A 55,954-nucleotide genomic window follows, 5' to 3' on the forward strand; every position below is an offset into this window, starting at 1 on the left:
CGGCGCAGGACCGGAGCGAGGGCTCCGAGGGCCCGGATCACCGGGAAGCTCAGGTGGTGCGCCCGCTCCGGGTCGAGGCGGCGCGTAGACTGGGGCGGCCATGATCCAGACTCTCGACCTCCGCGGCCGTCGTCCCTCCTCCGCCGAGCTCCTCGCCCTCGTGCCCCGCAATCCGGGCACGTCCGCCTCCGTCGGGCCCGTCGTCGCCGAGCTGATCGCCGACGTCCGCGAACGCGGTGCGGAAGCGCTCCTCGACCAGGCGGAGCGGCTGGACGGCGTGCGCCCCCCGCACCTCCGCGTGCCCGCCGAGCAGATCGCCGAGGCGCTCGACCGCCTCGACCCGGCCATCCGCAGCGCACTCGAGGAGGCGATCGCGCGCGTCCGCCGCGCCAGCGCCGCACAGATCCCCCCGCCCCGCACCACCGAGCTCGACGACGGCGCCACGGTCACCCAGCGCTGGCAGCCGGTCGCCCGCGCCGGGCTGTACGTCCCCGGCGGCAAGGCGGTCTACCCGTCGAGCGTCGTCATGAACGCCGTGCCCGCGCAGGCCGCCGGAGTCGCCTCCATCGCCCTGGTCTCGCCGCCGCAGAAGGCGTTCGGCGGCTCCGTCCACCCCACGATCCTCGCGGCGGCCGCTCTGCTCGGCATCGACGAGGTCTACGCGGTCGGGGGCGCCGGAGCCGTCGCCGCACTGGCCTACGGCGTCGACTCGATCGGGCTGGATCCCGTCAGCATCATCACCGGGCCGGGCAACGTCTGGGTCACCACCGCGAAGCGCCAGGTGCTCGGCCAGGTCGGCATCGACTCCGAGGCGGGCCCGACCGAGATCCTCGTGATCGCCGACGACTCCGCCGACCCGCGCCTTGTCGCCGCCGACCTGGTCAGCCAGGCCGAGCACGACGAGGCCGCCTCCGCGGTCCTGGTCACCGACAGCGCCGAGCTCGCCGCCGCCGTCGAGCGCGAGGTCGCCGCCCAGGCCGCTGCCACCCACCACGCGGAGCGCGTGGCCATCGCACTCGACGGCCCGCAGTCCGCGCTCGTGATCGTCGACGACCTCGAGCTCGCCTGCGCGTTCAGCGACGCCTACGGCCCCGAGCACCTCGAGCTGCACACGGCCGACCCCGTCGCGACGGCCGAGCGGATCCACGACGCCGGCGCGATCTTCCTCGGCCCGACCACCCCGGTGAGCCTGGGCGACTACCTCGCCGGCTCCAACCACGTGCTCCCGACCCTCGGGCAGGCGCGCTTCTCCTCCGGGCTCGGCGCCTACACCTTCCTCCGGCCGCAGCAGCTGATCTCGTACGACCGCGGTGCGCTCGAGCGCGTCGCCCCGCACATCCGCGCTCTCAGCGACGCCGAGGCGCTGCCCGCCCACGGCGACGCCGTCGACGCCCGCTTCGCCTGAGACCGAGAGGCCCTCGATGTTCTGCCCCTTCTGCCGGCACCCCGACTCCCGAGTGATCGACTCGCGCACGAGCGACGACGGCCTCTCGATCCGCCGCCGCCGGCAGTGCCCGTCGTGCGGCCGGCGCTTCTCGACGACCGAGACCGCGAGCCTCGTCGTGATCAAGCGCAGCGGAGTCGTGGAGCCGTTCAGCCGCGAGAAGATCGTCAGCGGCGTCCGGAAGGCCTGCCAGGGCCGGCCCGTCACCGACACCGATCTGGCCGTGCTCGCGCAGCGGGTGGAGGAGAGCATCCGCTCCACGGGCGCCTCGCAGATCGACGCGAACGACATCGGCCTCGCCATCCTGCCGCCGCTGCGCGAGCTCGACGAGGTCGCCTACCTCCGCTTCGCGAGCGTCTACCAGGCGTTCGACTCGCTGGACGACTTCGAGTCTGCGATCACCCTGCTCCGCGCCGAGCGCACCTCCGTGCCCCACCGCGCCGACGAGATCTGAGGCCCGGGTGTACCCGCTCCTGTTCCGCACCGTCCTGCGCCGCCTCGACCCGGAGCGGGCGCACCACCTGAGCTTCCCGGTGATCCGGGCCCTCGGAGCCCTCGCTCCGGTCCTGCGCCGGACCACCGTCCCGCGCGGAACGCCCGCGGTCGAGACGCTCGGCCTCCGCTTCGAGACCCCGTTCGGCGTCGCGGCCGGCTTCGACAAGGACGCCACCGCGGTCCTGGGCTTCGGCGCGCTCGGCTTCGGACACGTCGAGGTCGGGACCCTGACCGCTCGGGCGCAGCCGGGCAACGACCGGCCGCGCCTCTTCCGGCTGATCGCGGACCGCGCCGTCGTCAACAGGATGGGCTTCAACAATCACGGCGCCGAGGCCGCGGCGCAACGGCTGATCCGGCTGCGCAGCGCGCGCCGCCGCCCCGTGATCGGCGTGAACATCGGCAAGAGCCGGGTGGTCGAGGTGGACGACGCGATCGAGGACTACCTGATCAGCACGCGCCTGCTCGCGCCGCTCGCCGACTACCTCGTCGTGAACGTCAGCTCGCCGAACACCCCCGGGCTCCGCGGCCTGCAGGAGATCGACCGCCTCGAGCCGCTCCTCGCGGCCGTCAAGGACGCCGCCGACACGACGCCCCTGCTGGTCAAGATCGCCCCGGACCTCTCCGACGACGAGGTCGGCCGGGTCGCCGAGCTCGCCGTCCGCCTGGGTCTGGACGGGATCATCGCGACCAACACCACACTCTCCCGGGAGGGCCTCTCGACCGACCGCGCCGTGGTCGAGGCGGCCGGCGCCGGCGGCCTCTCCGGTGCCCCGCTGGCCGCGCGCTCGCTCGAGGTGCTCCGCGTGATCCGCGGCGTCGTCCCCGCGGCCTTCTGCGTGATCTCCGTCGGAGGAGTCGAGACGGCCGAGGACGTGCGCGAGCGCCTCGACGCGGGCGCCACCCTCGTCCAGGGCTACACCGCCTTCATCTACCGCGGGCCCCTGTGGGCTCGGGACATCAACCGGGGACTGGCCCGCGCCTCCTGACCCGCCGTGCACCACGAAGGGCCCCCGGAGCCGCGCGAGGCGCGACCGCAGGGGCCCTTCGTGGTCCGCCGTCCGACTACTCGGGGAAGGCGCGGCGCTTGACCTGGGGCTTCGGCAGTCGCATGACGCGCAGCTGGAGGGCGCGCATCGCGGCGTACCAGCGGATGCCCTTCTCGACCTTGTCGGCGCCGTAGCGCTCGGCGAGCTTCCGGCGCATCCGCATGCCGAGGAGGATGCAGTCGATCACCGCGAGGAGGAAGAACACCCAGAGGATGACGAGCGTCGCGTACTGCAGCTCCGGCTGCGGGAAGAAGCTCAGCAGCAGGACGACGACCATCACCGGGATGAGGAACTCGCCGAGGCTGAAGCGTGCGTCGACCCAGTCGCGCACGAACTTGCGCTGAGGACCCTTGTCGCGCAGCGGCAGGTAGCGCTGGTCACCGGCGGCCAGGCCGATGCGGGCCTGCTCGCGTGACACGGCGGCCTTCTCGCGGGCGTCGCGGGCGGCCTGCTTGCGGTCGGTGACGACCAGCGGACGCTTGCGGGCCAGCTCCTGCTCGCGCCGGGTCGGCGTCGGCCGGCCCTTCCCGGAGCCGGGCGAGCCGGCGTCGTCGGGCGTGTCGGTTGCGATCGGGTGCTTGGCCACGGGGAACGTCCTTGGAATCGGGGGTCTCTTAAGATTACCTCCATGGCTCACGACGCTCCGACTCCGCCCGCACTCTCCTCCGACGAGGAGGCCGTCCTCGCCGCCGTCCGCGACGATCTGCCGCGCTCGCTCGCCCAGCTCGGGCAGCTCGTGCGGATCCCGTCCGTCTCGTGGGACGGCTTCGACGCGACCCGCGTGGCCGCCAGCGCCGAGGCCATCGCCGAGCTCGCGCGCGAGACGGGCGTCTTCGACGACGTCGCGATCCACAGCGCCACGATCGACGGCACCGACGTGCTCGGCCAGCCTGCCGTCCTGGCCACCCGCGCCGCCCGCAACGGAGCGCCGACCGTCCTCCTCTACGCCCACCACGACGTTCAGCCGCAGGGCGCCGAGTCGGCGTGGGAGACGCCTCCGTTCGAGCCGACCGTGCGCGGCGACCGCCTGTACGGGCGCGGTGCCGCCGACGACAAGGCGGGAGTCGTGTCCCACCTCGCCGCGGTGCGCGCACTCCGCGAGGTCGCGGGCGAGGACCACGACCTCGGGCTCGTCCTCTTCATCGAGGGGGAGGAGGAGTTCGGGTCGCGCTCGTTCCCCACCTTCCTCCGCGAGCACCACGACGCCCTCCGCGCGGATGCGATCATCGTCGCCGACAGCGACAACTGGGACGTCGACACCCCCGCGCTGACGGTGGGCCTGCGCGGCAACGTCACCTTCACCCTCACCGTCAGCACTCTCGCGCACGCCTCGCACTCGGGCATGCTCGGCGGAGCGGTCCCGGATGCGATGCTCGCGGCGGTCCGCCTGCTCGCGACGCTCTGGAACGAGGACGGCTCGGTCGCCGTCGCCGGCCTCACCGAGCACGACGGAGCGGTGCCCGAGACGACCGAGGAGGACCTCCGCCGCGACTCCGGGCTGCTCGACGGGGTCTCGCCGATCGGCACCGGCGCGATCCTCTCGCGCCTGTGGTCGAAGCCGGCCGTCACGGTCACCGGGATCGACGCGCCCAGCGTCGTCGACGCCTCCAACACCCTCGTCCCGTCCGTGCGCGTGAAGATCAGCGCCCGCATCGCCCCCGGCCAGGACGCGGAGGAGGCCTTCGCCGCCATCGAGAGCCACCTCCGGGCGAACTCCCCGTTCGGCGCCCACCTCGCGATCGAGGACGTCGACACCGGCAGCCCGTTCCTGGTCGACGCGACCGGCTGGGCCGTGGACCTGGTGAAGGGCGCGATGGCGGACGCCTGGGGACGCGAGCCTCTCGAGACCGGGATCGGCGGGAGCATCCCGTTCATCGCCGACCTCGTGCGCGAGTTCCCCGAGGCGCAGATCCTCGTCACCGGTGTCGAGGACCCCGACTCGCGCGCGCACAGCCCCAACGAGTCGCTGCACCTGGGCGTCTTCAAGCGCGCCGCGCAGACCGAGGCGCTGTTCCTGCTCCGCGCCGCCGCTCACCGCGACTGACCACCGGTCGTGGAATACCCGGGTGACCACCCGGGTTGCAGCCGTAGAATCCCGGAAGGCACGACGACCGTTCCGCCCGTCCCCTGAGGAGTGACATGTCAGACACACTGACCGACCAGACGGCGACCCCCCTCGCCACCCCGCCCAGCGCGGCCCACGGCGTCTCGATGACCCCGACCGCCGCCGCCAAGGTCAAGAGCCTGCTCGAGCAGGAGGGCCGCGACGACCTGCGCCTGCGCGTCGCGGTGCAGCCCGGCGGCTGCTCCGGCCTCATCTACCAGCTCTACTTCGACGAGCGCACCCTCGACGGCGACGCCGCGGTGGAGTTCGAGGGCGTCGGCCTCGTCGTCGACAAGATGAGCGTCCCCTACCTCGACGGCGCCTCGATCGACTTCGAGGACACCATTCAGAAGCAGGGCTTCACCATCGACAACCCCAACGCGGGCGGCAGCTGCGCCTGCGGCGACAGCTTCCACTGACGCCGGGCGGCCCCGGGCCGCAGCGCCTCCGAACGGCGTCCGACAGTCCACTCCGGTGGCCCGTCGGGCGCCGTTCGTCATGACTGCACCACTCGGCCGGGACGTCAAGAGCGGGTCGTCGTGCACCGGGCCGCCGGAGCGGAAGGGTAGGCTGGAGCCGGTCTAATACAGTTTCGTGTGAACTGGTCCCCAGTCTTCCGAAAGGTCACCGGTGCGCTTCAATCGCCGAATCCGCAGATGGGTCGCTGCCCCCGTCGCAGGAGCCCTCGCCCTCGTCCTCGCGGGCTGCACGCAAGAGCAGCTCCAGGGCTGGCTCCCCACCGAACCCGGCACGACGAACCACGTCGACCGCGTCATCGGACTCTGGGTCACCTCCTGGATCGTCCTGCTCGCCGTCGGCGTCGTCACGTGGGGTCTCACCATCTGGGCGGTGGTCGTCTACCGCCGTCGCAAGGGGCAGACCGGCCTGCCGGTCCAGCTGCGCTACAACATGCCGATCGAGATCTTCTACACGATCGTGCCGCTGATCCTCGTGATCGGCTTCTTCGCCTTCACCGCGCGCGACCAGGCCGCGATCGAGCAGCCCTACGACAACCCGGACGAGACCATCCAGGTGTACGGCAAGCAGTGGGCGTGGGACTTCAACTACGTCGACGAGGACGTCTACTCCGCCGGCATCCAGGGCCAGTACCAGGAGGGCGGGGACGCCGCCGGCTCGCTCGTCGAGTCCGAGATCCCCACGCTCTACCTGCCCGTCGGACAGAAGATCAAGATCCAGCTCGACGCGCGCGACGTGATCCACTCCTTCTGGGTCGTCGACTTCCTCTACAAGAAGGACATGATCCCCGGCAAGACGAACTACATGTACGTCACGCCGCTCAAGGAGGGGACCTACGCCGGCAAGTGCGCCGAGCTCTGCGGCGAGTACCACTCCGCGATGCTCTTCAACGTCAAGGTCGTCTCGCAGGGCGAGTACGACGACTACATCCAGTCGCTGCGCGACGCGGGCCAGACCGGTCAGCTCGGCGCCGAGTACAACCGCAATTCGAACCTTCCCGGAACCGGCGCGCCGGCCCGCGAGAACGAGGAGTAAGGGAGCATGAGCACCGCCACGGCACCCCGCCCGACGCGCACCGCCGGCACTCCGCCGGTCCAGCGCAAGGCGAACGTCCTCGTCCGCTGGATGACGTCGACCGACCACAAGGTCATCGGGTACATGTACCTGATCACGTCGTTCATCTACTTCTGCATCGCCGGCGTGATGGCACTCGTCATCCGCGCCCAGCTGTTCGAGCCCGGCCTGAACGTGGTCGAGACGCGCGAGCAGTACAACCAGCTGTTCACGATGCACGGCACGATCATGCTGCTGATGTTCGCGACGCCGCTCTTCGCCGGGTTCGCCAACGTCCTGATGCCGCTGCAGATCGGCGCCCCCGACGTCGCGTTCCCCCGCCTCAACGCCTTCGCGTACTGGCTCTACAGCTTCGGCTCGCTCATCGCGGTCGCCGGATTCGTCACCCCACAGGGTGCGGCGTCCTTCGGCTGGTTCGCGTACGCGCCACTGTCGAGTACGACGTTCTCACCAGGGCTCGGCGGCAATCTCTGGGTCTTCGGCCTCGCGCTCTCGGGCTTCGGCACGATCCTCGGCGCGGTGAACTTCATCACGACGATCATCACGATGCGCGCTCCCGGCATGACGATGTTCCGCATGCCGATCTTCACCTGGAACATCCTGGTGACGTCGATCCTCGTGCTGCTCGCGTTCCCGGTGCTCGCCGCCGCGATGTTCGCCCTCGGCGCCGACCGCGTGTTCGACGCACACATCTACGATGCTGCCAACGGCGGGGTCCTGCTCTGGCAGCACCTGTTCTGGTTCTTCGGCCACCCCGAGGTGTACATCATCGCGCTGCCGTTCTTCGGCATCGTGTCCGAGGTCTTCCCGGTCTTCAGCCGCAAGCCGATCTTCGGCTACAAGACGCTGATCTACGCGACCATCGCGATCGCCGCCCTCTCCGTGACGGTGTGGGCGCACCATATGTACGTCACCGGATCGGTCCTGCTGCCGTTCTTCTCGCTGATGACGATGCTCATCGCGGTTCCGACCGGCGTGAAGATCTTCAACTGGGTCGGCACCATGTGGCGCGGATCGGTGACCTTCGAGACCCCGATGATCTGGGCGATCGGCTTCCTGATCACCTTCACCTTCGGTGGACTCACCGGCGTGATCCTCGCGTCGCCCCCGCTCGACTTCCACGTCTCGGACTCGTACTTCGTGGTGGCGCACTTCCACTACGTCGTGTTCGGAACCGTCGTCTTCGCGATGTTCTCGGGCTTCTACTTCTGGTGGCCGAAGTGGACCGGCAAGATGCTGAACGAGACGCTGGGCAAATGGCACTTCTGGCTGCTGTTCATCGGCTTCCACACCACCTTCCTCATCCAGCATTGGCTGGGCGTCGTCGGCATGCCGCGCCGCTACGCCAGCTACCTCCCCGAGGACGGCTTCACCTGGATGAACCAGGTGTCGACGGTCGGAGCGATGATCCTCGCGGTGTCGCTGATCCCGTTCTTCCTGAACGTGTACATCACGGCCCGCAAGGCGCCCAAGGTGACGGTGAACGACCCGTGGGGCTTCTCCCGGTCGCTCGAGTGGGCCACCTCGTGCCCGCCGCCCCGCCACAACTTCACCTCGATCCCGCGGATCCGCAGCGAGGCCCCGGCGTTCGACCTCAACCATCCCGAGGCCGGCATCCCCGTCGGAATCGGTCCGGCGAAGGATGCTCCGGACGCCCCCACGTACGACAAGTCCGAAGGCACGGTGAAGTAGGGCCATGCGCGCCAACGTCAATCTCTTCTGGCTCCTCGCGGGCTTCTTCCTCCTCGCCGACATCACGTACATCGTGTGGTCGCTGCTCGACACGGGCCAGGTGGAGTGGGTCGGCACCGTCGGCATCGGCCTCTCGGCCGTGCTGGGCGCGTTCATCGCGTTCTACGTCGGCCGCGTCCACAAGGCGCAGGGTGCCGAGCTCCCCGAGGACCGCCTCGATGCGGATATCGATGACGGAGACCCCGAGCTGGGCTTCTTCAGCCCGTGGAGCTGGTGGCCCCTGATCCTGGGCGGTTCCGCGGCCCTCGGATTCCTCGGCCTTGCCGTGGGGTTCTGGATCACCTACATCGCCGTCGGGCTCTTCCTGGTCGCCATCGCCGGCTGGGTGTACGAGTACTACCGCGGGTACTTCGCCCGCTAGGGCGCATCGCACGGCCGAGGGCCGGGTGCACGAGGGCTTCGGCTCCGTGCACCCGGCCCTTTCGCTTATCCAGGAGGAAGCGACGCGCGGTCGGGGCCGGGTCGGCTCGGCCATTCGGCTTCGTGCAGGGGCGGCACTCGCCGATCGGTGGCGGATCGAGCCTCCCGGTGAGAGCCGGGACCTCCCGGTGAGGGCCGGGACCGCTCAGTGAGGGATGACGAGGTGAGCTGGATCTCTCGCGGTGTCATGCTGCTGGCGGGACACCGAGGCGTCCTGCGCGGAGGAACTCGTCGGGGCACATCCCGACGGCCCGCGACGTGGAAGCTCGCAGGGGAGTGCAGCGGGCGGCGCCGAGCAGGAGCGTCGGCCCGCGTCATCACCCCTACGGGTCTGCGCTGCGACGGCTCCTGCTCCGGTTGCGGGTGAGCGGGCTACGCCTGTGGCGGCTCTCCTGTGCGCCTGTGGGCGTGCCGACGGCGGTGGCGCGCTACGGATCGCGGATACTGCTGCGCCTGCGGCTGTACTGGGGCTGCTGCGCCTGTTCTGGCGCCTGCGCCGCCCTGCGGGCCTCTTGCACACCGTTCTGAACCCAGTGGAGCCTGCACCCCGACTGAACCGCGCGCGCCCCTGCAGCTCGTGGAGCTCCTCGGTCCTTGCTAACGGGTTGTGTGCCGGTCGGCGCGACGCCAGGGAGCCTGAGACGCCGCTGCAGCGACGGTCGTCGATGTCCGGAGGTCGCATGCTCGGTCTCACCGGCGAGCGTCGCCGTCGCCGATCACAGAGGGTTCGACCGTGAGTGGGGGGGAGGGCAGTCCTGATAGTCCTGCTGGGAATGGGTACCCTCGAACCGATCCGGAGCGTCTCGACGTGTACGGGGACCGGGGACCTCACCGGACGACCACACTGCGAGCACGCAGAGGGGCTGGCTCACTCCATGATCGGATGGCGGCGGACGTCTCCAGCTCGGCGGTGAGACGGCGTCTCGTGATTCAAGGAGCGGAGGTCTCGAGGTCCGGAGTATCGCCCCACGTTCCTGCCGGCTTGTCGCCGTCGAGGCGCTGTGATCCGGTCTCACCGGCTCTCGGTCCACCGCCGACCTCCACCGCGCCGGAGGACAGGCGCCGCCCCGCTGCAGGAACGACGAAGGGCCCGGACGAATGAACGTCCGGGCCCTTCGGGGGGGAGGATCAGTGCTCGCTGTGCGAGCTCTCGAGCTCCTTCTGGGTGACGGGGGTGATCCGGTCCTCGAAGAACCAGCGGGAGAGGCCGGCGCGGACGCGCTGCGGGGCGGTGATGCGGCCACGCGAGTCCGGACGGATCATCAGGGGCTCGTACTCGTCCTGACCGACGAGCTTCCAGCGCTCGTACTCGTCGAGCTGCTGGTGCACCTCGATGAACTCGCCGCCGGGGAGGCGGACGATGCGGCCAGACTCGAAGCCGTGCAGCGCGATCTCGCGGTCCTTCTTCTGTAGCGCCAGGCAGATGCGCTTGGTGATGAAGTACGCGATGAACGGACCCGCGATGAGCAGGAACTGCAGGCTGTGGATCACGCCCTCCATCGTGAGGTGGAAGTGCGTCGCGATGAGGTCGGACGAGGCGGCGGCCCAGAGGACGGCGTAGAAGCTGACTCCGGCGGCGCCGATCGCGGTGCGGGTCGCGGCGTTGCGCGGGCGATCGAGCAGGTGGTGCTCGCGCTTGTCACCGGTGATCCACGCCTCGAGGAACGGGTAGAGCATGACCACGGCGATGAACAGTCCGAGACCGACGAGCGGGATCAGGATGTTGAACGACAGGGTTCCGATGCCCGGGATGGCCCACTCGAGTCCCGGCGGGACGAGGCGCAGGGCGCCGTCGGCGAAGCCGATGTACCAGTCGGGCTGGGTTCCCGCGGAGACGGGCGAGGGGTCGTACGGGCCGTAGTTCCAGATCGGGTTGATCGTGAACAGCGAGGCGATGAGGACGACGACGCCGAAGACGATGAAGAAGAATCCACCGGCCTTCGCGGCGTAGACCGGCAGCACCGGGTAGCCGACGACGTTCTGCTCGGTCTTGCCCGCACCGGGGAACTGGGTGTGCTTGTGGACGACCACGAACACGAGGTGCAGGGCGATGAACGCGAGCACCAGCGCCGGCAGCAGCAGGATGTGCAGCGTGTAGAGGCGGCCGACGATGTCGGTGCCCGGGAACTCGCCGCCGAAGAGCAGGAACGAGATCCAGGTGCCGACGATCGGGATGCCCTTGACCATGCCGTCGATGATGCGGAGGCCGTTGCCCGAGAGCAGGTCGTCGGGGAGCGAGTAGCCGGTGAAGCCCTCGGCCATCGCGAGGATGAAGAGGACGAAGCCGATGACCCAGTTGAGCTCGCGGGGCTTGCGGAACGCACCGGTGAAGAAGATGCGCAGCATGTGCAGGCCGATCGAGGCCACGAACAGCAGTGCCGCCCAGTGGTGGATCTGCCGCATCAGCAGGCCGCCGCGGATGTCGAAGGAGATGTCGAGCGAGGACGACATCGCCGCCGACATCTCGATGCCCTTGAGGGGCAGGTAGCTGCCCTCGTAGTGCGTCTCGACCATCGAGGCCTGGAAGAAGAAGGTAAGGAAGGTGCCCGACAGCAGGATGATGACAAAGCTGTAGAGCGCGACCTCGCCGAGGAGGAAGGACCAGTGGTCGGGGAAGATCTTGCGACCGAACTCCTTGACGACCGCAGAGATGCTCGTGCGCTCGTCGATGTAGTTCGACGCCGCTCCGACGTACCCCTTCTGGAACTTGCCGGATCCGAGGATGACGCCGTCCTCGGGCTCCGCGGGGGAGCTGGAGGGGCGTGAGGGGGTGGTGGTGGACATGTGAGTCATCGCTCCCAGAAGGACGGTCCGACGGGCTCCGTGAAGTCGCTTCTGGCGACCAGGTAACCCTCGGCGTCGACGGTGATGGGGAGCTGCGGAAGCGGACGCTTCGCCGGGCCGAAGATGACGGCGGCCTCGCGCGTGATGTCGAATTGCGACTGGTGGCACGGGCACAGCAGGTGGTGGGTCTGCTGCTCGTACAGCGCCACAGGGCAGCCGACGTGCGTGCAGATCTTGGAGTAGGCGACGATTCCATCGTAGTTCCAGGTCTCGCGACCCTCACTGACGATGAGGTCCTCCGGCTTCAGGCGCATCAGGAGGACGGCGGCCTTGGCCTTCTCCTCCAGCTTGCCCTCGGCGTCGTTGAGGCCCTCGGGGATGACGTGGAAGGCGGATCCGAGGGTGACGTCCGATGCGAGGATCGGCGCTCCCGACGGGTCCAGGGTGAGCCTCGTGCCCTCTTCCCACAGGGTGGTCTTGAGGAGGGCGACGGGGTTCTGGTCCTGCGGGCCGAGGCCCCGGAACAGGATCACGGCGGGCAGGGGGAACACGACGAGGGAGGCGATCAGGCTGTTCCGGACGAGGGAGCGGCGGCCGAAGCCGGACTCCTTGTCGGACTGGTCGAAGATCTCGAGCGCACGGGCGCGGGTGGGCTCCGCGCTGCGGACGGGGTGGCGGATGTCGATGCCCTCGTGGTCCGACATCAGCTGCTTGCCCCAGTGGACGGCGGCGATGCCGATGCCCAGGAGCGCGAGGGACATGCCCAGGCCGATGAACAGCGTGTTCAGCCGGACCGACGCGACGTCCTCGGTGATCGGGAACGCCATGTAGGCGGCAACCGCGAAGATCGAGCCCGCGAAGGAGAGGTAGAAGAGCGTGTACACCGTGCGCTCGGCACGCTTCTCGACCTTGGGGTCGAGGTCGGTCATCCGGGGGCGGTGCGGCGGGAGGCCCGGGTCCTGGACGCGGTCCCGCGTCACGACCGCGGTGCCGGCCGGAGCCGTTCCGTGCCCGGTGGCCGACGAGGTGGCGAGGTCCGTGCCACCCTCATCGTGCTCTGCCATGGTTCTCCTTTTCACGCCGTGTCGGCACCAGTCGGTGCCGTGGGTCAGTCGCGCCCGTCAGGGCGCTGCAGTCGTCTAGTTGGATCGGGCGGTGATCCACACCGTCAGGGCCACGATCGCGCCGAGGCCGAAGATCCAGAGGAACAGGCCCTCTGCGACCGGCCCGAGGGAGCCGAGCGCGAATCCGCCCGGGGACGGGTTGGCCTCGATGTACTTGAGGTACGAGATGATGTCGCGCTTGTCCTCGGGCGAGATGTTCAGGTCGTTGAAGACCGGCATGTTCTGCGGGCCGGTGACCATCGCCTCGTAGATGTGCGCCTCGGTCACGCCGCCCAGCGGGGGAGCGAACTTGCCCTCGGTGAGCGCGCCGCCGGCTCCGGCGACGTTGTGGCACATGGCGCAGTTGATGCGGAACAGCTCGGCGCCGTTCGCCGCGTCGCCCTGTCCGTCGAGGACCTCGCCCTCGGGGATCGCGGGGCCGGGGGCCAGCGACGCGACGTAGGCGGCGAGCTCGCCGACCTGCTCGTCGGTGAACTGCACCGGCTTCTCGAGCGCCTGGGGGCCGTGCATCTGCATCGGCATGCGGCCGGTGCCGACCTGGAAGTCGACCGACGCCGCGCCCACTCCGATGAGGGAGGGAGCGTTGTCGGTGCCCGCGGCGTCGAGGCCGTGGCAGGTGGCGCAGTTCGCGGCGAAGAGCTTCGAGCCCTCGTCGATCGTCTGCTGGCTGGTGGACGACGTCTCCGCGGAGGCGGACGTCGCGACGCCGACCGCGGCGTAGGTCCCGCCGGTGAGCCCGAGGCCGATGGCGATCAGGGCCAGGGTGGCGAGCGGGTGGCGGCGACCCTTCTTGGCTCGGCTCTTCGTCTTCGGGGAGGCCATCGAGGCGTCCTTCCTGCGGGGGTCGGGAGTGGAGTGGGGCATCGGCGGGCGCGTCACTTGAGGAAGTAGATGACGGCGAACAGGCCGACCCAGACGACGTCGACGAAGTGCCAGTAGTACGAGACGACGATGGCGCTCGTCGCCTCCTTGTGGCCGAAGTTCTTGACCGCGAAGCCGCGGCCGATGACGAGGAGGAACGCGATGAGGCCGCCGGTGACGTGCAGGGCGTGGAAGCCGGTCGTCAGGTAGAAGGCGGAGCCGTAGGCGTTGCTGGAGAGCGTGACGCCCTCGGAGACGAGGGTCGCGTACTCGAGCACCTGGCCGGAGACGAAGACCGCGCCCAGGGCGTAGGTGAGGAAGAACCACTCGACCATTCCCCACTTGAACGGGCTGAGGCCCGTCGCACGCGGCTGCAGCCGCTCGGCGGCGAACACGCCGAACTGGCAGCTGAACGACGAGGCCACGAGGATCACCGTGTTCACGCCCGCGTAGGGGACGTTGAGGATCTGGGTCTCGGCGCCCCAGAGCTCGGGGGAGGTGCTGCGCAGGGTGAAGTAGATCGCGAAGAGGCCCGCGAAGAACATGACCTCGCTGCCCAGCCAGACGATCGTTCCGACCGCGACCGGGTTGGGTCGGTTCACTACGGGCGCGGTGGCCGTGGGGGGGAGAGAGGTGCTCGTCACACAGACCATTATGGCCGATGGCAGGGGAGGGAAGTCGCACTAGCCGGGAGGCGATCCTCGTCGCATAATCTGGGAGCCATGTCGGAAACCCTGTCCTGGCCGCACGTTCTCAGCGCACTCCTCGAGTCCTCCGATCTGAGCGTCTCCGAGGCGACGTGGGCCATGGAGCAGGTGATGGAGGGCGCGGCGACTCCGGCGCAGCTCGCCGGACTGCTGGTGGCCCTCCGGGCGAAGGGCGAGACCGTCGACGAGATCGTCGGCTTCCGCGACGCGATCCTCGACCATGCGGTGCCGCTGGACGTGGACCCGATGGCCCTGGACATCGTCGGGACGGGCGGGGACCGCTTCGGGACCGTCAACATCTCCTCCACCGCGTCGATCATCGCGGCCGCGGCCGGCACGCCCGTCGTGAAGCACGGGAACAAGGCCGCGTCCTCCTCCTCCGGCTCCTCCGACGTGCTCGCGGCACTCGGGGTCGACCTCTCCCTCTCCCCCGAGCGGGTGGCCGAGGTGTTCCGGCGGACGGGGATCGCCTTCGTCTTCGCGTCCCTCTTCCACCCCGGCTTCCGGCACGCCGGTCCGGTGCGCGCCGAGCTGGGCGTGCCGACGGTGTTCAACTTCCTCGGCCCGCTCTGCAATCCGGCGCGTCCCGAGGCGTCGGCGGTCGGAGTGGCGCACCTCGACCGGGTGCCGCTGGTCGTCGGAGTGTTCCGGACGCGCGGGGCGACGGCTCTGGTGTTCCGCGGGGACGACGGCCTCGACGAGCTCACCACCACGGGTCACAGCCACATCTGGGAGGTGTCGCGCGGCTCCGTGGTCGAGCACGACCTCGACCCGCGCGACCTGGGCCTGCCCCGCGCGCGGATCGACGAGCTGCGCGGCCGCGACGCCGCCTACAACGCGAGCGTGGTGCGCTCGGTGCTCGCGGGAGACGGCGGCCCCGTCCGCGACATCGTCCTTCTGAACGCGGCCGCGGGCCTCGCGGCGTTCGACCTGGCGCGCGACCCGGACCTGGTGCGCACGCCCGTCCTGGAGCGCCTGCGGACGTCGATGGACCGCGCGGCGGAGGCCGTCGACTCCGGGGCCGCCACGGCCAAGCTCGAGGAGTGGGTCCGCGAGACGCAGCGCGCCGTCGTCCCGCTGCCGTAGGCGCGAGCGCAGGGCGTAACGTGGGGATGCTGTCCGCGACGGTGCGGGCGGCGATCCACCACGCGCCGGATCGCCCGCAGGTCACGGGACGCCCGAGTGGTGGCCCGATCCTGGAGGAGACCTCGATGAAGAAGCTCATCAACGACCCGAAGAACGTCGTCACGGAGTCGGTGGCCGGCTTCGGCCTGGCGCACGCCGACCTGGTCCGGGTGGTGTCGGATCCCCTGTTCGTGGTGCGGGCCGACGCGCCCCGCTCGGGCAAGGTGGGCATCGTCAGCGGAGGCGGCAGCGGGCACGAGCCGCTGCACGCGGGCTTCGTCGGATTCGGGATGCTGGACGCAGCCGTCCCCGGTCCCGTCTTCACCTCGCCCACGCCCGACCCGATCGTCGCGGCCACGCAGGCCGTCGACGGCGGCGCGGGTGTGCTGCACATCGTGAAGAACTACACGGGCGACGTCCTGAACTTCGAGACCGCGGCCGACCTCGCCGGCGCCGAGGGGATCGAGGTGCGCAGCGTGATCGTCGACGACGACGTCGCGGTGAAGGACTCGCTCTACACCGCCGGCCGCCGCGGCGTGGCCGGCACCGTGCTGGTCGAGCGGATCGCGGGCGCCGCGGCCGAGCGGGGCGACTCCCTCGACGAGGTCGCGACGATCGCCGAGACGGTGATCGCCAACGTGCGCTCGATGGGCGTCGCCCTCACGCCGTGCATCGTCCCGCACGCGGGCGAGCCGAGCTTCGAGCTGGGCGAGGACGAGATCGAGATCGGCATCGGCATCCACGGCGAGCCCGGCCGGGAGAAGATCGCGCTGGAGCCGGCCGACCGCATCGTCGACCGGATCCTCGGCCCGATCCTGGATGACCTGCCGTTCTCCTCCGGGGACGAGGTGCTGCTCCTGGTGAACGGCATGGGCGGCACGCCGCAGATCGAGCTGTACCTCGCCTACCGCCGCGCAGCCGAGGCGCTGGCCGAGAAGGGGATCTCCGTCGCGCGCAGCCTCGTCGGCAACTACACGACGTCGCTCGAGATGCAGGGCTTCTCGCTCACCGTCCTCAAGCTCGACGACGCCCTGACCGAGCTGTGGGACTCCCCGGTGCAGACCGCGGCGCTGCGGTGGGGACGCTGAGCGCCCGCGCGCAGACCATGACCGGAACGACAGCCGCAGGAGCGGCGCACGAGGAGGAGACGACCATGCAGGACGCACAGGGAGCCGGGCTCGACGCGGCGTGGGCGACGGCGTGGATCCGCCGCGCCGCCGAGTCGATCGCGGAGCACCGGGTCGAGCTGATCACGCTCGACCGGGCGATCGGCGACGGGGACCACGGCGAGAACATGGACCGCGGCTTCCAGGCCGTGGTCGCGAAGCTGGACGCGGCGCCGGAGCAGGGGCTCCCGGCGGACGTGCTCAAGCTGGTCGCGACGACGCTCATCTCCACCGTCGGCGGCGCCTCGGGCCCGCTGTTCGGCACGGCGTTCCTGAAGGCCTCCGCCGCGGTCGCGGGCGAGGACGCGCTCGAGGGCGCGGACGTCGCAGCGCTCCTGGCCGCGGCGAGGGACGGCATCGTGCTCCGCGGCAAGGCCGAGGTGGGCGACAAGACGATGGTGGACGCGTGGACGCCGGCGGTCGACGCGGCCGCGGCCGCCGCCGAGGAGGGAGCGGCTCCAGCCGGCGTCCTCGCCGCGGCGGCGGAGGCGGCGCAGAGGGGAGCGGAGTCGACGGACCCGCTGGTCGCCCGCAAGGGACGCGCCAGCTACCTCGGCGAGCGCGCCATCGGGCACCGTGATCCCGGCAGCGTGTCGACCGTTCTCCTGCTCCGCGCAGCAGCCGAGGCGGCGGCGTGAGCGTCGGGCTGGTCCTGGTCTCGCACAGCGCGCAGCTGGCGGAGGGGCTGGTCGAGCTCGCGGAGCAGATGGCGGCCTCGGTTGCGCTGGTCGCCGCGGGCGGGACGGACGACGGCGGCATCGGCACCAGCTTCGACCGCATCACGGCGGCCCTGGCGGAAGCGGACTCCGGCGAGGGGGTCGTCGTCCTCTGCGACCTCGGCTCGGCGATCATGACGGCGGAGACCGCGGTCGAGTTCCTCGACGACGACGCGCGCGCCCGGGTCCGGATCGCCGACGCCCCGCTGGTGGAGGGGGCGGTCGCGGCCGCCGTCGCCGCGGGCACGGGGGCGTCGCTGGACGAGGTGCTCGCCGCCGCGGAGTCGGCCCGGGGCGAGGCGCTCGCGGCTCCCGCCGAGGAGGCTCCGCCCGGTGACGAGCGCGTGCAGCGCCGCGTCCGCCTCATCAACCCGAACGGCCTGCACGCCCGTCCCGCGGCCGACTTCGTGACGCTCGCCGCCACCTTCGACGCCCGGATCGACGCGAACGGCAAGGACGCCACCAGCCTGCTCGGCGTGATGTCGCTGGGGCTCGACCGCGGGGACGAGGTCGTCCTCTCGGCGTCGGGGCCGCAGGCCCAGGAGGCGGTCGGCCGGCTCGGCGATCTGGTCGAGTCGGGCTTCGGCGAGGTGTAGCGCGCCGTCGACCGGTCCAGGGACCGCGGAGGCGCCTCCTCCTACGCTGAGCGCATGGCCCTCCGCGGAACCCGACCCCCGTCCGTCCTGCTCCGCCGACTCGTCACCGTCCCGCGCGTCGTGCGCCGGGCGGACGCTCGTGCGGCCCGGCGGCTGAACGCCCGTCGCCCGTCGCCCGTCGTCGACGGGGCGCTCGTGGGGCTCTCCCGGGCCGCGGACCACGGAGTCCTCTGGGCCGGCGTCGGCGTCCTGCTGCTCCTGGCGGGCCGTCCCCGCGACGCTCTGCGGGGGACCGCCTCGCTCGCCGCGGCCAGCGCGCTCGCGAACCTGGTCGGCAAGCGCGTGTTCGGCGGCGACCGGCCGCTCCTCGTCGACGTCCCGGTCGGCCGGCGCCTGGCGACGGTGCCGACGTCGGCGTCCTTCCCCTCGGGGCACGCGGCGAGCGCCGCCGCCTTCGCCGCCGGGGTCGCGCTCGAGTCGCCCCGAGTGGGGGCGGCGGTCGCCCCGCTCGCCGCCGCCGTGGCCTTCTCCCGCCTGCACGTCGGCGTCCACTGGCTCTCGGACGTCCTCGGCGGCGCGGCGCTCGGCGCGGCGGTCGCGGTCGTCGGCCGAGCCGTCCTGCCGGCCGAGCCGCGCCACGTGCCCGTCTCGGAGCGCGCGACCCGTCCCCCCGTCGACCGCAGCCCGCTGGGGGACGGCGCCGCCCTCCTCGTGGTCCTCAACCCCGGCGCGGGCCGGGACTCGCACCGCCCCGATCCCGAGCCGCTGGTCCGAGCCCGGTTCCCGAAGGCGCGCGTGCACCGGCTGACCGAGGGAGAGGACCTCGCCGACGTGGTGCGCGAGGCGCGCTCGGGGGACTCTCCGCCCCGGGTGCTCGGGATCTACGGCGGGGACGGGACCATGTCGGTCGGTGCCGCTCTCGCCCGCGCCGAGGGGATGACGCTGCTCGTGCTGCCGGGCGGGACCATGAACCACTTCGCGAAGGCGCTGGGGCTGCTCACCGTCCAGGACGCGCTCGACGCGGCGACGATCGGCGAGCGCCGCGACGTCGACGTGGCCGAGGTCGTCGCGGACGGGGGAGACCCGGTCACGGTGCTCAACACGGTCTCGATCGGCGTCTACCCGGAGTTCGTCGCGGCCCGCGAGAAGCGCGAGAAGCGGATCGGGAAGCCGCTCGCCGCCGTGATCGCGGCCCTCTCGGTCGTGCGGCGCACCGATCCGTTCGAGCTCCGGCGCGACGGGCGCACGCAGCTCGTCTGGTCGTACTTCGTCGGGGTGAACCAGGAGCACCCGCGCACGGCCGCCCCGCTCGCCCGGCGTCGGCTCGACGACGGCCACCTCGACGTGCGCATCCTGCACTCAGGACGGACTCCTCGCACCCGGGGAGCGTTCTCGCTCCTGCTCGGCCGTACGGCGACCCCGGTGGTCGGCCGTGTGCCCGGCTGGCGGGCACCGGTGGTGGAGTCGTTCTCGACGCCGGAGATCACCGTCGGCGCGCGCCGACCCGCGGGGGACGACCCCGAGTGGGCGCACGACGGCGAGACCGAGCGCTTCGACGGCTCCCGCGACGGATTCGACGAGGCCGTGGTGCGGATCGTGCCGCTGGGCCTGCGGGTCTACGCGACCGCGGACTAGGGGGCGGTGCCGGCCCGGTCCCCGCCGTCCGGATCCGCCAGCAGTTCGGCCAGCGCGTCGAGGGCGGCGACCTGCCCGGCCACCACCAGCGAGCGGGCCTCGTCGAGCGGGTGCCACCGGGCGTCCTCCAGCTCGGGGAAGCTGCGCAGCACGCCGGAGCCCCGCGGCCACTCCAGCTCGAAGGTGTTGCTCGCGACGAAGGCGGTGTCCGCGTGTCCGCGCCCGGCGAAGACCGTGACGGTCTTGGCCGCGCTCTGCCGGAACGCGCCGAGGAGGGTCAGCTCCCCGACGGGCGGAGGAGCGCCGGTCTCCTCCTCGAACTCGCGGCGCGCGGCGTCCAACGGCGTCTCGTCGCCCGTGTGCACGCCCTTCGGGATCGTCCACGCGCGGGGGCGCCGGGTCCAGAAGGGGCCGCCCATCCGCCCGAGGAACACCTCGGTGCCGGAGGGGCCCTCGCGGTGCAGCAGGATCCCCGCGCTCGTCACCGCGGCCATCGCGTCACTCCGGTCATCCCGCCATCCTGCCCCGCGCCCGTGGAAGGATCGGCAGGACCCGCCCGCGACCGCACGGAGTGAACCATGCACGACCACGAGATCCTCCGACAGCTGCGCGACGCGCTCGGCGACGCGGTCCTGACCGAGGGCCCCGGGTTCGAGGCCGTGCACACCGACAAGTCGGGCTTCTCCGCACCGGGTCGCGCGCTCGCGCTCGTCGCTGCCCGCTCGGTCGAGGACGTGCAGGCGGCGCTGCGCATAGCGACGGAGCACCGGCTCCCGGTCGTGCCGCGCGGAGCGGGAACGGGCCTCGCTGCCGGGGGAGTGGCGAGCGAGGGAGCGCTCGTCCTCTCGACCGCCGCCATGGACCGCATCCTCGAGGTGTCGCTCGAGGACGAGCTGGCGGTGGTCGAGCCCGGGGTCATCAACCAGGCGCTGTCGGACGCCGTCGCTCCGCACGGCCTCGTCTTCTCGCCCGACCCCGCGAGCCGCGCGATCTCGAGCATCGGCGGCAACATCGCGACGAACGCCGGGGGGCTGCTGTGCGCCAAGTACGGCGTGACCCGCGAGGCGGTGCTCGGGTTGACGGTCGTCCTCCCCGACGGACGCCTGCTCCGCACCGGCCGCCGCAGCGTGAAGGGAGTCACCGGGTACGACCTCACCGCGCTCCTGACCGGCTCCGAGGGGACGCTGGGCGTCATCGTGGAGGCCACCGTGAAGCTCCGCCCGATCCCGACCGGGCGCGTGGTCACGGTCGGCGCGTACTTCCCGAGCGTCGTCGCCGCGGCCGCCGCCTCCGCTGCGATCACCGCCGCGCGGCTCCGTCCCGCGGTGATGGAGCTGATGGACGAGGCGGCGCTCGCCGCGATCTCGCGCTACACCGGAGCGATGCTGGACCGCGGTGCCGCCTACCTCCTCGTCCAGACGGACGGCGGAGGAGCGGCGGAGGAGTCGCAGCGCGTCCTCGAGATCGTGACCGCCTCCGGGGGCGCCGCCGAGGCGACCGAGGACCCGGCCGAGGGCGAGGCTCTGCTGGCCGTCCGCCGGGCCTTCCACCCGGCGCTCGAGGCGGAGGGCCGCGTGCTGATCGAGGACGTCTGCGTGCCCCGCTCCGCGCTGCCGGCGATGTTCGCGGCGATCCGCGGCATCGAGGAGCGGACGGGGCTCAGCATCCCCACCGTCGCCCACGCGGGGGACGGGAACCTCCACCCGAACTTCGTGCTGCCCGCGGGGGACGGACCCGTGGGGGAGGACGTCTGGGACGCCGCCGCGGAGCTCTTCCGCACGGCCCTGGCCCTCGGCGGCACGCTCACGGGCGAGCACGGCGTGGGACTGCTCAAGCAGCGCTGGCTGGCGGAGGAACTGGGCGAGGACTCGCTGGCGCTCCAGCGCGGGATCAAGGCCGTGTTCGACCCGCTGGGGATCATGAACCCGGGGAAGGTCTTCTGAGGAGGGCGCCCCGGGCTACCGCAGCTCGGCCGTGATCATCGAGGCGGTGAGCACGATCGTCGCCGCGGACATGAGCCAGTAGAGGACCGTCTCGCGCCAGGACCCGGAGGAGCCCAGGACGGGCAGCGCGGCGTAGCCTCCGGTGGTCCAGACGTGGCGCAGCGGTGTCCGGCGCAGGCGCCGCGGCAGGCGCACGCGCAGCGGCCACAGCCAGTTGATCCCGCCGGTCGTGAGGGCGTCGCCGGCCACGTGCACGAGGTAGCCCAGCGTCGCGGCGACCCGGAGCCACGCCCAGGTGCCGTCGGCGAGCGCGACGAGCAGGACCGTGACGACCGTCGCCCCGGCCCAGGCGATGCGCCAGGAGGGGGCGGCCCGGACGGCCTTCGCGGCGAAGGCGAGGGCGGGCAGCGTGAGCACGGCGGCCACGGCGACGGGACCGACGACCGGCACCGGGAAGCGCAGCGCCGTGAGCACCGGCACCAGGTACCAGACGACGGCGACCGCGAGCAGCGAGTGCATCCCGTGCCGGTGCCCTCCGCTGATCCGGCCCGCGGTCGCGGTGAGCAGGGAGGCGGCCGGCGCCGAGCGGGAGACGGTCGCGCTCGCGTGGTCCGCGTCGGGCACCAGGGCCCAGCCGGCGGCGACTCCGAGGCCGACCAGTCGGAGGTCGAGCGGGAGACCCGCGAGGCCGAGGGGCCCGGCGACGGCGGGCACGGAGGCGGCGACGGCCCAGGCGAGCGCACCGGAGACGGCGTGCGAGCGGCCCATCATCGCGGGTCGGCTCCTTCGACTGGGCGCTGCGAGGCCGGAGGACGACCGCGGCGGGACGAGAGAACCCCCGGCCGAGTGCGTGAGCACGGACCGGGGGTGAGGGTGGGCGATACCGGACTCGAACCGATGACCTCTTCCGTGTGAAGGAAGCGCGCTACCAACTGCGCCAATCGCCCAGGGGGACGTGCTGGACGACCCGAGAGACGATCGTAGCGGATCCGCGGGGCCCGGATGCACCGCCGACGCCCGCCACGCCCGGGTGAACGGACGGCGACGAGCCGGTTTCGCGCGGAAAGACGCGGATCGGACTCCGAGCGGCGGGATCGGCGTCCGCTCGATTTGGATTCCGGCGCCGCTGTCGTATACATTCTTCTAGGTCGAGCCGGGCAGCGAAAGCGCCGGACAGACAGCAAGACAGCACGACACGCAAGACGGCAACACCAGTACGACCTACATGCGGATGTGGCGCAGCGGTAGCGCATCACCTTGCCAAGGTGAGGGTCGCGAGTTCGAATCTCGTCATCCGCTCGAACACCGGTCCTCGGACCGGCGTCATCGGGACGGCACCCTCGGGTGCCTCCCACCTGGTCGGCCCTCGGGCCGCCGACACCGAATCCCGTACACGGTGGATTGGCCGAGAGGCGAGGCAGCGGCCTGCAAAGCCGTATACACGGGTTCGAATCCCGTATCCACCTCGATCGTTCACCGAACGAGGCGCTCCGCGCGGAGCAACGGGCGATTGGCGCAGCGGTAGCGCGCTTCCCTGACACGGAAGAGGTCACTGGTTCGATCCCAGTATCGCCCACCACGAGAACCCCCGGCCCCTGGCCGGGGGTTCTGTCGTTCCCGGCTCCGGCGCTACCCTCGCAGGATGCCCGCCCCGATCCCCGTCGACGACCAGGGCACCCTCCTGCGGCTCGTCTCGCGGGACGACGGACCGGCCCTCGCCGCCGCGTACCGGCGCAACCGCCGGCACCTCGCGCCCTGGGAGCCGACGCGCTCGACCCGCTTCTTCGAGGCGGGGGGCCAGACCGACGCCGTCGCGGACGCGCTCGCCGCGCACCGGGCCGGCAGCGTCCTCCCGCTCGTCCTCGACGCGGGCGGCGTGATCGTCGGTCGGCTGACTCTCGCGAACATCGTCCGCGGCGCCTTCGACAGCGGCGATCTCGGCTACTGGCTCGACAGCGGTCTGCAGGGCCGCGGCGTGATGACCCGCGCGGTCGGAGCCGTCCTGCGCACCGCGCGTGAGGATCTGGGGCTGCACCGCGTGCAGGCCGGGACGCTCCTCCACAACGTCGGATCGCAGACCGTGCTGCAGCGCAACGGCTTCGAGCGGATCGGCGTCGCGCGGCGCTACCTGCGGATCGCCGGGGAGTGGCAGGACCACGTCCTCTTCCAGGCGCTGCTCGAGGGCGGCCCGCTCCAGCCTCCGCCGACTCCGCTCGTCTAGGGTGAGCGGCGCCGGCCTTCTCCCGGCGCTCCGAGCGGGAGGGACGCGCCCATGACCACGCGGCACATCGGCGGACGAGAGTTCGACTTCGAGCGGCAGGTGGCCGTGATGGCGGTCGTGAACCGCACGCCCGACTCCTTCTACGACAAGGGCTCCACCTTCGCCCTGGACAGCGCCATCGCGGCCGCCGTGCGCGCCGCGGAGCTCGGCGCCGACTGGGTCGACATCGGCGGAGTGCCGTTCGGCCGCGGCCCCGCCGTCACGCTCCAGGAGGAGCTCGACCGGGTGGTCCCCGTCGTGGCGGGCATCGCGGAGCGGAGCGACGTGGTCGTCTCGGTGGACACGACGAGCGCCGAGGTGGCGCGCGCGAGCATCGCCGCGGGCGCCTCCGTCGTCAACGACACGAGCGGGCTGCACGACCCCCGGATGCTCGAGGTCGTCGCCTCCTCCTCCGCCCAGCTCGTCATCACCCACAGCGTGGGCGCTCCCCGCAGCGAGCCGGAGAGACCCGAGTACGACGACGTCGTGGCGACCGTGGTCGACCACTTGCGGAGCCGCGTCGATCGCGCGCTCTCGGGTGGAGTGCCTGCCGGGAGGATCATCGTCGATCCGGGTCACGACCTGAACAAGAACACCCTGCACACGCTCGAGCTCACCCGCCGGCTGGGCGAGGTGGCCGCGCTCGGCTTCCCGGTGCTCGCCGCGGTGTCCAACAAGGACTTCATCGGCGAGGCGCTGGACCGGCCGCAGGGGGAGCGCCTCGAGGGCTCCCTCGCCGCCGCGGTGATCTGCATCCTGAACGGTGCGCGGATCGTGCGCATGCACGACGTGCGCCAGGCGGTGGACGCCGTGCGGATGACGGAGGCGGTGCTGGGCTGGCGAGCGCCCGTCTTCCTCCGCCACAACGTGGAGCCGGCGGCGTGAGCGCCCGCATCGACGGCCTGTCGCCGGCCGGGCAGGACCTGTCCGAGGAGGCTCTGCTGGCCCTCTACGCGGACGGGGCGGGCGAGCAGTGGCTCCGGGTCAACTTCGTCGCGAGCGTCGACGGAGCGGTCACCCGCGACGGCGTCTCGGGCGATCTCGGGGGCGCGGCGGACCTGCGCGTGTTCGACCTGCTCCGCCGGCTCGCCGACGTCGTGCTCGTCGCGGCCGGCACGGTGCGGACCGAGGGCTACGGTCCGATGGTGCTGAGCGACGAGTCCGTGCGAGCCCGGCTCGGCACCGGGCTCGCCCCGCAGCCCGTCTTCGCGATCGTCTCGGGGTCGCTCGACCTCGATCCCGCCTCGCGGATCTTCACCGAGGCGCCGGTGCGCCCGATCGTCGTGACCACCGGCTCCTCGCCGGCCCGCCGCCGCGCGGAGCTCGCCGAGGTCGCCGACGTGCTCGTCTGCGGCGACGCAGAGCTCGACGCGACGCGGATGCGGGCGCAGCTCGCGGAGCGGGGGCTCGGCAGGATCCACTGCGAGGGCGGTCCGTCGCTGCTCGGGACCCTCCTCGCCGCGGACGCCGTCGACGAGCTCTGCCTGACCGTCGCTCCGACGCTCGAGGCGGGGGACTCCGGGAGGCTCGCCCGCGGCGACGTCCCCGGACCGCGCCCGCAGCACCTGGCGCACGTGCTCAGCGCCGGCGACACGCTGCTCCTGCGCTACCTCCGCCGGCGCTGACCCGCCCTACTCGCGGCGCCGCTCGTTCCCGTCGCGCTTGGCCTCGGAGGCCGGACGGGCGGCGATCACGGGGTGGGCGCCGGTGAAGCCGTCACGGGCGGACGCGATCGCCAGGATGCGCGGCTTCGCGACGTGCCAGCCCACGATCAGGGCGGGCACGCCGACCACCGCGACGATCCCCACGGTCCAGGTGCCGGTCGGGAAGTCGACGGCGATGAGGACCACCACGATCACCAGGAACGCCAGGGTGAGCCACGAGGTCACCGGGGCGCCGGGCATCCGGAAGGACGGGCGCTCCAGGCGCCCCTGGGCCGCCCAGCGCTGCAGCTGCATCTGGCAGAGGACGATCATGCCCCAGCCCGTGACGATGCCCAGCGCCGAGACGTTGAGGACGATCTCGAAGGCCTCGGACGGCACGAAGAGGTTCAGCACGATCCCGATCAGGGTGATGCTCGCCGTGAGCAGGATGCCGCCGTAGGGGACGCCCTGCTTGTTCATCCGGCCGGTGAAGGCGGGGGCGGAGCCGTTGAGCGCCATGGAGCGGAGGATGCGGCCGGTCGAGTAGAGCCCGGCGTTGATGCTGGAGAGCGCGGCCGTCAGCACGACGAAGTTCATGATCGATCCGGCGATCTCGCCCGAGGAGCCGTCGCCCAGCGAGCTGAAGAACGTGACGAACGGGCTCTCGCCCTTCGAGTAGGCCGTGTAGGGCAGCAGCAGCGTCAGCAGCAGCACCGAGCCGACGTAGAAGACGGCGATGCGCAGGATGACCGAGTTGATGGCGCGCGGGATGACCTTCGCCGGCTCCGCGGTCTCGCCCGCCGCCGTGCCGACAAGCTCGACTCCGGAGTAGGCGAACACCACGCCCTGGACGACCAGGACGCTGGCGACCAGGCCGCCGGGCAGGATGCCGCCGTTGTCGTTCCAGAGGCTGATCCCGGGGTCCACGGCGACGCCGCCGGACTGCAGCGGCCAGCCCGCGGCGAGCACGACGACGCCGATCACCAGGAAGACCACCAGCGCCGTGACCTTGATGAGCGCGAACCAGAACTCCAGCTCCCCGAAGACCTTGACCGAGACGAGATTGAGCGAGAGCACGACGACCAGGGCGATGAGTGCGAGGAGCCACTGGGGCACGGAGGAGAAGAGCGACCAGTACTTCACGTAGAGGGCCACCGCGGTGACGTCGGCGATCGCGGTCATCGCCCAGTTCAGGAAGTACATCCATCCGGCGACGAAGGCGGCCTTCTCGCCCAGGAACTCGCGGGCGTAGGAGATGAAGGAGCCCGAGCTCGGCCGGTGCAGGACCAGCTCGCCGAGCGCGCGGAGGATCAGGTAGGCGAAGACACCGCAGACCGCGTACACGACGACGAGCGAGGGACCGGCGGTGGCGAGTCGGCCGCCCGCGCCGAGGAAGAGGCCGGTGCCGATCGCGCCGCCGATGGCGATCATCTGCAGCTGCCGGGGCTTGAGCCCGGGACGGTAGCCCTCCTGCTCCTTCGAGAAGTCGGGCTGCACGGGCCCGCGGTCGTCGTCGCTCTGCGTCACGGGGGCTCCCTCGTCACCGGATCGCGCCGGGCGGCTGCTCCGGCACGCCCGTCAGGGTAAGGGCGCGCTGCTCGGAGGAGGCGGGTGGCGCGGTCCGCGGCATGCGGATCCTCTCAGGATCGGGGCGCCTACCCTGAGGGCATGAGCGGTCCGGACCTCGCACGGCAGTCCTCGCTCGAGGGCGTCCGGATCCCGTCGCCGGCGAGGCGCCTGAACGGCGGCACCGATCCGGCGCTCGTCTGGCGCAACGAGCTCGACGGGCTGACCTTCCGCGTGGACGCCGGGTACCTGAAGTGGAATCCCCGGTCCACGGGCGTCGACCTCCGTCGCGAGATCGCGCGTCTGCGCTGGCTGGAGGGGCGGATCGACGCGCCCCGGATCCTGGAGGCGGGCGAGGACGAGGAGGGGCAGTGGCTCCTCACCGCACCGCTGCCCGGGCGGAGCGCCATCGATCCGAAGTGGACAGCCCGGCCGGAGGAGGCCGTCCGCGCGATCGCGGCCGGCCTGCGGGCGGTCCACGCGCTCCCCGTCGACGCGGTGCCCGAAGAGCTGCGCGGCGACTCCTGGTTCGCGCGCCGGCCGTCGGCGCTCGGCGCGGCTCCGGAGCTCGTGGACCCCGTCGTGGTGCACGGCGACGCGTGCGCTCCGAACACGCTCGTCGACGACGACGGACGCTGGAGCGGCACGGTCGACGTCGGCGACCTGGGCGTGGGCGACCGCTGGGCGGATCTGGCGGTCGCCGCGGTCAGCCTCGGCTGGAACTACGGCCCCGGCCACACCCCGCTGCTCCTCGCGGAGTACGGAGCGGATCCGGACGACGAGCGCGCGGCCTACTACCGCGCGCTCTGGTCGGCCGAGTCCTGAGTCACTTCTTCTTCGCGGCCTCGTCGTCCTGGGCCGCGCCCTCGTCGCTGCGGTTCTCGCTCGCCAGGCGCAGCCAGCGCCCGTCGCGGACGTCCTTCTCGTGCACGGCCGCCTTCTTGTCGCTCGCGGCGGTGTCGCGCGGGGGGAGCTGGATGGTCTCCTCCGCCTCGATGCCCGCCTGCAGCTCGCGTCCGCGCTCGAGCTCGGCGTCGAACTCCGCGCCGAAGAGCAGGGCGATGTTGGTGATCCAGATCCAGAGGAGGAAGACGATCACGGCGCCGAGCGAGCCGTAGGTCTTGTTGTAGTTGGAGAAGTTGGCCACGTAGAACGCGAAGCCGGTCGAGGCGATCAGCCAGATCGCCAGGGCGACGATCGATCCGATGCTGATCCAGCGGAACTTCGGCTGGCGGATGTTGGGCGCCCAGTAGTACAGGATCGCGACGATCACGATCGCGATGACCACGAGCACCGGCCATTTCGCGATGTTCCACACGGTGAGGGCGGCGGGCCCGAGGCCCACGACGTCGCCGACGGCGGTCGCGACCGGTCCGCTGAGCACCAGGATGAGCGCCGCGATCACGATCAGGACGACCGTCACCACGGTCACGCCGAGCATCGTCGGGCGGAGCTTCCAGAAGGGGCGCCCCTCGTCGATCTGGTAGACGCGGTTCATCGCGCGGCCGAAGGCGCCGACGTAGCCGGAGGCGGACCAGATCGCTCCGACGACACCGGTCACGAAGGCGAGACCCGCGGCGGAGGAGCTGGTCAGCGCCTGGATCGGGTCGCGCAGCAGGTCGACGACCTCGCTCGACGCGAGGTTCCCGATCAGGTCGAGCACCAGATCGGTGGTGGCCTGCGCCTGGCCGAAGAGCCCCAGCACCGACACGATCGCGAGCAGGGCGGGGAAGAGCGCGAGCACGGCGTAGTAGGTGAGCGCGGCGGCGAGGTCGGTGCACTGGTCCGCGCCGAACTCGCGGGCCGTCTTCTTGAGGACGTAGAACCAGGAGCGCTTGGTGATGTCGGTGACGTCGTCGGGCTTCCGGGAATCGTCGGGATCGGGCGCTGTCTTCTCGCGGGTCGTGCTCTGCTCGGCCATGCGGACACGCTACGGGGCCGACAGTCGTCGGACGGCCCCCTTGACGGCGCGGCCGGTCGTGTCGCGGGTCAGGCCCGGCGCTGGCGCGCGGCGGCGAGGGTGCCGAAGAGGAGGAAGGAGCAGGTCGCGGCGAGGACGGTCAGCAGGGGAGCCTCCCAGCCGCCGCTCGCGTCGTGCGCGAAGCCGATGACGGTCGGGGCGGTGGCGGCCACGGCGTAGCCGATCCCCTGCACCGTGGCCGAGAGCCGCGACGCGTGGGCGTCGGAGCGGGAGAGCCGCACGACGAGCACGAAGACCACCGTGAATCCTCCGCCCTGGGCCGCGCCGCCCAGCACGCACCAGAGCGCCCAGAGCTGCGGGGCGAGCAGCAGCCCCGCCGGCACCGTGCACCAGAGGAGGCCGACGAGCACGATGCTCCCCAGCGGTCCGAGCCTGCGGACCAGGAGCGGGACGCCGAGGGCGCCGGCGACCGCGGCGAGCTGGAACACCGAGGCGCTCGCGCCCGCGGTCGCGATCGAGAAGCCGTTGCGGTCGACGAGCAGCGAGGGGAGCCACGCCGTCACTCCGTAGTACGAGAACGCCTGGCTCGAGAAGCAGAGCGCGAGCGCCAGCACGGTCGCGCTGCGGAAGATCCGCGGAGCCGGTGCGGCCGGTGCGCGGTCGGCGCGGGACGGGCGGGGAGTCGGACGCAGGGCCGCCCGAGGCCCCACGGCCACGAGCCAGCCGGCCAGAGCGAGGGCGTTGAGGGCGAGCCAGACGAGCAGGGCGCCGCGCCAGCCGAGGGTTAGAGCGAGCGGAGCGGTGCCGAGCGAGGTGATCGTCGAGCCGATGTTGAGGGCCGCGGTGTAGACGCCCGTCGTGAGGTCGACGCGCTCGGGAGCGACGTCCCGCCGGATCACGACGGGGAGGACGACGTTGCCGATCGTGATGGAGACGCCGATCAGGATGGTGCCCGCCACGGCCGGTCCCACGTCGCCGATCGATCGGACGATCGTGCCGAGCGCGACGCCGATCACCGTGACGGTCACGGCGGCGTCGGGTCCCGCGCGGCGGATCACCAGGAGGGCGAGCGGAGTCGCCAGGGCGAAGCAGAGCACGGGGATGCTGGTGAGGATCCCCGCCTGGCCCGCGGACAGCGCGAGGTCCTCGCGCACCGCGTCGATGATGGGCGCGACGGCGACGATCGGACCGCGCAGGACCAGCGCGACCAGGGCGACCGCCACGACGAGGAGCCAGGGAGCGCTCCGGCGCGCGGTCATCGGGGCGTCGAGGGCCGCGGCACCCCGGTCAGCCGGCCAGGCCGGGGACCCCGGCCGAGAGGTTGCCGACGATGGTGAAGACGCCCGACACCAGACCGAGGATCCCGGTGACGAGTCCGGCCGTCGCGAGCCCGCGACCGCCTCCGACGAGCGGTGCGGCCGCCCGGCCCTTCGCCGAGAAGACGATGGCGAGGATCGAGGGGATCAGCAGCGGATTGATCAGCAGGCTCAGGACGCCGAGCACGAGGCTCGCGATCGCCATGGGGTTGCGGCCCGCCGCGGAGGACGGGGCGGACGGATAGGCGTACAGCTCCTGCTCCGGAGCGCCCGGGGGCGTGCCGTAGGCGGGAGCGGGCGCCGAGGAGGACGGACGGGACCGGTCCGTCCACGCCGCGCCGTCCCAGTAGAGCTCCGAGCCGAGGTCGGCCGGGTGCGGGTACCACCCGGGCGCGGGCAGCGGAGCGGAGTCGTCGGGCATGGGGCGAGTCTAGAGCGGCGCCGATCAGCTCTTGGGCTGCTCGATGCCGAGCGCGTTCCCGTCGGGATCGAGGATCCAGGACGCCCAGACGCTGCCGCGGTCGGCCACGCCGTTCTCGGTGCGCAGCTCGTCGCTGTCGTAGTCCTCCGGAGCCACGCCCCGAGCCGCCAGCGCGTCCAGCTCGGCGCGCAGGTCGGCCACCCGCCAGGCGGCCTTGGTCTGCTCGTCCTTCGAGCCCGTGGTGCTGGCGGTGACGGTGAGCCGCGTGCCGCCGCAGGAGTAGGCGATCGCCGACTCGCTCTCCTCGAGGACCTCCAGTCCCAGGGAGCCGGCGTAGAAGGCGCGGGAGGCGGCGAGGTCGCGGGAGAGCAGAACGGGGCCGATGGGGGAGTCGGAGAGCACGGTGAGTCCTTTCGTCGGTGGGCCTCCAGTCGACGCCCGCTGCGGCCCGGCGCGGAAGGGGTTGCCACCGGGCCGGCCGGAGGGAGCTGGCGCGGCAGAATGGCCTCGGCCGTGCCCGCCGCGCGGCCGGGAGGAGCCCTCATGAGCTGGACCATCGACGAGGTGGCGTGGACCCACCCGGACGCCGAGCGTCTGCGCGACGCGCAGCGGTGCGAGCTCGACGAGCGCTACGGCAACGACGACCACGAGCCCGGCACGCCGCCCTCGGCCGACGACGTGCCCGTCTTCCTCGTCGCCCGCGACGCGAGCGGCACGGCGGTGGCCTGCGGCGGACTGCGGCCTCTCGACGACGACGTCCTCGGACCGGGGGCGATCGAGGTGAAGCGGATGTTCGCCGACCGCGCCGCCCGCGGCACCGGAGCGGCCACGGCCGTCCTGCGCGCGCTCGAGGCGCGGGCGGCCGCTCTGGGCACGACGCGCCTGGTGCTGGAGACCGGGACGCTCCAGCCCGACGCGATGCGGTTCTACCTCCGGGAGGGCTACCACGCCATCCCGCCGTTCGGCGCCTACATCGGGTCCGAGCACTCGGTCTGCTACGCCCGCGATCTCGCTCCCGGCGCCTGAGCGTCAGCGGCGCAGGGTCTCCACCGGGTACTCGCCGAAGCGGCGGTGGTACGCCCCCGAGAAGCGGCCCTGGTTGAGGAAGCCCCAGCGCGCGGAGACGGCGCGCACGGTCTCCTCGCCCGGAGCGCCCTCGCGCAGCTCGACGCGCGCCCGGTCGAGACGCACGCCGCGCAGGTAGCCGAGCGGAGTGTCGCCGAAGTGCCTCCGGAACGCGGCCTGCAGCGCCCGCGGAGTGAGCCCCGCCGCTGTCGCGATGTCGGACACGGTGACGGGCGACGCGGCGAACGCGTGCAGGAACTCGGCGGCACGCAGCAGGTGCTCGAGCCCCGGCCGCAGCACCTGCGCCGGAACGACGACCGGCCGGTGCGCGAAGGTCGCGAGCAGGTGCAGAGCGATGCCGCGCTCGGCCGCCACGAGCTGCAGCGCTGTCGCCTCGCTCCCCGACCGGAGGACGCCCGCGAAGTCGTCGACCGCCCGCCACCAGCCCGGGAGTGCCGACGCGGAGGCGATCGAGCGGTGGTCGAAGACGAGCGGCAGCGGCACGCCGTCGCCGGCCTCGGACGCGACCTGCTCGAGGAGGCCGGCGGCCACGTGCACGAGCCGCTGCTGGAAGTCGCGGCTGACGAACTCGAACGGACGCGCGCTGGGGAACACGACCGGCCGCCCCGGCAGGTGGACGATCCGATCGCCCTCCGGGTCCACCACGCTCGTGCCGGAGAGGAACCACGAGACGACGTACTCGCCCGCCGGACGCAGCCCCCCGGACACGGAGCCCCGGAAAACAGACGTCCGCAGGCTCACGCCCTCGCTCCCGGAGACGTCGTAGCGGAAGGAGAAGGGCCGCTCGACCGGTTCCGTCCGGAATCCCGACCCGCCGTAGCCGTCCGAGTAGAAGCGCCGCGCCTCCTCCAGGTCGGCCCCGGAGCGCGTGAAGCGCTGCAGCGCAGGACCGGCACCCATCGGACCAGGATGCCACCTGGACGGATTGCGCACCGGTCGCCCCCGCGCCCCTCTCCGGGGCACGTCCTGTCGGCAGGGTGACGGGGTCGGACGACACGGACGGAGACGCATGGAGATCAGCGCACGCAGACTCGCGGCACGCGACGCGGTGGCCGTCGTCGCCGTGCTCGCCGCACTCGAGGGGGCGCTCGCCGTGGACTCCCTGCCGCCCGGCCTGGAGGAGGTCCTCCTGCACCAGCTCGAGCGCAGCTCGCTCGTGCTCCCCGGCGCCGACCGGGACGAGCTCGCCTCCGCTCTGCGCGCGCTCGGCGTCCGCGTGCTCGACGCGCTCGGGTAGAGGCCGCCGCCGACTACAGTCGAGGGGTCAACCGAGCCCGAGGAGTGCCCGCACGTGTCGAACGAACCGTCGAATCCCGCAGAGAACGAGTCCCACTCGGTCGTCACCGAGGCGGGCACGGGATTCACGCACTTCACCGACCGGGCCGTGGTCGCGATCCGCGTCAACGGGGAGCTCAAGGACCTCGCCGCCGACGTCGTGCCGGGCGACCGCATCGAGCCGGTGCTCATCTCCTCGCCGGACGGGCTGAACATCCTCCGCCACTCCGCGGCCCACGTGCTCGCACAGGCGGTGCAGCAGATCAACCCGGAGGCGAAGCTGGGCATCGGCCCGCCCGTCACCGACGGCTTCTACTACGACTTCGACGTCGAGGAGCCCTTCACGCCCGAGGCGATGAAGGCGCTCGAGAAGGCGATGGACCGCATCGTCCGCCAGGGCCAGCGGTTCGTGCGCCGCGTCGTCTCCGAGGAGGAGGCGCGCGCCGAGCTCGCCGGCGAGCCCTACAAGCTCGAGCTGATCGGGATCAAGGGCGGGGGAGCCGAGGACGAGAGCGTCGAGGTCGGCGGCGCCGAGCTCACCATCTACGACAACGTCGACCCGCGTTCCGGCGAGACGGTCTGGAAGGACCTCTGCCGCGGCCCGCACCTGCCCAACACCCGCATGATCGGCAACGGCTACGCCCTGACCCGCAACGCTGCCGCCTACTGGCGCGGCTCGGAGAAGAACCCGCAGCTGCAGCGCGTCTACGGCACCGCGTGGCCCACGAAGGACGAGCTGCGCGAGCACCAGGCCCGCCTCGAGGAGGCGGCGCGCCGCGACCACCGCAAGCTCGGCCACGAGCTCGACCTGTTCTCCTTCCCGGACGAGATCGGCTCCGGCCTCGCGGTCTTCCACCCCAAGGGCGGGATCATCCGCTACGAGATCGAGCAGTACATGCGCGAGCAGCTGCTCGCCCACGACTACGAGCTCGTCTACACGCCGCACATCACCAAGGGCGACCTGTTCCTCACGAGCGGGCACCTGCAGTGGTACTCCGAGGGGATGTTCCCCCCGATGCACCTCGACGAGCTGCAGGACGAGGACGGCAACGTCACCCGCCAGGGCCAGGACTACTACCTCAAGCCCATGAACTGCCCGTTCCACAACCTGATCTTCCGCTCGCGCGGCCGCAGCTACCGCGAGCTCCCGCTGCGCCTGGCCGAGTTCGGCACCGTGTACCGCTACGAGAAGAGCGGCACCCTGCAGGGCCTCACCCGCGTGCGCGGCCTGACCCAGGACGACGCCCACATCTACGTCGCGCAGGAGGACGTGTCGGCCGAGCTGACCCGCAACCTCGAGTTCGTGCTGCAGGTGCTGCGCGACTACGGCCTCGACGACTTCTACCTCGAGCTGTCCACGAACGAGGAGGGCAACCCGAAGTTCGTCGGTGCGCCCGAGCAGTGGGAGGAGGCGATCGAGTCGCTGCGCGCGGTCGCCGTCGCCTCCGGTCTCGAGCTGGTTCCGGATCCGGGAGGAGCGGCTTTCTACGGTCCGAAGATCTCGGTGCAGGCGCGCGACGCCATCGGCCGCACCTGGCAGATGTCGACCATCCAGCTCGACTTCAACCAGCCCGAGCGCTTCGAGCTCGAGTACACGGCCTCGGACGGCTCGAAGAAGCGGCCCGTGATGATCCACCGCGCGCTCTTCGGCTCCATCGAGCGCTTCTTCGCGATCCTCACCGAGCACTACGCCGGGGCGTTCCCGGTCTGGCTGTCGCCGGTCCAGGTCGTGGGCATCCCGATCGCCGACGAGTACCTGCCCTACCTCGAGGAGGTCGTCGGCGAGCTCAAGAGGTCGGGCATCCGCGCCGAGATCGACTACTCCAGCGACCGGATGCAGAAGAAGATCCGCAACGCCACGCTGCAGAAGGTGCCCTTCCAGATGATCGTGGGGGAGAAGGACCGCGACGCCGGAGCCGTCAGCTTCCGCTTCCGCGACGGCACGCAGGAGAACGGGATCCCGGTCGCCGACGCCGTCGCGCGCATCCGCGAGGCCGTCGCCTCGAAGGCGCAGGTCTGAGCGTGAGCGACGGCTGCGTGCCCGAGGGAGCGGAGGGCTCGGCGCACCTCGCCGGGGTTCCCGACGAGTTCCAGCGCCTGTGGACGCCGCACCGGATGGTCTACATCCAGAAGGGGCAGCCCGGAGCCGACGACTGCCCCTTCTGCGTGGCGCCGACGCTGAGCGACGAGGAGGCCCTCATCGTCGCCCGCGGGGAGCACGCCTACGTCCTGCTGAACCTGTTCCCGTACAACTCCGGCCACCTCCTGGTCTGCCCGTACCGGCACATCCCGCTCTACGACGAGGCCACTCCCGAGGAAGTGGCCGAGATCGGAGCGCTCACGCAGACGGCCATGCGCGTCGTCCGCTCGGTCTCGAACAACGACGGCTTCAACCTCGGGATGAACCAGGGCGCGGTCGCGGGAGCGGGGATCGCCGCGCACCTGCACCAGCACGTGGTTCCGCGCTGGGCGACCGACGCGAACTTCTTCCCGATCATCGCCCGCACGAAGGCGCTCCCGCAGCTGCTCGGCGACGTGCGGGCGAGCCTCGCGGCGGCCTGGCCGAGCCTCTAGACCGCCGCCCGGCCCCCTGTCCAGCGCCGCGGACGGCGGGCGCCGTCTCGTAGACTCGGAGCTGCCGTCGGCGGAAGTCGCCGCACAGAACAGGACTCGCGAACATGACCGACACCACCACTCCGTCCTCGTCCGCTCCCGAGCAGTTCGGCTCCAGCCGCGTCAAGCGCGGTCTCGCCGAGATGCTCAAGGGCGGCGTCATCATGGACGTCGTCGACGCCGATCAGGCCCGCATCGCGGAGGACGCCGGCGCGGTCGCCGTCATGGCGCTCGAGCGCGTCCCCGCCGACATCCGCTCGCAGGGCGGCGTCGCACGCATGAGCGACCCCGACCTGATCGACGGCATCGTCTCCGCCGTGTCGATCCCCGTCATGGCGAAGGCGCGCATCGGCCACTTCGTCGAGGCGCAGATCCTGCAGGAGCTCGGCGTCGACTACATCGACGAGTCCGAGGTCCTCTCGCCCGCCGACTACGTGAACCACATCGACAAGTGGAACTTCACCGTCCCCTTCGTCTGCGGAGCGACCAACCTGGGCGAGGCGCTGCGCCGCATCACCGAGGGCGCAGCGATGATCCGCTCGAAGGGCGAGGCCGGCACCGGCGACGTCTCCGAGGCGACCAAGCACATCCGCACGATCTCCGGCGAGGTCAACCGCCTGAAGGCGATGACCAAGGACGAGCTCTACGTCGCCGCCAAGGAGCTGCAGGCCCCCTACGACCTGGTCGTCGAGATCGCCCGGACCGGCAAGCTCCCCGTCGTCCTCTTCACCGCCGGCGGGGTCGCGACCCCGGCCGACGCGGCGCTGATGATGCAGCTGGGCGCCGACGGCGTGTTCGTCGGCTCCGGCGTCTTCAAGTCGGGCGAGCCCGCCAAGCGCGCGGCCGCGATCGTGAAGGCGACCACCTTCTTCGACGACGCGAAGGTCGTCGCGGAGGCCTCGCGCGGCCTGGGCGAGGCGATGGTCGGCATCAACGTGGCCGACGTGCCCGCGCCGCACCGCCTCGCCGAGCGTGGCTGGTAGCGCCGACGCGCCGCTCGCCGGCGCAGGATCGACGCGGGAGTCCCTCGAGGGGCTCCGCGTCGGGGTCCTCGCGCTGCAGGGCGACTTCCGCGAGCACGCGCACGTCCTGCGCGAGCTGGGCGCCGAGGTGGTGCTGGTGCGACGCCCGGAGGAGCTCGCCACCGTCGCGGGGCTGGTCATCCCGGGCGGCGAGTCCACGGTGATGGACAAGCTGTCGCGCCTCTTCGGCCTCGCGGAGCCGGTCGTCGAGGCGATCAGTGCGGGGATGCCCGTCTACGGGACCTGCGCCGGGCTGATCATGCTCGCCGACCGGGTCCTCGACCGCATCGACGGCCAGAGCAGCTTCGGCGGCCTGGACGTGTCGGTCCGGAGGAACGCGTTCGGCAACCAGCTCGACTCCTTCGAGACCGATCTCGACGTGCCGGCCATCGGCGATCCGCCGGTGCACGCGGTCTTCATCCGCGCACCGGTCGTGGAGGAGCTGGGCGAGCGGGCGACCGCGCTCGCCAGTGTCGCCGACGGGCGGGTGGTCGCGGTCGAGCAGGGCAACCTCCTCGGGACGGCGTTCCATCCCGAGATCACCGGCGACTACCGGTTCCACGAGCTGTTCCTGCGGAAGGTCGCGGCGACGCGCTTCGGCGACTGACCCGCTGCCGTCCCCTCCGCCAGGGGTGGACGGTGCGGGACCCGCGGGCCAGGGTGGTCGCATGCCCGAACTCCCCGAGGTCCAGGCCCTCGCCCTCGATCTCGACGCGCGCCTGGGCGGACGCGTCCTCGAGCGGCTCGACGTGTTCGCGATCTCCGCGCTCAAGACCGTCGCCATCCCGCCGTCGGCTCTGTCCGGCGAGACCGTCCACGGAGTATCGCGGCACGGCAAGTTCCTCGACATCGCAGTCGGCGAAGCCCACGTCCTCCTGCACCTCGCCCGCGCCGGCTGGGTCCGCTGGCGGCCCGAGCGGCCGACGGCGCCGGCGAAGCCCGGCCGGGGACCGCTCGCCGCGCGGCTCGTCCTCGACGACGGGTCGGGGTTCGACGTGACGGAGGCCGGCACCAAGAAGAGCCTCGCGCTCTCGATCGTCGCCGATCCGCTCGACGTCCCGGGCGTCGCCCGGCTGGGTCCCGATCCGCTGGACCCGGAGTTCACCGAGGAGATCCTCGGCGCGATCCTCGCCACGGCGGGCAGGGCGCAGGTGAAGGGCGTCCTCCGCGACCAGTCCCGCATCGCCGGCATCGGCAACGCCTACTCCGACGAGATCCTCCACGTGGCGCGCATGTCGCCCTTCAAGCCCGCCGCGCTCACCGCCGACGAGCTGGACCGCCTCTACGCGGCCCTCCGCTACACACTCGAGGAGGCGCTCGCCCGCGCCGAGGGCCTGCACGCGGCCGACCTCAAGCGCGAGAAGAAGCTCGGCATGCGCGTCCACGGCCGCACAGGAGAGGCGTGCCCCGTCTGCGGCGACACGATCCGCCAGGTGGTCTTCCACGACTCCACGCTCCAGTACTGCCCCACCTGCCAGACCGACGGCAGGATCCTCGCCGACCGGCTGCTGTCGCGGCTGATCAAATAGCGAGCCGGTCCCTGCCCGGCTCGCCGCGGTCGGCTTCCGGAGATGGCGGGGCGGGTGGAGCGGGGCGCGTCCGCCTACAGCGATCCGCTGGCACGCGGACCACTGGTTCGGCTGTGCTTGTGGCGAGCCGGTCCCTGCCCGGCTCGCCGCGGTCGGCTCTCGGGGGTGGCTGGGTGGGTGGAGCGGGTCGCGTCCGCCTAGCGCGATCCGCTGGGACGCGGATCGTGCGTTCGGCGGTGCTTGTGGGAGCCGGTCCCTGCCCGGCTCGCCGCGGTCGGCTCTCGGAGTTGGCGGGGCGGGTGGAGCGGGTCGCGTCCGCCTACAGCGATCCGCTGGCACGCGGATCACTGGTTCGGCGGTGCGGGGGCTGCCGAGACGGCGGCTCGTCTCCGGCGAGGAGGGTGTGGAAGTCTCGGTGCTCGGGCCGAGACCGGCGCGGACCGGCTCTCGAATAGACTGGCCCCTGCCATCAGCGGCGCCCTCGGGGGCCGCACGCAACGAGATTTCCGAGGGAGCACCGTGTCCGGGCATTCCAAGTGGGCCACGACCAAGCACCAGAAGGCGATCAAGGACTCGCGCCGCGCGAAGTCCTTCGCCAAGCTGATCAAGAACATCGAGGTGGCCGCCAAGATCGGCGGCGCCGACCTCTCCGGCAACCCGACGCTCGTCGACGCCGTGCAGAAGGCGAAGAAGACCTCGGTGCCGAACGACAACATCGACCGCGCGATCAAGCGCGGCGCCGGCCTCACCGGCGAGGTCATCGACTACACGACGATCATGTACGAGGCCTACGGCCCCAACGGCATCGCCCTGCTCGTCGAGTGCCTCACCGACAACAAGAACCGCGCCGCGGCGGACGTCCGCACCGCGATGACCCGCAACGGCGGCACCATGGCCGACCCGGGCAGCGTCGCCTACAACTTCGCACGCAAGGGCGTCATCTCCGTGCCCCACGGAGAGAGCGTCACCGAGGACGACGTGCTCGGCGCGGTCCTCGACTTCGGCGTCGACGACGTGCTCGACCACGGCGAGAGCTTCGAGGTCCGCGTCGAGCCGAGCGAGCTCGTCCCGGCCCGCTCGGCCCTGCAGGAGGCGGGCATCGACTACGACTCCGCCGACATCGAGTTCGTCGCCTCCCTCCAGGTCGAGGCCGACGCCGAGACGGCTCGCAAGGTCTTCCGCCTGATCGACGCGCTCGAGGACTCGGACGACGTGCAGAACGTCTACACCAACCTCGACATCACGGCAGAGGTGCGCGCCGAGCTCGAGAACGAGGAGTGACGCGGTGAGCCCGGCCCGATCCTGGAGGGCGGCCTGATGCGCGTCCTCGGGATCGACCCCGGGCTCACCCGCTGCGGCGTCGGCATCGTCGACGTCTCGCGCGACCGCCGCGCGACCCTCGTGCACGTGACGGTCCTCCGGACACCGCCCGACGACGCGCTGGAGCGCCGCCTGCTGGCCCTGGGCGACGGGCTCGAGGCGCTGCTCGACGAGCACCGCCCCGACGCCGTCGCGATCGAGCGGGTCTTCGCGCAGAACAACGTCAGCACCGTGATGGGCATCGCGCAGATCAGCGGCGTAGCCCTCGTCGCGGCGGCCCGGCGCGGGCTCCCGGTCGGGATGCACACGCCGAGCGAGGTGAAGGCCGCCGTCACCGGCTACGGAGCCGCGGACAAGCGCCAGGTCACCGCGATGATCCAGCGCGTCCTCCGGCTCGACGCCCCGCCGCGGCCGGCCGACGCGGCCGACGCCCTCGCCCTGGCCGTCTGCCACGCCTGGCGGGCGCCTCTCGCGCGGTCCTCCGGGTCGGCGGGAGCCGGTGCCGACGGAGCGGCGGGCGGCACAGCAGCGCAGCGGGCGTGGCGCGCCGCCGAGGCCGCGAGTCGAACGCCTGTTCGAGCATCTAGACTGACGCGGTGATCTCCTCCCTCCGCGGCACCGTCCTCTCCGCCCGCGGGAGTCTCGCCGTCCTCGACGTCCACGGCGTCGGCTACGCGGTGAACGTGACCCCGCAGCACGCGCTCGAGATGCGCGTCGGCGACGAGACCACGGTCAGCACCGTGCTCGTCGTCCGCGAGGACTCGCTCACCCTCTACGGCTTCCCCGACGAGGAGCAGCTCGAGATCTTCGAGCTGCTGATCGGCGTGACCGGCGTCGGCCCGAAGTCCGCGCTCGGCGTGCTCGGCGCGGTCGAGCCGGACCGGATCGCGCAGGCGGTCGCCGACGAGGACGACGGGGTGTTCCGGAAGGTCAGCGGCATCGGCCCGAAGACGGCCAAGCTGATCATCCTGTCGCTCGCCGGCAAGGTGACCGTCCGTCCGCGCGCCGCCCGCGGCTCCGGTCCCGCCGCCACCGCCGCGCAGAACGTGCTCGCGGCGCTCGTCGGCCTGGGCTGGCCCGAGCGCACCGCGGCCGATGTGGTCGACGAGATCCTGCTCGACGCGCAGGCCTCCGACGCCGCGAACGTGCAGGCGCTGCTCCGGCTCGCCCTCGCCCGCCTCGGTCCGGCGGCCCGCTCGTGAGCGACGAGGTGCTGGGCGCCGCGGTCGCATCGGAGGCCGAGGTCGCCTTCGAGGGCGCCCTGCGGCCCAGGAACCTCAGCGAGTTCGTCGGCCAGCGCAAGGTGCGCGGCCAGCTCGAGCTGCTGCTCAAGGCCGCGGCCATGCAGGGCCGGACCCCCGACCACATCCTCCTGGCGGGCCCGCCCGGTCTCGGCAAGACGACCCTCGCGATGATCGTGGCGGAGGAGAGCTCCTCGCCCCTGCGGCTCTCCAGCGGCCCCGCGATCCAGCACGCGGGCGACCTCGCCGCCGTCCTCTCCTCGCTGCTGCCCGGCGAGATCCTCTTCATCGACGAGATCCACCGCATGGCGCGCTCCGCGGAGGAGATGCTCTACCTCGCGATGGAGGACTTCCGGATCGACATCATGGTCGGCAAGGGGGCGGGAGCGACGTCCGTCCCGCTGGATCTCGCCCCGTTCACGCTCGTCGGCGCCACGACCCGCTCCGGCCTGCTGCCCAATCCGCTCCGCGACCGCTTCGGCTTCACCGCGCACCTCGAGTTCTACGCGGAGGACGAGCTGCGGCAGGTGCTCGCCCGGGCGGCACGGCTGCTCGAGCTCGACATCGACGCGGACGCGATCGCCGAGATCGCCGGCCGCTGCCGAGGCACCCCGCGCATCGCCAACCGCCTGCTCCGGCGGGTGCGGGACTTCGCCCTGGTCCACGGCGGACGGGCCGACGTGACCGCCGTCCGCGCGGCGCTGGAGCTCTACGACGTCGACGCGATCGGACTCGACCGGCTCGACCGCGCGGTGATGGAGATCGTGCTGACCCGCTTCGACGGCGGGCCGGTCGGCCTGAACACCCTCGCCGTGTCGGTGGGGGAGGAGGCGGAGACGGTCGAGGCCGTCGTCGAGCCGTTCCTCGTGCGGATCGGATTGCTGACCCGGACGCCGCGCGGCCGCGTGGCGACCCCCGCCGCCTACCGCCACTTCGGCATCGACCCCCGGGGGACGGCGGCTCAGCCGCCCCTGTTCCCCGATGATCTATGATTCTCTAGGCCCGACGGGCCGCTCGATCCGCTCCGCCTCGACCTGAGGCCGCGCGGCGGATCGCCCATCCACTCCGGAAGGCCCACCCATGGATCCGACGATCATCCTGCTCGTCCTGCTGCTCGCCGTGATGATCATCTTCATGTTCCGCAACAACAAGAAGCGCCAGCGCGACGCGGAGAGCATGAAGAACAACCTCCAGCCGGGGGTGGAGCTCATGACCGGCTCCGGCCTCTTCGGCACCGTCGTGTCGATCGACGACGAGGCGAACAAGATCGTCATCGAGTCGACCCCCGGCACGCTGCTGACCATCCACCGTCAGGCGATCGCCCGCCTCATCGACCCGAGCGAGAACGCCGTCGTCGTCGAGACCGAGGACGAGGCCGACCCGCTGACCGCGACCGGCTCGCCCGAGTTCGGCGAGCGCGACTCCGCGCACCGCGACCCGCTGGTGGACCCGGTCGAGCGCGACCGCCGCCCCGACGCGCAGTAGTCTCCTGGGCGGGCCGGGCGCATCGGCGCCCGCCCGCCCTTCTCCACGCCCGGGCGTCCCCGGGCCGATCACCGTCGACCGAAGAGAAAGCTGAGCCCTGGGTGGCCGCATCAACCCCCGTCCGGAAGGCCCGCCGCTCCCTGAGCTGGCTCGGTGTCCTGATCCTCGCTCTCGTCGGACTCAACACGGCGGCCGTCCTCTGGGGCGGCGGCTCCTGGACGCCGAAGCTCGCCCTCGACCTCGAGGGCGGCACGCAGATCGTCCTGCAGCCGCAGCTGAACGACGGCGACACCGTCTCGTCGGAGCAGCTGACGCAGGCCGTCTCGATCATCCGCCAGCGCATCGACGCGTCCGGCGTCTCCGAGGCCGAGATCACGACCCAGGGCTCGAGCAACATCGTCGTCTCGATCCCCGGCACGCCCGACGACGAGACGCTCCAGCGCATCGAGGCCTCGGCGAAGCTCGACTTCCGCCCGGTCCTCGTCGCGAGCCAGGCCACCAACAGCTCGGTCGGCGGCGACGCGACGTCCTCGCCCACGCCGACACCCGTCGACCCGTCGCTCTCGACGGAGCCGACCGCCTCGCCGACGAACGCGAGCGACCTCGCCTACCTCACGCCGGCGCTCGAGGCCCAGTACACCTCGTTCGACTGCGCGTACCTCAACGGCCAGGACCCGAACCTCGCCCCGGCCGACCAGCCGCTCATCACCTGCGACGACAGCGGGACGGTGAAGTACGTCCTCGGCCCGGTGGAGATCACCGGCGAGGACATCTCGGACGCCTCGAACGGCCTGATGACGACCTCCTCCGGTGCCAGCACCGGCACCTGGGCCGTCAACCTCTCGTTCGACGACCAGGGCACGCAGGCCTTCGGCGCCACGACCTCGCGCCTCGTGGCGCTGCAGGGTGCGCAGAACCAGTTCGCGATCGTCCTCGACGGCCGGGTCATCTCGGCCCCGTCGACGAACGCCGCCATCACGGACGGCAACGCGCAGATCTCGGGCTCCTTCACGCAGGAGTCGTCGAAGACGCTCGCCGACCAGCTCAAGTACGGCGCGCTGCCGATCGGCTTCCAGGTCCAGAGCTCGGACAGCATCTCGGCGACGCTCGGCTCCGCCCAGCTCGCCAGCGGCCTGCTCGCCGGCCTCATCGGCCTGATCCTCGTCATCGTCTACTCCATCGCGCAGTACCGCGTGCTCGGAGCCGTCACGATCGCCTCGCTGCTCGTCGCGGCGATCGTCACCTACCTCGTCGTCACGCTGCTGTCCTGGCGGGAGGGACTGCGCCTCTCGCTCGCAGGAGTCGCGGGTCTCATCGTCGCGATCGGCATCACGGCCGACTCGTTCATCGTGTACTTCGAGCGCATCCGCGACGAACTGCGCGACGGACGCGGCCTCGAGTCCGCCGTCGAGTCGGGCTGGCGGCGCGCGCTGCGCACGATCTTCGCGTCCGACATGGTGAACCTGCTCGCCGCGGTGGTCCTCTTCCTCCTCGCCGTCGGCAGTGTCCGCGGCTTCGCGCTCACCCTCGGGATCACGACGATCATCGACCTGATCGTGGTGGCGCTGTTCACCCACCCGATCCTGCAGCTGATGGCCACGAGACCGTTCTTCGCCGAGGGGCACAAGGCGTCGGGCCTGGATCCCCGGGCGCTCGGGGCCGTCTACCGCGGCCGTGCCGCCTTCCGTCCGCAGGACCAGGTGGTCGCCGGCAAGCGCGCCTCCGCGTCCCGTGAGGCGGCCAAGCGCCAGACCATCGCCGAGCGGAAGGCCGCCGAGGCGGCCGGCCTGCGCGACTCCAACGACTCGAACGGGAAGGACGCGTGATGGCCAGCTTCTCGCAGTTCGGAAACGACCTCTACACCGGTGCGCGATCGATCGACTTCGTCGGCCGGCGCCGCACGTGGTACCTCGTCTCACTCGCCCTGATCCTGATCACGCTGCTCGGTACGGTCGCCCGCGGCGGCTTCAACTTCGGCATCGAGTTCACCGGCGGCTCGCAGTTCACGGTGTCCTCGCCGTCGAGCCTCGAGCAGGCGACGGCGACGGATGCGGTGACCTCGGTCGCTCCGGAGACCGTGCCGCGCGTGTCCATCGTCGGCGACGACTCCATCCGCGTGCAGACCGGCCAGCTCTCGACCGACGAGTCGACCGCGGTGCGGAACGCCCTGTCGGAGGCGTACGACGTGCCCTCCGACCAGGTCGCCTCCTCCTTCATCGGAGCGGCGTGGGGCAACGACGTGACCCAGCAGGCCCTGCGCGGCCTGGTGATCTTCGTGGTCCTCGCGGCCCTGGCCATGTGGGCGTACTTCCGCACCTGGAAGATGTCGCTCGCGGCGATCGTCGCGCTCCTGCACGACCTCGTGATCGTGGCGGGCGTCTACGGCATCACCGGCACCGAGGTGTCGCCGGCGGCGGTGATCGGACTGCTGACGATCCTCGGCTACTCGCTCTACGACACGGTCGTGGTCTTCGACAAGATCCGCGAGAACACCGTGGAGGCGCTCGGCAGCACGACCCGCACCTTCTCCGAGACGGTGAACCTGGCCGAGAACCAGACTCTCGTGCGCTCCATCAACACCTCGATCGTCGCCGCCCTCCCGGTGGCCGCGATCCTCGTGATCGGTGCGTTCGTCCTCGGCGCGGGCACGCTCCGCGACATCTCGCTCGCCCTGCTGATCGGCATCATCGTCGGCACGTACTCGACGATCTTCGTCGCGGCGCCGCTGTACGCCCAGCTGCGCAGCCGGGAGCCCGAGATCTCCAAGCACGACAAGCGCGTGGAGTCGGCCCGGGCGAAGGCGACCGCGCCGGCCGCGCCGGCCGTGCAGGGCTGAGCCGTGGCCGACTACGCACAGGTCACGGCGGCCGACGCCGTCGGACTCGTCGAGCGCGACGAGGTCTGGCTGCTCGACGTCCGGGAGCCGCACGAGTGGGCGGCGGGGCATGCTCCGGCCGCCCACCACATCCCGATGGGGGAGATCGGCGCCCGGCAGGACGAGCTCCCGGCCGACACGGCGATCCTGGTGGTCTGCCACTCCGGAGTCCGCTCCGCGATGGTGACGCAGGCCCTCGACGGCGCCGGCTACGAGGTCGCCAACGTCGACGCCGGCATGACCGCCTGGGCCGCGGCGGGCGGCGACGTGGTCGACGGCGAGGGGCGCCCGGGACGCATCGGCTGACGCCGGCGCCGTCCGCCCCGGGCGGAACGGTCATCGGCGCCGTCCGCACGGGCGATAATGGGGCGATGGAGATCCTCGCGTGACGGAAACGACGACGACGTCCTCGACCGCTGCCCTGCGCAGACTGGTCCCGCGGATCTTCTCGCGCGCGCAGCCCTCCGGTGCTGTCGACACCCTCGTCCGCACCGTCCGGATGCACCATCCGAAGAGCGACATCGCGCTGATCGAGCGCGCGTACTCGGTCGCGGAGCGGGCGCACGCGAACCAGAAGCGCCGCAGCGGCGAGCCCTATATCACTCATCCGCTGGCCGTCGCGCAGATCCTCGCCGACCTCGGCATCGGCTCGAAGACGATCGCCGCCGCGCTGCTGCACGACACCGTCGAGGACACCGACTACCAGCTCGACGAGCTCCGCGCGGACTTCGGCGACGAGGTCGCGATGCTCGTCGACGGCGTCACCAAGCTCGACAAGGTCAAGTACGGCGACAGCGCGCAGGCCGAGACCGTCCGCAAGATGATCGTGGCGATGTCGAAGGACATCCGCGTCCTGATCATCAAGCTCGCCGACCGCCTCCACAACGCGCGGACCTGGGGCTTCGTCCCCGCCGAATCCGCCGCCCGCAAGGCCACCGAGACTCTCGAGATCTACGCGCCGCTGGCGCACCGCCTCGGCATCCAGGCGATCAAGTGGGAGCTCGAGGACCTGTCCTTCGCGGTGCTCTACCCCAAGATCTACAACGAGATCGAGAGCCTGGTGAAGCGGCGGACGCCGCAGCGCGAGGAGTTCGTGCAGAACGTCATCGACCTGATCAGCGAGGACCTGCGGGCCGGGCGGATCCGCGGTCGTGTCGTCGGCCGGCCGAAGCAGTATTACTCGATCTACCAGAAGATGGTCGTCCGCGGTCGCGAGTTCGACGAGATCTACGACCTGGTCGGCATCCGCGTCCTCGTGAACTCGGTGCGCGACTGCTACGCCGTGCTCGGCTCGATCCACGCCCGGTGGACGCCGATGCCGGGCCGGTTCAAGGACTACATCGCCACTCCGAAGTTCAACCTCTACCAGTCGCTGCACACGACGGTCGTCGGGCCGAAGGGGCGTGCGGTCGAGATCCAGATCCGCACCAACGAGATGCACCAGCACGCGGAGTTCGGCATCGCGGCGCACTGGAAGTACAAGGAGCAGATGGCCACCGGCAAGGTGCCCACCTCCGGATCGAACGACACCGACCTCGCCTGGCTCGCGCACCTCTCGGACTGGCAGTCGGAGACCACAGACCCGAACGAGTTCCTCGACTCCCTCCGCTTCGAGATCGGCGCCAAGGAGGTCTACGTCTTCACCCCGAAGGGACGCGTGATCGGCCTGCCGACCGGTGCGACCCCGGTCGACTTCGCCTACGCGGTGCACACCGAGGTCGGGCATCGGACGATGGGCGCCAAGGTCAACGGGCGCCTCGTGCCGCTGGAGTCGGCTCTGACGACGGGCGACGTGGTCGAGGTCTTCACCTCGAAGAACCCCGACTCGGGACCGAGCCAGGACTGGCTCCACTTCGTGCAGAGCCCGCGGGCCCGCAACAAGATCCGGCAGTGGTTCACCAAGGAGCGGCGCGACGAGGCGATCGAGCAGGGCAAGGACTCCATCGCCCGGGCGATGCGGAAGCAGAACCTGCCGCTGCAGAAGCTGATGAGCCAGGACACTTTCACCGAGGTGGCCAGCCAGCTGCGCTACAACGACGTCGAGGCGCTCTACGCGGCCGTCGGCGAGGGCCACGTCTCGACCCAGTCGGTGCTCGAGAAGGTCGTCTCCTCCATCCAGGGCGATCCGGAGTCGGACGAGAACGAGGTCACCCTCCCGCGCTCGCCCCGGCCGCGGAGCCGGAGCAGCGAGTCGGGCGTCCTCGTGAAGGGCGCGCCGGACATCCTCGTGAAGCTCGCGAAGTGCTGCACTCCGGTTCCGGGCGATCAGATCGTCGGATTCGTGACGCGGGGAGCCGGCGTCTCCGTGCACCAGGCGAGCTGCCACAACGTGCAGGAGCTGCTGAAGGAACCGGAGCGGATCGTCGACGTCGAGTGGGCGCCGTCCTCCAAGAGCATCTTCCTCGTGCAGATCCAGGTCGAGGCGCTGGACCGCTCGGGCCTGCTGAGCGACGTGACGCGCGTGCTCTCGGAGCACCACGTCAACATCCTCTCGGCGACGGTCTCGACCTCGAGCGACCGGCTGGCGATCAGCCGGTTCGTCTTCGAGATGGGCGACACCACCCACCTGGACCGCGTGCTGAACGCCGTGCGCCGGATCGACGCCGTCTACGACGTCTACCGGGTGAACGCGGGCTGATCCCCGGGCGGCGCCTCGCCGAGCGCCGCCCGCAGCCGTCGTCCGACGATCCTCCGTCCGGCGACGGCGCTGCCCTCCTCCAGCCTCGCGAGGACGGCGTCGAGGCCGGTCCGGGTGCTCCGAGAGAGCGCCCGGAGGATCGCGCCCGCGTCCTCCGTCCGGGCGAGGTCGATCAGCGTGCGAGCAGGCGACGTGACCGGCGCGCCGCCGAGGAGGACGACGTCGTCCTCGTCGAGCAGGACCTCGTGGCAGCGCAGGCGGGGGTTCGACGGCGCCTGCCGGCGCTTCCGCCGGTCGATCGAGGCGCTGTGCACCGGCGGCGGGCCGTGCGTCGCCCCGTGCACCCATGCGGCGGAGAGACGATCGGCGACGGCGCCGCGGGGGAGCAACGAGCGCAGGGAGGCGGCCCGCTCGGACGCCCCCAGGGGCAGGTCCGCGACGAGGAAGCCCTCGTCGAGCGCGACCAGCTCGCCGTCGAGGCGGGCGGCGCACAGCTCCGCGAGAGGGAGGTGCCCGGGGAGGAGCACGGAGGGGAGGCGCATCCGGCCATGCTGGCCGATGCGCCTCCCCTCCGGAGCGTCGCGAGCGGATCTGTGGAGGGATCCGCCGGCGCGGGTCTAGCCGATCGCGTCGAGCCAGACCTTGCGGGCGTCGAGCGCCTCCTGAGCCTGGGCGATCGCGTCGCGGTCGCCGCGCGCCTTCGCCTCGTCGAGCTCGTCCTGGAGCTTCTGGATCGCGGCGGTCAACTGCGAGGCGAGACCCTCGGAGCGGGCCTTGCGCTCCGGGTTGCTGCGGTTCCAGTGCTCCTCGTCGAGCTTGCGGACGTGCGCCTCGACCTTGCGGAGGCGGTCCTCGACGGTGCGCACCTGCTCGCGCGGCACGCGGCCGACGGCGTCCCAGCGCTCCTGGATCGAGAGCAGCACCCGCTTGGCCTTCTCGCGGTCCTGCTCCTGCAGGAGCGGCTCCGCCTCCTCGAGGAGGGCGAGCTTGAGGTCGAGGTTCTCGGTGTACTCGACGCTCTCCTGCGCGACGATCTCGGCCTTGGCGCCGTAGATCGCGTCGCCGGCGGCCTTGAAGCGCGCCCAGAGCGCGTCGTCGAACCGCTTGCCGGCACGGCCGGCGACCCGCCAGCGCTCGAGGAGCGCGCGGTAGTCCGGGATGGCGTCGGCGCCCTGGGGCACCAGCGCCTCGGCCTGATCGATGAGCGCCTGCTTGGCCTGCTTGGCCTCGCGGTGCGCGGAGTCGAGGTCGGCGAAGAACGCCTTGCGGTTCTGCTCGATCGTGGTGCGCGCACCGCGGAACCGGCGCCACAGCTCGTTCGCGTCGTTCTTGGGCAGGCGCGGGCCCTGCTGCTGGTGGTTCTGCCAGCGGGCGAAGAGGTCGTCGATCGCGGCGCTGGCCTGCTTCCACTGCGTCTTCGCCGGGTCGACCGCCGCCAGGGCCTCGGCCTCGGCGACGATCGCCTCGCGGTAGGCGAGGGCCTCGGACAGCGCGGCCTTCGACTCGGCCGCCTGCTGCTCGGTCAGATCCTCGACGGAACCGCTCAGCGCGTCGACCCGGGTCTGCAGCGACTCGAGGTCGCCGACCGCGTTGGCCTGCGCGATGGCCGCGGACAGCGACTGCACCGTCCGGGCGACGTCTCCGGCGGGTGCGCCCCGCTTGGCGCGCTGCTCGAGCAGGGAGACCTGCCCGGCGAGCTCCGTGTACTTGCGCTCGTAGTAGGCGAGCGCCTCCTCGGGAGTCGCATCGGGGTACTGGCCGACCTCTCGCTCCCCGTCGCCGACGCGGACGTAGACCGTCCCGTCGTCGCCGACCCGTCCCCACGGCTGCTGGTCACTCATCGCTCGGAGCCTCACCTTGCTGTTCGATGTCGTGCTTCTCGGTGCCCGTCGCGTCGTCGGCCGGTGGGGCTCGACGGCCGGAGGGCCGAAGACCGCGCTCGGCCGCGAACGGGCAGTGACGACAAGCCTATTGCACTCCCCGCGCGGGCGGACCGTGACGACGCCGCGGGTGCGGCTACTGGACGGAGACGGAGGTGATGGACACGGGCTCAGCGGGGGCGCCGTCACCCGATCCGTCGGCCGTGCCCTTCGACACGACGTCGCTGACGAGGGCGTCGAGTCCCGAGGTGACCTGCCCGAGCACGGTGTACCCGCCGGCCGCGTCGGCGGGCAGGGTCGTGTCCTGGTAGACGACGAAGAACTGGCTTCCCTGGCTGTAGCCGTTGCCGCCCTGGCGGGCCATCGCGATGGTCCCGGCCGGGTAGACGCCGTCCTCGGGCGCGTTCTCGACGGGGCCGTAGCTGTAGCCGGGGCCGCCGGTGCCGTCGCCGTCCGGGTCGCCGCACTGGAGGACGTAGAGGCCCTCCGTGGTGAGGCGGTGGCAGGAGACGCCGTCGTAGAAGCCGGACTGCGTCAGCGAGATGAAGGAGGACACCGCCTGCGGGGCAGCGGCGCCGGCGAGCGTGATGCCCAGCGGGTCCTCGCCGATCGTGAGCGTGCCCGTCCAGTCGCGGCCCTCGGCGATGTCGGAGGAGGGGACGTCGCCGGTGTTCGACCCCGTCGCCTCGGGCGTCGGGGTCGCGGAGGAGGAGGAGGTCGGCTCGGCGACCGGGGTGCCGGGGCCGCCGGAGAAGTAGAGGATCTGGGCGACGACCGCGAGCCCGATCACGACGACGGCGGCGATCGCCGCGATCACGTTGTCGCGCACGCGCCGCTTCTGCCTCGAGCGGTGGAGGCTCTGACGGGCCTGGTAGGCCCGGAGCCGGGTGCGCGCCTCGCGGTCGTTCGACTTGCCCTGGGCCACGTGTTCCTCCGACGTCCTCGTCCGCGCGGCTTCGGCGCGGCGGCCCGCGCACGCAGGCCGCGTCGAGCCTACGAGAACCGCCGGAGGCGCGACAAACGCCGCTCCGTCGCGCCGGGCAGTCGGGCCGGGGCTCTGTCGGAGGCCGTCGTTACGCTGGGGGCATGACCATGCAGCAGGCCGGACTCCGCTCCGGGGCGACTCCGCTCGCCGTGCGGATGCGGCCGCGCAGCCTCGAGGAGGTCGCCGGCCAGCGCCACCTCCTGACGCCCGGCTCGCCCCTGGTCGCCCTCGCCGCCGACACGACGGGGGAGCGGGGAGCGGTGTCCGTGATCCTCTGGGGCCCTCCAGGCACGGGCAAGACCACGCTCGCGCAGGCGGTGGCCCACTCCAGCGGCCGCCGCTTCGTCGAGCTCTCCGCCGTCACGGCGGGCGTGAAGGACGTGCGGCAGGTGATGGAGGAGGCACTCTCCACCCGCGACCTCTACGGCACGTCCACCGTGCTCTTCCTCGACGAGATCCACCGCTTCACCAAGGCGCAGCAGGACGCACTGCTGCCCGGGGTCGAGAACGGGTGGGTCATCCTCATCGCGGCCACGACCGAGAACCCCTCGTTCTCGGTGATCGCGCCGCTGCTCTCGCGCTCGCTCCTGCTGACCCTCGAGCCGCTCAGCGACGACGACCTGGGCGTCCTGGTCGACCGCGCCCTGCACGACGAGCGGGGTCTGCGCGACTCGGTGACGCTGGAGGAGGAGGCCCGGGCGAGCATCGTGCGGCTCGCCTCCGGAGACGCCCGGCGGGCGCTGACCGCGCTCGAGGCCGCCGCCACCTCCGCCCGCTCGGAGGCCCGCGAGGCCGACCGGGTCGCCCGCGCCGCCGCCGCGGAGGACCCGGACGAGGAGGACGAGGACGACGAGGGCGCTCCCGTCGAGGCCGCCGCCGAGGAGCCCGCGCTCCCCGTGATCACGACCGAGGTCGTCGCGCGCGCCGTCGACCGCGCCCTGCTGCGCTACGACCGCAACGGCGACGAGCACTACGACGTCATCAGCGCCTTCATCAAGTCCATCCGGGGCTCGGACGTCGACGCGGCGCTGCACTACCTGGCCCGGATGATCGAGGCGGGGGAGGATCCGCGGTTCATCGCCCGCCGCATCATCGTCTCCGCGTCCGAGGACATCGGCATGGCCGACCCGCAGGCGCTCGTCGTCGCGATCGCCGCGGCCGACGCCGTGCAGTTCATCGGCATGCCGGAGGGGCGCATCCCGCTCGCCCAGGCGGTCGTGCACCTGGCGACCGCCCCGAAGTCGAACGCGTCCTACTCCGCCATCGACGCGGCCATCGCGGACGTGCGCGCGGGCCGCGCGGGTCGGGTGCCGGCGCACCTGCGCGACGCGCACTACCCCGGCGCCAAGAAGCTCGGCCACGGGAAGGGCTACCGGTACCCGCACGACGCCGACCTCGGCGTCCTCGAGCAGCAGTACCTCCCGGACCCGCTCCAGGGCGCGCGGTACTACCGGCCCACCGAGCACGGCAACGAGCGCGACGTCTCCGCACGACTGGCGAAGCTCCTGCGCATCATCCGCGGCGACCGGGGCTGACCGCGCCGACCGCGAACTCGCGCGACCCGCACGGGAGGCCGTGGCCTGATAGTCTTGCGAGGTTGCCCACCGCTCTGTAGCCGAGCGGAGCAGCGCATCCCTCTGAATCGCGCAGCCCGCCACTGCGGTCACCCTTCCCCCGCACCCGCGGAGGACACGACCGCGGCGTCCGCCCTCCTCCCGGAGCCGGCGGTCGAGAGCTGCGACCGAACCTCTCAGACCTTGGAAGGACCACTGTGTCGACCACGTCCCGTACCCGCTCGAAGACGCGCCTCTCGCGCGCCCTCGGCATCCCCCTGACCCCGAAGGCCGCCCGCTACCTCGAGAAGCGTCCCTACGCTCCCGGCGAGCACGGCCGCTCGAAGCGCAAGGCCGACTCCGACTACGCGGTCCGCCTGCGTGAGAAGCAGCGTCTGCGCGCCCAGTACGGCATCCGCGAGAAGCAGCTCCGCATCGCCTTCCAGGAGGCGCGCCGCACCCAGGGCCTGACCGGTGAGAACCTGGTCGAGCTCCTCGAGATGCGCCTCGACGCCCTCGTCCTGCGCTCGGGCTTCGCCCGTACCACCGCGCAGGCCCGCCAGTTCGTCACCCACCGCCACATCATGGTGGACGGCAAGACGGTCGACCGCCCCTCCTTCCGCGTGAAGCCGGGCCAGGTCATCCACGTCAAGACCCGCTCCGAGGGCACCGAGCCCTTCCAGGTCGCCGCCGCCGGTGGACACGTCGACGTCCTCCCCAAGACCCCGGGCTACCTCGAGGTCGAGATCGACAAGCTGCAGGCGACGCTCCTGCGCCGCCCGAAGCGCGCCGAGGTCCCCGTGACCTGCGAAGTGCAGCTCGTCGTCGAGTACTACGCGGCCCGCTGAGTCCAGCCCCGCAGAGAAAGGCCCCGGTGTCTGCACCGGGGCCTTTCCCGTTCCCGGGGTCGCGATCCGGAGTGCCCGCCGCGCTCCGAGAGTCCCGCGCTGCGCCCGATCCGGCCGTCGCGCCCGAGCCGAGCGCCCGTCCCCGCGTCCGACCCTCTCGCGGCCCGTCGGTAGGCTGGAGTGCCGCGCTGGGCGGCATCGAACGGAGGTCACCGTGACCGGTGGAGACATCGCAGGGCTCATCGCCGCGGGGGTGTTCGCGATCCTGGTGGCGATCACCGCCGTCCCGCTCTGGAAGCTCGGACGCGTCTTCGACAGCACGAGCGAGGCCATCAAGCAGGCCAGCGACGGACTGACGCCGATCCTCGACGAGTCGGCCTCCACCCTCCGCGAGGCCAACCACCAGCTCGCGCGGGTGGACACGATCACCAAGGACGTCGCCGAGGTCACCGGCAACGTCAACGCGCTCGTCGCCCTCACGGCCGCGACCGTCGGCGGTCCGCTCATCAAGCTCGCCGGCTTCACCGCCGGAGTCCGCGCCGTGCTCGTCGCCGGACGGACGGCCGACAAGGCCGGAGCCGCGGTCGGCCGCTCCGCCGCGAAGCGCACGAAGCGCCCGCGCTCGAAGTAGCGCCGCGCCCGCGCCCTAGAATCGAACGGGTCGTCGCGCCGTCGCGCCCGCCCCGCCGCTGTGGAAGGACACCCCGTGAAGAACATCCTCCTGATCGTCATCGGGATCGGCCTCGGATTCGCGGTCGCCCACCAGGTCTCGCGCACCGAGGCGGGCGCCCGGCTCTTCGCCGACATCAACCGCACCGCGAAGGAGCTCGGCGAGGCCGTCTCCGAGGGCTACCACCAGCGCGAGGCCGAACTGAAGGCCGCCATCGGCGAGGGCTGACGCCCCGCCGCCCGACATCCGCGTCGTCACCGACCGAACCGTAACGGAACCCATGCAGACCGCAGACATCCGCAACCGCTGGCTCGACTTCTTCGGGAGCCGCGGCCACACCGTGGTCCCCTCCGCCTCCCTCGTGAGCGAGGACCCGAGCCTCCTCTTCACCGTCGCCGGCATGGTGCCGTTCGTGCCCTACCTCACCGGAGTGGTCCCCGCGCCCTACCCGCGTGCCACCAGCGTGCAGAAGTGCATCCGCACCAACGACATCGAGGAGGTCGGCAAGACGCCTCGTCACGGCACCTTCTTCCAGATGAACGGCAACTTCTCCTTCGGCGACTACTTCAAGGAGGGGGCGATCGGCTACGCCTGGGAGCTGCTCACCGGCGCCGAGAGCGACGGGGGACTGGGCTTCGACGAGAAGGACCTCTGGGTCACCGTCTACAAGGACGACGACGAGGCGATCGCGCTCTGGAAGACGATCGCGGGACTGCCGGACGAGCGCATCCAGCGCCTGGACAAGGACACCAACTACTGGTCGACCGGCCAGCCCGGCCCCGCGGGCCCCTGCTCCGAGATCTTCTTCGACCGCGGCCCCGCCTACGGGATCGACGGCGGCCCGGCGACGGACGACGACCGCTACGTCGAGATCTGGAACCTCGTCTTCATGCAGTACCTCCGCGGCGAGGGCACGAGCAAGGTCGACTTCGACATCCTCGGCGAGCTGCCGCGCAAGAACATCGACACCGGCATGGGCCTCGAGCGCGTCGCCTTCCTCAAGCAGGGCGTCGAGAACATGTACGAGATCGACCAGGTCCGTCCGGTCCTCGATCGCGCCGCCGAGCTCTCGGGCCGCCGCTACGGAGCCGTCCACGAGGACGACGTCCGCATGCGCGTCATCGCCGACCACGTGCGCTCCTCGCTGATGCTGCTGTCGGACGGCGTGACGCCGTCCAACGAGGGGCGCGGCTACATCCTCCGCCGCCTGATGCGCCGCACGGTGCGCGCCATGCGCCTGCTCGGAGTGGACACCGCGACGTTCCCCGAGCTCTTCGCCGCCTCGCGCGACGCGATGGCGTCGGCCTACCCCGAGGTGTCCACGGAGTTCGAGCGCCTCTCGACCAGCGCCTACGGCGAGGAGGAGGCGTTCCTGCGCACCCTCGCGGCCGGCACCGAGATCCTCGACCTCGCGGTCCTGAAGACGAAGAAGGCCGAGTCGCCGACGCTGCCGGGCGACACCGCGTTCCTCCTGCACGACACCTTCGGGTTCCCGATCGACCTCACCCTCGAGATCGCCGAGGAGTCGGGTCTGACGGTCGACCGCGAGGCGTTCGATTCCCTCATGACCGCGCAGCGCACGCGTGCGAAGGCCGACGCGAAGTCGAAGAAGTCGGCGCTGGCCGATCTCTCGGTCTACGCCGACTTCCGCGCCCACGGCGAGACGCTGTTCACCGGCTACGACGTGCTCGACACCGAGACGCGCATCCTCGGCCTCATCGTCGGCGGGCACTCCGTCACGAAGGCGGTCGCGGGCGACATCGCCGAGGTGATCCTCGAGGCGACCAGCCTCTACGCGGAGTCGGGCGGCCAGGAGGCCGACGCCGGCCGCATCGTCGGCTCCGGCTTCGATCTCGAGGTCCTCGACGTGCAGAAGCCCGTCAAGGGGCTCATCAGCCACAAGGTCCAGGTCGCCAGCGGCGAGGTCGGAGTGGGCGACGCCGCCACCTCCGTCGTCGACCGCGACTGGCGCCGGGGCGCCACGCAGGCGCACTCGGGCACGCACCTCATCCACGCCGCGCTGCGCCAGGTGCTCGGTCCGCAGGCGCACCAGTCCGGCTCCTACAACAAGGCGGGCTACCTGCGCCTGGACTTCTCGTGGAACCAGGCCCTCTCGCTCGAGACCCGCAGCGAGATCGAGGAGATCGCCAACACGGCGATCCGGGACAACCTCGAGGTCGTCACGCGCGAGCTCCCGATCGACGAGGCGAAGGCGCTCGGCGCGATGGCCCTCTTCGGCGAGAAGTACGGCGACGTCGTCCGCGTGGTCGACATCGGCGGGCCCTGGTCGCGCGAGCTCTGCGCGGGCACCCACGTCGGGCGGTCGTCCGAGGTCGGC

The 55,954-nt window shown here is 71.8% G+C and carries 55 protein-coding genes and 4 tRNA genes (1 of these 59 cut by a window edge); 42 read left to right on the plus strand and 17 right to left on the minus strand.

The features are described from left to right. Positions 1–100: 100 nt before the first annotated feature. From hisD to C5C50_RS08855, 3 genes are read left to right on the plus strand one after another with little or no spacing between them, the layout of a single operon-like run. The gene (hisD, locus tag C5C50_RS08845; protein WP_104246755.1) at positions 101–1,405 is read left to right on the plus strand and encodes a histidinol dehydrogenase; all 1,305 of its coding nucleotides are present in this window, start codon (positions 101–103) and stop codon (positions 1,403–1,405) included. Between the two features lie 16 nt (positions 1,406–1,421). Continuing rightward, complete coding sequence (gene nrdR, locus C5C50_RS08850) at positions 1,422–1,898, plus strand: transcriptional regulator NrdR (RefSeq protein WP_104273287.1); 477 nt, start codon at positions 1,422–1,424, stop codon at positions 1,896–1,898. A 7-nt stretch (positions 1,899–1,905) separates the two neighbouring features. After that, entirely contained in the window at positions 1,906–2,925 is a 1,020-nt protein-coding gene (locus C5C50_RS08855) for a quinone-dependent dihydroorotate dehydrogenase (protein WP_104224656.1), read from the plus strand. 76 nt (positions 2,926–3,001) lie between these two features. Here C5C50_RS08855 and C5C50_RS08860 read toward each other — a convergent pair whose 3' ends face one another. After that, positions 3,002–3,571 carry a DUF3043 domain-containing protein gene (locus C5C50_RS08860; protein WP_181027102.1) on the minus strand — a complete coding sequence of 190 codons (570 nt, stop codon included), beginning with the start codon at positions 3,569–3,571 and terminating at the stop codon, positions 3,002–3,004. Positions 3,572–3,613: 42 nt separating this feature from the next. On the opposite strand from C5C50_RS08860, the gene C5C50_RS08865 reads away from it, so the two are divergent. The 5 genes from C5C50_RS08865 to C5C50_RS08885 all read left to right on the plus strand — a co-directional run bounded on the left by C5C50_RS08865 (position 3,614) and on the right by C5C50_RS08885 (position 8,753). After that, positions 3,614–5,029, plus strand: coding sequence for a dipeptidase (locus C5C50_RS08865; RefSeq protein WP_104225360.1), 1,416 nt, complete (start codon positions 3,614–3,616; stop codon positions 5,027–5,029). A 95-nt stretch (positions 5,030–5,124) separates the two neighbouring features. Next, on the plus strand, positions 5,125–5,508 hold the full coding sequence (gene erpA, locus C5C50_RS08870; RefSeq protein WP_104224654.1) for an iron-sulfur cluster insertion protein ErpA: 384 nt from the start codon (positions 5,125–5,127) through the stop codon (positions 5,506–5,508). A 211-nt stretch (positions 5,509–5,719) separates the two neighbouring features. Then, complete coding sequence (gene coxB, locus C5C50_RS08875) at positions 5,720–6,601, plus strand: cytochrome c oxidase subunit II (protein WP_104273288.1); 882 nt, start codon at positions 5,720–5,722, stop codon at positions 6,599–6,601. A 6-nt stretch (positions 6,602–6,607) separates the two neighbouring features. Further along, a complete protein-coding gene (ctaD, locus tag C5C50_RS08880; RefSeq protein ID WP_104224652.1) occupies positions 6,608–8,332 on the plus strand; it encodes a cytochrome c oxidase subunit I in 1,725 nt (574 codons plus the stop codon). Between the two features lie 4 nt (positions 8,333–8,336). Next, on the plus strand, positions 8,337–8,753 hold the full coding sequence (locus C5C50_RS08885) for a cytochrome c oxidase subunit 4 (protein WP_104224651.1): 417 nt from the start codon (positions 8,337–8,339) through the stop codon (positions 8,751–8,753). Positions 8,754–9,940: 1,187 nt separating this feature from the next. On the opposite strand, the gene C5C50_RS08890 is transcribed toward C5C50_RS08885, so the two are convergent. The 4 genes from C5C50_RS08890 to C5C50_RS08905 form a co-directional block, all read right to left on the minus strand. Further along, positions 9,941–11,596, minus strand: a complete 1,656-nt coding sequence (locus C5C50_RS08890; RefSeq protein WP_104224650.1) for a ubiquinol-cytochrome c reductase cytochrome b subunit — start codon at positions 11,594–11,596, stop codon at positions 9,941–9,943. Positions 11,597–11,601: 5 nt separating this feature from the next. Continuing rightward, the gene (locus C5C50_RS08895) at positions 11,602–12,660 is read right to left on the minus strand and encodes a ubiquinol-cytochrome c reductase iron-sulfur subunit (RefSeq protein WP_104225358.1); all 1,059 of its coding nucleotides are present in this window, start codon (positions 12,658–12,660) and stop codon (positions 11,602–11,604) included. A gap of 75 nt (positions 12,661–12,735) precedes the next feature. Then, the gene (locus tag C5C50_RS08900; RefSeq protein WP_104224648.1) at positions 12,736–13,542 is read right to left on the minus strand and encodes a c-type cytochrome; all 807 of its coding nucleotides are present in this window, start codon (positions 13,540–13,542) and stop codon (positions 12,736–12,738) included. Positions 13,543–13,595: 53 nt separating this feature from the next. Continuing rightward, the gene (locus C5C50_RS08905) at positions 13,596–14,234 is read right to left on the minus strand and encodes a heme-copper oxidase subunit III (protein WP_104273289.1); all 639 of its coding nucleotides are present in this window, start codon (positions 14,232–14,234) and stop codon (positions 13,596–13,598) included. A 69-nt stretch (positions 14,235–14,303) separates the two neighbouring features. Here C5C50_RS08905 and trpD point away from each other — a divergent pair, with 69 nt between their 5' ends. The 5 genes from trpD (at position 14,304) to C5C50_RS08930 (ending at position 19,526) form a co-directional block, all read left to right on the plus strand. After that, positions 14,304–15,374, plus strand: a complete 1,071-nt coding sequence (trpD, locus tag C5C50_RS08910) for an anthranilate phosphoribosyltransferase (RefSeq protein ID WP_104225357.1) — start codon at positions 14,304–14,306, stop codon at positions 15,372–15,374. 125 nt (positions 15,375–15,499) lie between these two features. After that, positions 15,500–16,501 carry a dihydroxyacetone kinase subunit DhaK gene (gene dhaK / locus C5C50_RS08915; RefSeq protein WP_104273296.1) on the plus strand — a complete coding sequence of 334 codons (1,002 nt, stop codon included), beginning with the start codon at positions 15,500–15,502 and terminating at the stop codon, positions 16,499–16,501. A 65-nt stretch (positions 16,502–16,566) separates the two neighbouring features. Continuing rightward, on the plus strand, positions 16,567–17,217 hold the full coding sequence (gene dhaL, locus C5C50_RS08920) for a dihydroxyacetone kinase subunit DhaL (RefSeq protein WP_104273297.1): 651 nt from the start codon (positions 16,567–16,569) through the stop codon (positions 17,215–17,217). Then, the gene (dhaM, locus tag C5C50_RS08925; RefSeq protein WP_104256172.1) at positions 17,214–17,891 is read left to right on the plus strand and encodes a dihydroxyacetone kinase phosphoryl donor subunit DhaM; all 678 of its coding nucleotides are present in this window, start codon (positions 17,214–17,216) and stop codon (positions 17,889–17,891) included. Before dhaL ends, dhaM begins: the two co-directional genes overlap by 4 nt. A 54-nt stretch (positions 17,892–17,945) precedes the next feature. Beyond that, positions 17,946–19,526 carry a bifunctional phosphatase PAP2/diacylglycerol kinase family protein gene (locus C5C50_RS08930; RefSeq protein ID WP_104273290.1) on the plus strand — a complete coding sequence of 527 codons (1,581 nt, stop codon included), beginning with the start codon at positions 17,946–17,948 and terminating at the stop codon, positions 19,524–19,526. Here the strand turns inward: C5C50_RS08930 and C5C50_RS08935 are convergent. After that, the gene (locus tag C5C50_RS08935) at positions 19,523–20,020 is read right to left on the minus strand and encodes an NUDIX domain-containing protein (RefSeq protein ID WP_104246759.1); all 498 of its coding nucleotides are present in this window, start codon (positions 20,018–20,020) and stop codon (positions 19,523–19,525) included. The genes C5C50_RS08930 and C5C50_RS08935 overlap by 4 nt on opposite strands. A gap of 84 nt (positions 20,021–20,104) precedes the next feature. Between C5C50_RS08935 and C5C50_RS08940 the strand changes: the two genes are divergently transcribed. Then, on the plus strand, positions 20,105–21,469 hold the full coding sequence (locus C5C50_RS08940; RefSeq protein ID WP_104225351.1) for an FAD-binding oxidoreductase: 1,365 nt from the start codon (positions 20,105–20,107) through the stop codon (positions 21,467–21,469). 15 nt (positions 21,470–21,484) lie between these two features. On the opposite strand, the gene C5C50_RS08945 is transcribed toward C5C50_RS08940, so the two are convergent. After that, positions 21,485–22,240, minus strand: a complete 756-nt coding sequence (locus C5C50_RS08945) for a metal-dependent hydrolase (protein WP_104261617.1) — start codon at positions 22,238–22,240, stop codon at positions 21,485–21,487. 103 nt (positions 22,241–22,343) lie between these two features. Next, positions 22,344–22,416: transfer RNA gene (locus C5C50_RS08950), tRNA-Val, on the minus strand. Positions 22,417–22,696: 280 nt separating this feature from the next. Here C5C50_RS08950 and C5C50_RS08955 point away from each other — a divergent pair. The 6 genes from C5C50_RS08955 (at position 22,697) to C5C50_RS08980 (ending at position 25,354) form a co-directional block, all read left to right on the plus strand. Further along, positions 22,697–22,768 (plus strand) — tRNA-Gly (locus C5C50_RS08955). A gap of 96 nt (positions 22,769–22,864) precedes the next feature. Continuing rightward, positions 22,865–22,935 (plus strand) — tRNA-Cys (locus C5C50_RS08960). A 38-nt stretch (positions 22,936–22,973) separates the two neighbouring features. Then, positions 22,974–23,048: transfer RNA gene (locus C5C50_RS08965), tRNA-Val, on the plus strand. Positions 23,049–23,111: 63 nt separating this feature from the next. Next, entirely contained in the window at positions 23,112–23,690 is a 579-nt protein-coding gene (locus tag C5C50_RS08970) for a GNAT family N-acetyltransferase (RefSeq protein ID WP_104225349.1), read from the plus strand. A gap of 51 nt (positions 23,691–23,741) precedes the next feature. Then, the gene (gene folP, locus C5C50_RS08975) at positions 23,742–24,614 is read left to right on the plus strand and encodes a dihydropteroate synthase (RefSeq protein ID WP_104267382.1); all 873 of its coding nucleotides are present in this window, start codon (positions 23,742–23,744) and stop codon (positions 24,612–24,614) included. After that, a complete protein-coding gene (locus C5C50_RS08980) occupies positions 24,611–25,354 on the plus strand; it encodes a pyrimidine reductase family protein (protein ID WP_104273291.1) in 744 nt (247 codons plus the stop codon). Before folP ends, C5C50_RS08980 begins: the two co-directional genes overlap by 4 nt. Positions 25,355–25,360: 6 nt before the next feature. On the opposite strand, the gene C5C50_RS08985 is transcribed toward C5C50_RS08980, so the two are convergent. Continuing rightward, on the minus strand, positions 25,361–26,899 hold the full coding sequence (locus C5C50_RS08985; protein ID WP_258067716.1) for an amino acid permease: 1,539 nt from the start codon (positions 26,897–26,899) through the stop codon (positions 25,361–25,363). Between the two features lie 141 nt (positions 26,900–27,040). Between C5C50_RS08985 and C5C50_RS08990 the strand changes: the two genes are divergently transcribed. After that, positions 27,041–27,763 carry an aminoglycoside 3'-phosphotransferase gene (locus tag C5C50_RS08990; protein ID WP_104269506.1) on the plus strand — a complete coding sequence of 241 codons (723 nt, stop codon included), beginning with the start codon at positions 27,041–27,043 and terminating at the stop codon, positions 27,761–27,763. Position 27,764: 1 nt separating this feature from the next. Here the strand turns inward: C5C50_RS08990 and C5C50_RS08995 are convergent, their stop codons facing one another. From C5C50_RS08995 to C5C50_RS16970, 4 genes are all read right to left on the minus strand, one after another. Further along, positions 27,765–28,859, minus strand: a complete 1,095-nt coding sequence (locus C5C50_RS08995) for a YihY/virulence factor BrkB family protein (protein WP_104239455.1) — start codon at positions 28,857–28,859, stop codon at positions 27,765–27,767. Positions 28,860–28,927: 68 nt separating this feature from the next. Beyond that, positions 28,928–30,118, minus strand: a complete 1,191-nt coding sequence (locus C5C50_RS09000; protein WP_104269504.1) for a CynX/NimT family MFS transporter — start codon at positions 30,116–30,118, stop codon at positions 28,928–28,930. 28 nt (positions 30,119–30,146) lie between these two features. After that, the gene (locus C5C50_RS09005) at positions 30,147–30,596 is read right to left on the minus strand and encodes a DUF2510 domain-containing protein (protein WP_104251081.1); all 450 of its coding nucleotides are present in this window, start codon (positions 30,594–30,596) and stop codon (positions 30,147–30,149) included. A gap of 24 nt (positions 30,597–30,620) precedes the next feature. Further along, the gene (locus tag C5C50_RS16970; protein ID WP_104224632.1) at positions 30,621–30,998 is read right to left on the minus strand and encodes a VOC family protein; all 378 of its coding nucleotides are present in this window, start codon (positions 30,996–30,998) and stop codon (positions 30,621–30,623) included. 141 nt (positions 30,999–31,139) lie between these two features. Between C5C50_RS16970 and C5C50_RS09015 the strand changes: the two genes are divergently transcribed. Next, positions 31,140–31,622 (plus strand): GNAT family N-acetyltransferase, encoded by a 483-nt coding sequence (locus C5C50_RS09015; RefSeq protein WP_104225442.1) that lies wholly within the window; start codon positions 31,140–31,142, stop codon positions 31,620–31,622. A 3-nt stretch (positions 31,623–31,625) separates the two neighbouring features. Here C5C50_RS09015 and C5C50_RS09020 read toward each other — a convergent pair whose 3' ends face one another. After that, complete coding sequence (locus C5C50_RS09020; protein ID WP_219814091.1) at positions 31,626–32,582, minus strand: AraC family transcriptional regulator; 957 nt, start codon at positions 32,580–32,582, stop codon at positions 31,626–31,628. Positions 32,583–32,691: 109 nt separating this feature from the next. On the opposite strand from C5C50_RS09020, the gene C5C50_RS09025 reads away from it, so the two are divergent. The 15 genes from C5C50_RS09025 to C5C50_RS09095 all read left to right on the plus strand — a co-directional run bounded on the left by C5C50_RS09025 (position 32,692) and on the right by C5C50_RS09095 (position 47,680). Beyond that, positions 32,692–32,919 (plus strand): hypothetical protein, encoded by a 228-nt coding sequence (locus tag C5C50_RS09025; protein WP_104224631.1) that lies wholly within the window; start codon positions 32,692–32,694, stop codon positions 32,917–32,919. Positions 32,920–33,066: 147 nt separating this feature from the next. After that, the gene (gene thrS, locus C5C50_RS09030) at positions 33,067–34,977 is read left to right on the plus strand and encodes a threonine--tRNA ligase (RefSeq protein WP_244230674.1); all 1,911 of its coding nucleotides are present in this window, start codon (positions 33,067–33,069) and stop codon (positions 34,975–34,977) included. Positions 34,978–34,979: 2 nt separating this feature from the next. Continuing rightward, on the plus strand, positions 34,980–35,531 hold the full coding sequence (locus C5C50_RS09035) for an HIT domain-containing protein (protein ID WP_244230646.1): 552 nt from the start codon (positions 34,980–34,982) through the stop codon (positions 35,529–35,531). 104 nt (positions 35,532–35,635) lie between these two features. Next, positions 35,636–36,553 (plus strand): pyridoxal 5'-phosphate synthase lyase subunit PdxS, encoded by a 918-nt coding sequence (gene pdxS / locus C5C50_RS09040; protein WP_104224629.1) that lies wholly within the window; start codon positions 35,636–35,638, stop codon positions 36,551–36,553. A 73-nt stretch (positions 36,554–36,626) separates the two neighbouring features. Next, positions 36,627–37,199, plus strand: coding sequence for a pyridoxal 5'-phosphate synthase glutaminase subunit PdxT (gene pdxT / locus C5C50_RS09045; RefSeq protein WP_244229657.1), 573 nt, complete (start codon positions 36,627–36,629; stop codon positions 37,197–37,199). Between the two features lie 61 nt (positions 37,200–37,260). Next, complete coding sequence (locus C5C50_RS09050) at positions 37,261–38,121, plus strand: Fpg/Nei family DNA glycosylase (RefSeq protein ID WP_104267372.1); 861 nt, start codon at positions 37,261–37,263, stop codon at positions 38,119–38,121. A 519-nt stretch (positions 38,122–38,640) separates the two neighbouring features. Continuing rightward, positions 38,641–39,402, plus strand: a complete 762-nt coding sequence (locus tag C5C50_RS09055) for a YebC/PmpR family DNA-binding transcriptional regulator (protein WP_104224772.1) — start codon at positions 38,641–38,643, stop codon at positions 39,400–39,402. Positions 39,403–39,438: 36 nt separating this feature from the next. Beyond that, positions 39,439–40,041 carry a crossover junction endodeoxyribonuclease RuvC gene (gene ruvC, locus C5C50_RS09060; protein WP_104246771.1) on the plus strand — a complete coding sequence of 201 codons (603 nt, stop codon included), beginning with the start codon at positions 39,439–39,441 and terminating at the stop codon, positions 40,039–40,041. After that, the gene (ruvA, locus tag C5C50_RS09065; RefSeq protein ID WP_104225337.1) at positions 40,038–40,643 is read left to right on the plus strand and encodes a Holliday junction branch migration protein RuvA; all 606 of its coding nucleotides are present in this window, start codon (positions 40,038–40,040) and stop codon (positions 40,641–40,643) included. The genes ruvC and ruvA overlap by 4 nt, the downstream gene beginning before the upstream one ends. Further along, entirely contained in the window at positions 40,640–41,674 is a 1,035-nt protein-coding gene (gene ruvB / locus C5C50_RS09070) for a Holliday junction branch migration DNA helicase RuvB (protein WP_104273292.1), read from the plus strand. Before ruvA ends, ruvB begins: the two co-directional genes overlap by 4 nt. An 88-nt stretch (positions 41,675–41,762) precedes the next feature. Further along, a complete protein-coding gene (yajC, locus tag C5C50_RS09075) occupies positions 41,763–42,167 on the plus strand; it encodes a preprotein translocase subunit YajC (protein WP_104233318.1) in 405 nt (134 codons plus the stop codon). A gap of 101 nt (positions 42,168–42,268) precedes the next feature. Continuing rightward, positions 42,269–43,993 carry a protein translocase subunit SecD gene (secD, locus tag C5C50_RS09080; RefSeq protein ID WP_104257328.1) on the plus strand — a complete coding sequence of 575 codons (1,725 nt, stop codon included), beginning with the start codon at positions 42,269–42,271 and terminating at the stop codon, positions 43,991–43,993. Beyond that, positions 43,993–45,003, plus strand: a complete 1,011-nt coding sequence (gene secF / locus C5C50_RS09085; protein WP_104263525.1) for a protein translocase subunit SecF — start codon at positions 43,993–43,995, stop codon at positions 45,001–45,003. The genes secD and secF overlap by 1 nt, the downstream gene beginning before the upstream one ends. 3 nt (positions 45,004–45,006) lie before the next feature. Continuing rightward, positions 45,007–45,348, plus strand: coding sequence for a rhodanese-like domain-containing protein (locus tag C5C50_RS09090; protein ID WP_104224765.1), 342 nt, complete (start codon positions 45,007–45,009; stop codon positions 45,346–45,348). A gap of 79 nt (positions 45,349–45,427) precedes the next feature. After that, entirely contained in the window at positions 45,428–47,680 is a 2,253-nt protein-coding gene (locus C5C50_RS09095) for a bifunctional (p)ppGpp synthetase/guanosine-3',5'-bis(diphosphate) 3'-pyrophosphohydrolase (protein ID WP_104261518.1), read from the plus strand. On the opposite strand, the gene C5C50_RS09100 is transcribed toward C5C50_RS09095, so the two are convergent. From C5C50_RS09100 to C5C50_RS09110, 3 genes are all read right to left on the minus strand, one after another. Beyond that, positions 47,659–48,222 (minus strand): type IV toxin-antitoxin system AbiEi family antitoxin, encoded by a 564-nt coding sequence (locus C5C50_RS09100; protein ID WP_104225333.1) that lies wholly within the window; start codon positions 48,220–48,222, stop codon positions 47,659–47,661. The two genes, C5C50_RS09095 and C5C50_RS09100, sit on opposite strands and share 22 nt — an antisense overlap. 75 nt (positions 48,223–48,297) lie before the next feature. Beyond that, complete coding sequence (locus C5C50_RS09105) at positions 48,298–49,521, minus strand: DUF349 domain-containing protein (RefSeq protein ID WP_104224762.1); 1,224 nt, start codon at positions 49,519–49,521, stop codon at positions 48,298–48,300. A gap of 175 nt (positions 49,522–49,696) precedes the next feature. Further along, entirely contained in the window at positions 49,697–50,485 is a 789-nt protein-coding gene (locus tag C5C50_RS09110; protein WP_104273293.1) for a peptidylprolyl isomerase, read from the minus strand. 161 nt (positions 50,486–50,646) lie between these two features. On the opposite strand from C5C50_RS09110, the gene C5C50_RS09115 reads away from it, so the two are divergent. The 5 genes from C5C50_RS09115 to alaS all read left to right on the plus strand — a co-directional run. Then, on the plus strand, positions 50,647–52,080 hold the full coding sequence (locus tag C5C50_RS09115) for a replication-associated recombination protein A (RefSeq protein WP_104225330.1): 1,434 nt from the start codon (positions 50,647–50,649) through the stop codon (positions 52,078–52,080). Positions 52,081–52,316: 236 nt separating this feature from the next. Next, positions 52,317–52,946: a 30S ribosomal protein S4 gene (gene rpsD / locus C5C50_RS09120; protein ID WP_068210518.1), complete on the plus strand. Its 630-nt coding sequence runs from the start codon at positions 52,317–52,319 to the stop codon at positions 52,944–52,946. A 214-nt stretch (positions 52,947–53,160) separates the two neighbouring features. Next, positions 53,161–53,577 carry a DUF948 domain-containing protein gene (locus C5C50_RS09125; RefSeq protein ID WP_104224759.1) on the plus strand — a complete coding sequence of 139 codons (417 nt, stop codon included), beginning with the start codon at positions 53,161–53,163 and terminating at the stop codon, positions 53,575–53,577. A gap of 75 nt (positions 53,578–53,652) precedes the next feature. Then, positions 53,653–53,844 carry a hypothetical protein gene (locus C5C50_RS09130; RefSeq protein WP_104225329.1) on the plus strand — a complete coding sequence of 64 codons (192 nt, stop codon included), beginning with the start codon at positions 53,653–53,655 and terminating at the stop codon, positions 53,842–53,844. Between the two features lie 52 nt (positions 53,845–53,896). Then, positions 53,897–55,954, plus strand: partial view of an alanine--tRNA ligase gene (gene alaS, locus C5C50_RS09135; protein WP_104261517.1) — the 5' portion only. It continues 600 nt past the right edge of the window; the window shows 2,058 of its 2,658 coding nt (coding positions 1–2,058); it begins with the start codon at positions 53,897–53,899; the stop codon falls past the right edge of the window.

This window comes from Rathayibacter sp. AY1D9 (assembly GCF_002932395.1).
In the GTDB taxonomy this organism is placed as follows: Bacteria; Actinomycetota; Actinomycetes; order Actinomycetales; family Microbacteriaceae; genus Rathayibacter.

Excerpts from the sequence above, each read along its gene's own strand:
- hisD (WP_104246755.1), top strand. The coding sequence starts at position 101 with ATGATCCAGACTCTCGACCTCCGCGGCCGTCGTCCCTCCTCCGCCGAG.
- nrdR (WP_104273287.1), top strand. The coding sequence starts at position 1,422 with ATGTTCTGCCCCTTCTGCCGGCACCCCGACTCCCGAGTGATCGACTCG.
- C5C50_RS08865 (WP_104225360.1), top strand. The coding sequence starts at position 3,614 with ATGGCTCACGACGCTCCGACTCCGCCCGCACTCTCCTCCGACGAGGAG.
- erpA (WP_104224654.1), top strand. The coding sequence starts at position 5,125 with ATGTCAGACACACTGACCGACCAGACGGCGACCCCCCTCGCCACCCCG.
- ctaD (WP_104224652.1), top strand. The coding sequence starts at position 6,608 with ATGAGCACCGCCACGGCACCCCGCCCGACGCGCACCGCCGGCACTCCG.
- C5C50_RS08885 (WP_104224651.1), top strand. The coding sequence starts at position 8,337 with ATGCGCGCCAACGTCAATCTCTTCTGGCTCCTCGCGGGCTTCTTCCTC.
- C5C50_RS08890 (WP_104224650.1), bottom strand. The coding sequence starts at position 11,596 with ATGTCCACCACCACCCCCTCACGCCCCTCCAGCTCCCCCGCGGAGCCC.
- C5C50_RS08895 (WP_104225358.1), bottom strand. The coding sequence starts at position 12,660 with ATGGCAGAGCACGATGAGGGTGGCACGGACCTCGCCACCTCGTCGGCC.
- C5C50_RS08900 (WP_104224648.1), bottom strand. The coding sequence starts at position 13,542 with ATGGCCTCCCCGAAGACGAAGAGCCGAGCCAAGAAGGGTCGCCGCCAC.
- C5C50_RS08905 (WP_104273289.1), bottom strand. The coding sequence starts at position 14,234 with ATGGTCTGTGTGACGAGCACCTCTCTCCCCCCCACGGCCACCGCGCCC.
- trpD (WP_104225357.1), top strand. The coding sequence starts at position 14,304 with ATGTCGGAAACCCTGTCCTGGCCGCACGTTCTCAGCGCACTCCTCGAG.
- dhaK (WP_104273296.1), top strand. The coding sequence starts at position 15,500 with ATGAAGAAGCTCATCAACGACCCGAAGAACGTCGTCACGGAGTCGGTG.
- dhaL (WP_104273297.1), top strand. The coding sequence starts at position 16,567 with ATGCAGGACGCACAGGGAGCCGGGCTCGACGCGGCGTGGGCGACGGCG.
- C5C50_RS08930 (WP_104273290.1), top strand. The coding sequence starts at position 17,946 with ATGGCCCTCCGCGGAACCCGACCCCCGTCCGTCCTGCTCCGCCGACTC.
- C5C50_RS08935 (WP_104246759.1), bottom strand. The coding sequence starts at position 20,020 with ATGGCCGCGGTGACGAGCGCGGGGATCCTGCTGCACCGCGAGGGCCCC.
- C5C50_RS08940 (WP_104225351.1), top strand. The coding sequence starts at position 20,105 with ATGCACGACCACGAGATCCTCCGACAGCTGCGCGACGCGCTCGGCGAC.
- C5C50_RS08945 (WP_104261617.1), bottom strand. The coding sequence starts at position 22,240 with ATGATGGGCCGCTCGCACGCCGTCTCCGGTGCGCTCGCCTGGGCCGTC.
- C5C50_RS08970 (WP_104225349.1), top strand. The coding sequence starts at position 23,112 with ATGCCCGCCCCGATCCCCGTCGACGACCAGGGCACCCTCCTGCGGCTC.
- folP (WP_104267382.1), top strand. The coding sequence starts at position 23,742 with ATGACCACGCGGCACATCGGCGGACGAGAGTTCGACTTCGAGCGGCAG.
- C5C50_RS08990 (WP_104269506.1), top strand. The coding sequence starts at position 27,041 with ATGAGCGGTCCGGACCTCGCACGGCAGTCCTCGCTCGAGGGCGTCCGG.
- C5C50_RS08995 (WP_104239455.1), bottom strand. The coding sequence starts at position 28,859 with ATGGCCGAGCAGAGCACGACCCGCGAGAAGACAGCGCCCGATCCCGAC.
- C5C50_RS09000 (WP_104269504.1), bottom strand. The coding sequence starts at position 30,118 with ATGACCGCGCGCCGGAGCGCTCCCTGGCTCCTCGTCGTGGCGGTCGCC.
- C5C50_RS09005 (WP_104251081.1), bottom strand. The coding sequence starts at position 30,596 with ATGCCCGACGACTCCGCTCCGCTGCCCGCGCCCGGGTGGTACCCGCAC.
- C5C50_RS09015 (WP_104225442.1), top strand. The coding sequence starts at position 31,140 with ATGAGCTGGACCATCGACGAGGTGGCGTGGACCCACCCGGACGCCGAG.
- C5C50_RS09020 (WP_219814091.1), bottom strand. The coding sequence starts at position 32,582 with ATGGGTGCCGGTCCTGCGCTGCAGCGCTTCACGCGCTCCGGGGCCGAC.
- C5C50_RS09025 (WP_104224631.1), top strand. The coding sequence starts at position 32,692 with ATGGAGATCAGCGCACGCAGACTCGCGGCACGCGACGCGGTGGCCGTC.
- pdxS (WP_104224629.1), top strand. The coding sequence starts at position 35,636 with ATGACCGACACCACCACTCCGTCCTCGTCCGCTCCCGAGCAGTTCGGC.
- C5C50_RS09050 (WP_104267372.1), top strand. The coding sequence starts at position 37,261 with ATGCCCGAACTCCCCGAGGTCCAGGCCCTCGCCCTCGATCTCGACGCG.
- ruvC (WP_104246771.1), top strand. The coding sequence starts at position 39,439 with ATGCGCGTCCTCGGGATCGACCCCGGGCTCACCCGCTGCGGCGTCGGC.
- yajC (WP_104233318.1), top strand. The coding sequence starts at position 41,763 with ATGGATCCGACGATCATCCTGCTCGTCCTGCTGCTCGCCGTGATGATC.
- secF (WP_104263525.1), top strand. The coding sequence starts at position 43,993 with ATGGCCAGCTTCTCGCAGTTCGGAAACGACCTCTACACCGGTGCGCGA.
- C5C50_RS09100 (WP_104225333.1), bottom strand. The coding sequence starts at position 48,222 with ATGCGCCTCCCCTCCGTGCTCCTCCCCGGGCACCTCCCTCTCGCGGAG.
- C5C50_RS09105 (WP_104224762.1), bottom strand. The coding sequence starts at position 49,521 with ATGAGTGACCAGCAGCCGTGGGGACGGGTCGGCGACGACGGGACGGTC.
- C5C50_RS09115 (WP_104225330.1), top strand. The coding sequence starts at position 50,647 with ATGACCATGCAGCAGGCCGGACTCCGCTCCGGGGCGACTCCGCTCGCC.